The 55,470-nt window shown below is 71.5% G+C and carries 54 protein-coding genes; 26 read left to right on the top strand and 28 right to left on the bottom strand.

Annotated elements, in window-relative coordinates; translation table 11 throughout:
• The first annotated feature begins 30 nt into the window (after positions 1–30).
• On the top strand, positions 31–960 hold the full coding sequence (locus tag ACTIFU_RS03915; RefSeq protein ID WP_439576983.1) for a polysaccharide deacetylase family protein: 930 nt from the start codon (positions 31–33) through the stop codon (positions 958–960).
• A gap of 15 nt (positions 961–975) precedes the next feature.
• On the opposite strand, the gene ACTIFU_RS03910 is transcribed toward ACTIFU_RS03915, so the two are convergent.
• Positions 976–2,550 (bottom strand): gamma-glutamyltransferase, encoded by a 1,575-nt coding sequence (locus ACTIFU_RS03910; protein WP_439576982.1) that lies wholly within the window; start codon positions 2,548–2,550, stop codon positions 976–978.
• A gap of 217 nt (positions 2,551–2,767) precedes the next feature.
• Here ACTIFU_RS03910 and ACTIFU_RS03905 point away from each other — a divergent pair, with 217 nt between their 5' ends.
• Genes ACTIFU_RS03905 through ACTIFU_RS03895 form a run of 3 tightly spaced genes read left to right on the top strand, consistent with a single transcriptional unit; the run spans position 2,768 to position 7,436 of the window.
• A complete protein-coding gene (locus ACTIFU_RS03905) occupies positions 2,768–4,567 on the top strand; it encodes an FAD-dependent oxidoreductase (protein WP_439576981.1) in 1,800 nt (599 codons plus the stop codon).
• A complete protein-coding gene (locus tag ACTIFU_RS03900; protein ID WP_439576980.1) occupies positions 4,555–6,387 on the top strand; it encodes a 2-oxoacid:acceptor oxidoreductase subunit alpha in 1,833 nt (610 codons plus the stop codon). The genes ACTIFU_RS03905 and ACTIFU_RS03900 overlap by 13 nt, the downstream gene beginning before the upstream one ends.
• Positions 6,384–7,436 (top strand): 2-oxoacid:ferredoxin oxidoreductase subunit beta, encoded by a 1,053-nt coding sequence (locus ACTIFU_RS03895; protein ID WP_439576979.1) that lies wholly within the window; start codon positions 6,384–6,386, stop codon positions 7,434–7,436. Before ACTIFU_RS03900 ends, ACTIFU_RS03895 begins: the two co-directional genes overlap by 4 nt.
• A gap of 62 nt (positions 7,437–7,498) precedes the next feature.
• Here the strand turns inward: ACTIFU_RS03895 and metH are convergent, their stop codons facing one another.
• Positions 7,499–11,002 carry a methionine synthase gene (gene metH, locus ACTIFU_RS03890; protein ID WP_439576978.1) on the bottom strand — a complete coding sequence of 1,168 codons (3,504 nt, stop codon included), beginning with the start codon at positions 11,000–11,002 and terminating at the stop codon, positions 7,499–7,501.
• A 9-nt stretch (positions 11,003–11,011) separates the two neighbouring features.
• A complete protein-coding gene (locus ACTIFU_RS03885; RefSeq protein ID WP_439576977.1) occupies positions 11,012–11,977 on the bottom strand; it encodes an ArsR/SmtB family transcription factor in 966 nt (321 codons plus the stop codon).
• A 39-nt stretch (positions 11,978–12,016) separates the two neighbouring features.
• Between ACTIFU_RS03885 and ACTIFU_RS03880 the strand changes: the two genes are divergently transcribed.
• Complete coding sequence (locus ACTIFU_RS03880; RefSeq protein ID WP_439576976.1) at positions 12,017–12,352, top strand: hypothetical protein; 336 nt, start codon at positions 12,017–12,019, stop codon at positions 12,350–12,352.
• A gap of 6 nt (positions 12,353–12,358) precedes the next feature.
• Here the strand turns inward: ACTIFU_RS03880 and ACTIFU_RS03875 are convergent, their stop codons facing one another.
• Positions 12,359–13,948 carry a phosphoenolpyruvate carboxykinase gene (locus ACTIFU_RS03875; protein ID WP_439576975.1) on the bottom strand — a complete coding sequence of 530 codons (1,590 nt, stop codon included), beginning with the start codon at positions 13,946–13,948 and terminating at the stop codon, positions 12,359–12,361.
• Positions 13,949–14,057: 109 nt separating this feature from the next.
• A complete protein-coding gene (locus ACTIFU_RS03870) occupies positions 14,058–14,819 on the bottom strand; it encodes a HugZ family protein (RefSeq protein WP_439576974.1) in 762 nt (253 codons plus the stop codon).
• A 115-nt stretch (positions 14,820–14,934) separates the two neighbouring features.
• Between ACTIFU_RS03870 and ACTIFU_RS03865 the strand changes: the two genes are divergently transcribed.
• Positions 14,935–15,636, top strand: coding sequence for a response regulator transcription factor (locus ACTIFU_RS03865; protein ID WP_439576973.1), 702 nt, complete (start codon positions 14,935–14,937; stop codon positions 15,634–15,636).
• Positions 15,637–15,652: 16 nt separating this feature from the next.
• Entirely contained in the window at positions 15,653–17,317 is a 1,665-nt protein-coding gene (locus ACTIFU_RS03860; protein ID WP_439576972.1) for a stimulus-sensing domain-containing protein, read from the top strand.
• 98 nt (positions 17,318–17,415) lie between these two features.
• On the opposite strand, the gene purQ is transcribed toward ACTIFU_RS03860, so the two are convergent.
• The 8 genes from purQ to ACTIFU_RS03820 form a co-directional block, all read right to left on the bottom strand.
• Positions 17,416–18,105, bottom strand: coding sequence for a phosphoribosylformylglycinamidine synthase subunit PurQ (gene purQ, locus ACTIFU_RS03855; protein WP_439576971.1), 690 nt, complete (start codon positions 18,103–18,105; stop codon positions 17,416–17,418).
• Entirely contained in the window at positions 18,102–18,659 is a 558-nt protein-coding gene (locus tag ACTIFU_RS03850; RefSeq protein WP_439576970.1) for a putative glycolipid-binding domain-containing protein, read from the bottom strand. Before ACTIFU_RS03850 ends, purQ begins: the two co-directional genes overlap by 4 nt.
• Positions 18,656–18,862 (bottom strand): hypothetical protein, encoded by a 207-nt coding sequence (locus tag ACTIFU_RS03845; RefSeq protein WP_019013277.1) that lies wholly within the window; start codon positions 18,860–18,862, stop codon positions 18,656–18,658. The genes ACTIFU_RS03850 and ACTIFU_RS03845 overlap by 4 nt, the downstream gene beginning before the upstream one ends.
• A gap of 4 nt (positions 18,863–18,866) precedes the next feature.
• Positions 18,867–19,106 (bottom strand): phosphoribosylformylglycinamidine synthase subunit PurS, encoded by a 240-nt coding sequence (purS, locus tag ACTIFU_RS03840; protein ID WP_439576969.1) that lies wholly within the window; start codon positions 19,104–19,106, stop codon positions 18,867–18,869.
• A 13-nt stretch (positions 19,107–19,119) separates the two neighbouring features.
• Positions 19,120–19,884: a phosphoribosylaminoimidazolesuccinocarboxamide synthase gene (purC, locus tag ACTIFU_RS03835; protein ID WP_439576968.1), complete on the bottom strand. Its 765-nt coding sequence runs from the start codon at positions 19,882–19,884 to the stop codon at positions 19,120–19,122.
• Between the two features lie 127 nt (positions 19,885–20,011).
• On the bottom strand, positions 20,012–20,437 hold the full coding sequence (locus ACTIFU_RS03830) for a hypothetical protein (protein ID WP_439576967.1): 426 nt from the start codon (positions 20,435–20,437) through the stop codon (positions 20,012–20,014).
• Between the two features lie 61 nt (positions 20,438–20,498).
• Complete coding sequence (locus ACTIFU_RS03825) at positions 20,499–20,723, bottom strand: hypothetical protein (RefSeq protein ID WP_439576966.1); 225 nt, start codon at positions 20,721–20,723, stop codon at positions 20,499–20,501.
• A 21-nt stretch (positions 20,724–20,744) separates the two neighbouring features.
• On the bottom strand, positions 20,745–21,482 hold the full coding sequence (locus tag ACTIFU_RS03820) for an NRDE family protein (RefSeq protein WP_439576965.1): 738 nt from the start codon (positions 21,480–21,482) through the stop codon (positions 20,745–20,747).
• 65 nt (positions 21,483–21,547) lie between these two features.
• On the opposite strand from ACTIFU_RS03820, the gene ACTIFU_RS03815 reads away from it, so the two are divergent.
• A complete protein-coding gene (locus tag ACTIFU_RS03815; RefSeq protein ID WP_439576964.1) occupies positions 21,548–21,886 on the top strand; it encodes a DUF1476 domain-containing protein in 339 nt (112 codons plus the stop codon).
• A gap of 43 nt (positions 21,887–21,929) precedes the next feature.
• Here the strand turns inward: ACTIFU_RS03815 and ACTIFU_RS03810 are convergent, their stop codons facing one another.
• The 3 genes from ACTIFU_RS03810 to purB all read right to left on the bottom strand — a co-directional run bounded on the left by ACTIFU_RS03810 (position 21,930) and on the right by purB (position 25,146).
• The gene (locus ACTIFU_RS03810) at positions 21,930–23,153 is read right to left on the bottom strand and encodes an RNA polymerase sigma factor (RefSeq protein WP_439576988.1); all 1,224 of its coding nucleotides are present in this window, start codon (positions 23,151–23,153) and stop codon (positions 21,930–21,932) included.
• A 93-nt stretch (positions 23,154–23,246) separates the two neighbouring features.
• Positions 23,247–23,669, bottom strand: a complete 423-nt coding sequence (locus ACTIFU_RS03805) for a YciI family protein (protein WP_439576963.1) — start codon at positions 23,667–23,669, stop codon at positions 23,247–23,249.
• A 139-nt stretch (positions 23,670–23,808) separates the two neighbouring features.
• Complete coding sequence (gene purB, locus ACTIFU_RS03800; protein WP_439576962.1) at positions 23,809–25,146, bottom strand: adenylosuccinate lyase; 1,338 nt, start codon at positions 25,144–25,146, stop codon at positions 23,809–23,811.
• Positions 25,147–25,260: 114 nt separating this feature from the next.
• Here purB and ACTIFU_RS03795 point away from each other — a divergent pair, with 114 nt between their 5' ends.
• Positions 25,261–25,971: a TerC family protein gene (locus ACTIFU_RS03795; protein WP_439576961.1), complete on the top strand. Its 711-nt coding sequence runs from the start codon at positions 25,261–25,263 to the stop codon at positions 25,969–25,971.
• A 224-nt stretch (positions 25,972–26,195) separates the two neighbouring features.
• Positions 26,196–27,368 (top strand): hypothetical protein, encoded by a 1,173-nt coding sequence (locus ACTIFU_RS03790; protein WP_439576960.1) that lies wholly within the window; start codon positions 26,196–26,198, stop codon positions 27,366–27,368.
• Between the two features lie 133 nt (positions 27,369–27,501).
• On the opposite strand, the gene ACTIFU_RS03785 is transcribed toward ACTIFU_RS03790, so the two are convergent.
• Complete coding sequence (locus ACTIFU_RS03785; RefSeq protein WP_439576959.1) at positions 27,502–27,906, bottom strand: DUF488 domain-containing protein; 405 nt, start codon at positions 27,904–27,906, stop codon at positions 27,502–27,504.
• A 23-nt stretch (positions 27,907–27,929) separates the two neighbouring features.
• Positions 27,930–28,898, bottom strand: coding sequence for a Bug family tripartite tricarboxylate transporter substrate binding protein (locus tag ACTIFU_RS03780; RefSeq protein WP_439576958.1), 969 nt, complete (start codon positions 28,896–28,898; stop codon positions 27,930–27,932).
• A gap of 114 nt (positions 28,899–29,012) precedes the next feature.
• On the opposite strand from ACTIFU_RS03780, the gene ACTIFU_RS03775 reads away from it, so the two are divergent.
• Positions 29,013–30,077: a TauD/TfdA family dioxygenase gene (locus tag ACTIFU_RS03775; protein ID WP_439576957.1), complete on the top strand. Its 1,065-nt coding sequence runs from the start codon at positions 29,013–29,015 to the stop codon at positions 30,075–30,077.
• A 7-nt stretch (positions 30,078–30,084) separates the two neighbouring features.
• Here ACTIFU_RS03775 and radC (ACTIFU_RS03770) read toward each other — a convergent pair whose 3' ends face one another.
• The 4 genes from radC (ACTIFU_RS03770) to ACTIFU_RS03755 all read right to left on the bottom strand — a co-directional run bounded on the left by radC (ACTIFU_RS03770) (position 30,085) and on the right by ACTIFU_RS03755 (position 33,566).
• The gene (radC, locus tag ACTIFU_RS03770; protein ID WP_439576956.1) at positions 30,085–30,963 is read right to left on the bottom strand and encodes a RadC family protein; all 879 of its coding nucleotides are present in this window, start codon (positions 30,961–30,963) and stop codon (positions 30,085–30,087) included.
• A 76-nt stretch (positions 30,964–31,039) separates the two neighbouring features.
• On the bottom strand, positions 31,040–31,774 hold the full coding sequence (gene radC / locus ACTIFU_RS03765) for a RadC family protein (protein ID WP_439576955.1): 735 nt from the start codon (positions 31,772–31,774) through the stop codon (positions 31,040–31,042).
• Between the two features lie 20 nt (positions 31,775–31,794).
• A complete protein-coding gene (map, locus tag ACTIFU_RS03760) occupies positions 31,795–32,619 on the bottom strand; it encodes a type I methionyl aminopeptidase (RefSeq protein WP_439576954.1) in 825 nt (274 codons plus the stop codon).
• A 26-nt stretch (positions 32,620–32,645) separates the two neighbouring features.
• Positions 32,646–33,566 carry a methyltransferase domain-containing protein gene (locus ACTIFU_RS03755; RefSeq protein WP_439576953.1) on the bottom strand — a complete coding sequence of 307 codons (921 nt, stop codon included), beginning with the start codon at positions 33,564–33,566 and terminating at the stop codon, positions 32,646–32,648.
• 49 nt (positions 33,567–33,615) lie between these two features.
• Here ACTIFU_RS03755 and ACTIFU_RS03750 point away from each other — a divergent pair, with 49 nt between their 5' ends.
• The 6 genes from ACTIFU_RS03750 to ACTIFU_RS03725 all read left to right on the top strand — a co-directional run bounded on the left by ACTIFU_RS03750 (position 33,616) and on the right by ACTIFU_RS03725 (position 37,770).
• Positions 33,616–33,864: a hypothetical protein gene (locus ACTIFU_RS03750; protein ID WP_439576952.1), complete on the top strand. Its 249-nt coding sequence runs from the start codon at positions 33,616–33,618 to the stop codon at positions 33,862–33,864.
• Between the two features lie 97 nt (positions 33,865–33,961).
• Complete coding sequence (locus ACTIFU_RS03745) at positions 33,962–34,549, top strand: cysteine dioxygenase (protein ID WP_439576951.1); 588 nt, start codon at positions 33,962–33,964, stop codon at positions 34,547–34,549.
• An 11-nt stretch (positions 34,550–34,560) separates the two neighbouring features.
• Complete coding sequence (locus ACTIFU_RS03740; protein WP_439576950.1) at positions 34,561–36,132, top strand: rhodanese-like domain-containing protein; 1,572 nt, start codon at positions 34,561–34,563, stop codon at positions 36,130–36,132.
• Entirely contained in the window at positions 36,116–36,886 is a 771-nt protein-coding gene (locus ACTIFU_RS03735; RefSeq protein WP_439576949.1) for a double zinc ribbon domain-containing protein, read from the top strand. Before ACTIFU_RS03740 ends, ACTIFU_RS03735 begins: the two co-directional genes overlap by 17 nt.
• A 43-nt stretch (positions 36,887–36,929) precedes the next feature.
• Positions 36,930–37,211: a glutaredoxin 3 gene (grxC, locus tag ACTIFU_RS03730; RefSeq protein WP_439576948.1), complete on the top strand. Its 282-nt coding sequence runs from the start codon at positions 36,930–36,932 to the stop codon at positions 37,209–37,211.
• A gap of 97 nt (positions 37,212–37,308) precedes the next feature.
• Positions 37,309–37,770, top strand: a complete 462-nt coding sequence (locus ACTIFU_RS03725) for a DUF1178 family protein (protein WP_439576947.1) — start codon at positions 37,309–37,311, stop codon at positions 37,768–37,770.
• An 11-nt stretch (positions 37,771–37,781) separates the two neighbouring features.
• Here the strand turns inward: ACTIFU_RS03725 and ACTIFU_RS03720 are convergent, their stop codons facing one another.
• From ACTIFU_RS03720 to ubiG, 3 genes are all read right to left on the bottom strand, one after another.
• A complete protein-coding gene (locus ACTIFU_RS03720; protein ID WP_439576946.1) occupies positions 37,782–40,010 on the bottom strand; it encodes an ATP-binding protein in 2,229 nt (742 codons plus the stop codon).
• Positions 40,011–40,092: 82 nt separating this feature from the next.
• Complete coding sequence (locus tag ACTIFU_RS03715; RefSeq protein WP_439576945.1) at positions 40,093–40,674, bottom strand: GNAT family N-acetyltransferase; 582 nt, start codon at positions 40,672–40,674, stop codon at positions 40,093–40,095.
• A complete protein-coding gene (ubiG, locus tag ACTIFU_RS03710) occupies positions 40,671–41,378 on the bottom strand; it encodes a bifunctional 2-polyprenyl-6-hydroxyphenol methylase/3-demethylubiquinol 3-O-methyltransferase UbiG (RefSeq protein ID WP_439576944.1) in 708 nt (235 codons plus the stop codon). Before ubiG ends, ACTIFU_RS03715 begins: the two co-directional genes overlap by 4 nt.
• An 81-nt stretch (positions 41,379–41,459) precedes the next feature.
• Here ubiG and ACTIFU_RS03705 point away from each other — a divergent pair, with 81 nt between their 5' ends.
• The 7 genes from ACTIFU_RS03705 to ACTIFU_RS03675 all read left to right on the top strand — a co-directional run bounded on the left by ACTIFU_RS03705 (position 41,460) and on the right by ACTIFU_RS03675 (position 51,937).
• A complete protein-coding gene (locus tag ACTIFU_RS03705; RefSeq protein ID WP_439576943.1) occupies positions 41,460–42,677 on the top strand; it encodes an aspartate kinase in 1,218 nt (405 codons plus the stop codon).
• Complete coding sequence (locus tag ACTIFU_RS03700) at positions 42,674–43,723, top strand: NAD(P)H-dependent flavin oxidoreductase (RefSeq protein WP_439576942.1); 1,050 nt, start codon at positions 42,674–42,676, stop codon at positions 43,721–43,723. The genes ACTIFU_RS03705 and ACTIFU_RS03700 overlap by 4 nt, the downstream gene beginning before the upstream one ends.
• A gap of 12 nt (positions 43,724–43,735) precedes the next feature.
• On the top strand, positions 43,736–46,003 hold the full coding sequence (gene ptsP / locus ACTIFU_RS03695) for a phosphoenolpyruvate--protein phosphotransferase (protein ID WP_439576941.1): 2,268 nt from the start codon (positions 43,736–43,738) through the stop codon (positions 46,001–46,003).
• Positions 46,004–46,265: 262 nt separating this feature from the next.
• Positions 46,266–47,156, top strand: coding sequence for a hypothetical protein (locus tag ACTIFU_RS03690; RefSeq protein WP_439576940.1), 891 nt, complete (start codon positions 46,266–46,268; stop codon positions 47,154–47,156).
• Between the two features lie 4 nt (positions 47,157–47,160).
• The gene (locus tag ACTIFU_RS03685) at positions 47,161–49,845 is read left to right on the top strand and encodes a S8 family peptidase (RefSeq protein WP_439576939.1); all 2,685 of its coding nucleotides are present in this window, start codon (positions 47,161–47,163) and stop codon (positions 49,843–49,845) included.
• A gap of 100 nt (positions 49,846–49,945) precedes the next feature.
• Complete coding sequence (locus tag ACTIFU_RS03680; protein WP_439576938.1) at positions 49,946–51,088, top strand: helix-turn-helix domain-containing protein; 1,143 nt, start codon at positions 49,946–49,948, stop codon at positions 51,086–51,088.
• A gap of 378 nt (positions 51,089–51,466) precedes the next feature.
• On the top strand, positions 51,467–51,937 hold the full coding sequence (locus ACTIFU_RS03675) for a hypothetical protein (protein WP_439576937.1): 471 nt from the start codon (positions 51,467–51,469) through the stop codon (positions 51,935–51,937).
• Between the two features lie 186 nt (positions 51,938–52,123).
• Here the strand turns inward: ACTIFU_RS03675 and ACTIFU_RS03670 are convergent, their stop codons facing one another.
• From ACTIFU_RS03670 to ACTIFU_RS03660, 3 genes are read right to left on the bottom strand one after another with little or no spacing between them, the layout of a single operon-like run.
• A complete protein-coding gene (locus ACTIFU_RS03670) occupies positions 52,124–52,426 on the bottom strand; it encodes an AzlD family protein (RefSeq protein ID WP_439576936.1) in 303 nt (100 codons plus the stop codon).
• Positions 52,423–53,130, bottom strand: coding sequence for an AzlC family ABC transporter permease (locus ACTIFU_RS03665; protein WP_439576935.1), 708 nt, complete (start codon positions 53,128–53,130; stop codon positions 52,423–52,425). The genes ACTIFU_RS03670 and ACTIFU_RS03665 overlap by 4 nt, the downstream gene beginning before the upstream one ends.
• Positions 53,130–53,714 (bottom strand): regulatory protein RecX, encoded by a 585-nt coding sequence (locus ACTIFU_RS03660; RefSeq protein WP_439576934.1) that lies wholly within the window; start codon positions 53,712–53,714, stop codon positions 53,130–53,132. The genes ACTIFU_RS03665 and ACTIFU_RS03660 overlap by 1 nt, the downstream gene beginning before the upstream one ends.
• Before the next feature lie 57 nt (positions 53,715–53,771).
• On the opposite strand from ACTIFU_RS03660, the gene ACTIFU_RS03655 reads away from it, so the two are divergent.
• Both ACTIFU_RS03655 and ACTIFU_RS03650 read left to right on the top strand, forming a co-directional pair.
• Entirely contained in the window at positions 53,772–54,566 is a 795-nt protein-coding gene (locus ACTIFU_RS03655) for a PRC-barrel domain-containing protein (RefSeq protein WP_439576933.1), read from the top strand.
• A gap of 309 nt (positions 54,567–54,875) precedes the next feature.
• A complete protein-coding gene (locus ACTIFU_RS03650) occupies positions 54,876–55,388 on the top strand; it encodes a PRC-barrel domain-containing protein (RefSeq protein ID WP_439576932.1) in 513 nt (170 codons plus the stop codon).
• Positions 55,389–55,470: the final 82 nt, after the last annotated feature.

Here is a 55,470-nt window from a genome sequence, read left to right as displayed (position 1 = left end):
TCGCGCCGCAGCGACACGAGGAAGCGAGCGATGGCGGAGACCGAAACGACGCGCCGGCACGGCCAGCCCTGGGAGTGGCCGGAGGAGGTCTGGCGGGGCATCGTCAACCGCGCCCGCGCCGGCCGCTCGCTTCGCCCTGCATCCTGGCCCGACGGCGCGCGCTGCTGCGTCACCCTCTCCTTCGACGCCGATCACGACACCATCCCGCTGCGCGACGCCGACGAAAGCCCGATGCGGATCAGCCAGGGGCAGTACGGCAACCGCCAGGCGATCCCACGCATCCGCCGGCTGCTCGACCGGCACGGCGTGCGCGCGACCTTCTTCTACCCCGCGGTCTCGGCGCTGCTCTATCCGGACGAGGTGCGTGCGGTCGCCGATGAGGGCCACGAGATCGGCATCCACTCCTGGATCCACGAGGCGAACACCACCCTGCCCGCCGCCGCCGAGCGCGACCTCAGCTTCCGTGCCGCGGATACGCTGGAGAAGATCGCCGGGCGGCGGCCGGTGGGGATGCGCACCGCCTCGTGGGACTTCTCGACCGCGACCATGTCGATCATCCGCGAGATGGGCCTGCTCTACGATTCGAGCCTGATGGGCGACGACGACGCCTACGAACTGGTGGCCGACGGCGAGCCAACCGGAATCGTCGAACTGCCGCCGGAATGGATCCGCGACGATGCGGTGTACTTCAACATGGTGCGGTTCTCGGCGCTCAGGCCCTACACGCCGCCCTCGGCCGTCGAGGAGATCTTCCGCGCCGAGTTCGACGGCGCCTATGAGGAAGGCGGGATGTTCCTGCTCACCATGCACCCGCATGTGATCGGCCACCGCTCGCGCATGCCGCTGCTCGACCGGCTGGTCGCCCATATGAAGGCCAAGCCCGGCGTATGGTTCGCGACCCATGAGGAGACGGCGCGCTGGTGCGCTGAGCAGGCGGGGCTCAGGGCGAAGGTGGGCTGACGCCCGGCCGATCGCTCAGGCCTGGGCGATCGCGCCGCTCCAGGGGCTGATCACGTCGCTGATGCCGGTGCGCACGCCGTCCGGCCCGATCGCGATCATGTTCGGGCACGCGTAGTTCACCGGCATCACCGTGTGCTCCACCTCCTGTGCGCCGAAGCGCTCGCGCAGCACATTGAGGATGCTCCGGTCGAGCCGCGGATCGGCCGACACACCGGTCTCGCCGCTCACGTCGATGCGCGGCTGGTGCGCCGCCTTCGCCGGGTCCATGCCGAACTCCAGCACGAACAGCAGCGTCTGCAGCACCGCCGCCAGGATGCGCCGCCCACCCGACGCGCCGGCGGCGATCTCGGGCCGACCGTCCTTCGCGACGATCACCGGGCTCATGTTGCAGAGCGGGCGCTTGCGCGGGCCGATGCTGTTCGCCTGTCCCGGGCGCGGGTCAAACCAGAACACGCCGTTGTTCATCAGCACGCCCGTGCGCGGCAGCACCACGCGGCTGCCCATCGACGACAGCAGCGTGGTCGTCATCGACACCATCATCCCGTCCGCGTCCGCCGCCGTCAGATGCGTCGTGCACGCCTCGGCCGCGCGCGGGTTCGCCTCGGTCGTGTCGCCGAGCCCGGCGAGCCGCTCGGCATAGGCGCGCTGCATCGCGGCCGCGAAGGCCGTGAAGAACGCCGCATCGGGTGCGGCGCCGAACCGCTCGGCCCCGAGCGCCTCCAGCACGCGCTGCATCGTCGGCGCCGCGGTCAGCCCGCCCGCGCCCTGGATCACCCGGCCGCGCCAGGGATGCTGGCTCGCCTCCGTCAGCCGCGCCGCGCAGCCGGCGAGATCGGCGGCATCCAGCACGCCACCGAGCTCGGCCATGTCGGCCGCGATCGCGGCCGCGATCTCGCCGCGGTAGAAGTCCTCAAGCCCGGCCTCCGCCAGGCGCTCCAGCGTCGCCGGCAGCTTGCCGAGCACGATCCGCTTCGCCGGGCCGACATAGGGCGGCGCCGGCGGCAGCCCGTCGGGCAGGTAGATGCGCGCGCTCTCGGCGTAGCGGCGCAGGTCGGGCGCGGCCGAGGCGAGCTTCAGCGCCGTCACCCAGTCGGCGGGCAGCCCCGCCTTGGCGAGTGCGATCGCCGGCGCCAGCACGTCCTTCAGCGGCAGGCGGCCCCAGCGCCGGTGGACCTCGGCATAGCCAGCGACCGAGGACGGGATCACCACCGAGAGTGGGCCGTGCACGTTGCGGTCGTCCTGCACGTTCGGCCAGGCGAACAGGTGGTCCGAGTGCCCGGGCACCAGCGGAAACAGCTGGGGATCCAGCCTCGCGGGGGAGACCGGGCCGAAATCGACCACGCGCGCCGACCGCTCGCCCGCCGGATGCACGAGCGTGAAGCCGATCCCGCCTAGCCCGGAGTTCCAGGGCTCGACCGCGGCGAGCGCAAAGGCGGTCGCGACCGCGGCATCGGCCGCGCTGCCGCCCGCCTCGAGCATCAGCACGCCGGCCTCGGCCGCTGTTCGCACCTGCGAGACCACCACGCCCTTGCGGCCCTGCGCGGCCGGCTTGGTGACGGTCCAGTTCTGAGTGAGATGGGCGATGGCCACGTCGGCGCTCCCTGTCTGCTGCCGTGCCCGGTCAGTGTGGGACGTCCGGGATCGAGGCGGAAGGGGCTTGCGCGCAGCGCGCGACCGCCCTGCTTCAGATGTCACGGAAGTGCGCCTGCGTGCTGTTGTCGCGGCAGGCGAGTGCCCCCATGATGGTTGGAACAATGAGGCTTGGGCCTGCGTCGCTCCGGTGCAGCGCGCAGGCGGAGGAAGCGCCTTGAGGCCAACCGACCTGACCACCCCCGCCCACTTCCACAAGGTGGTGGACTGCCAATGGGCGTGCCCCGCGCATACGCCCGTCCCCGAATACATCCGGCTGATCGCGGCGGGCCGCTACACCGACGCCTACATGATCAACTGGCACTCGAACGTGTTCCCCGGGATCCTCGGGCGGACCTGCGACCGGCCCTGCGAGCCGGCCTGCCGGCGCGGACGCGTCGAGGAGGAGCCGGTCGCCATCTGCCGGCTCAAGCGTGTCGCTGCCGACAACAAGGACGACGTGCTGAGCCTCATGCCGCCCGTCCCGGCGCAGAAGAACGGCAAGCGCATCGCCTGCGTCGGCGCCGGGCCGGCGAGCCTGACGGTCGCGCGCGACCTCGCCCTGCTCGGCTACGAGGTCCATGTCTATGACTCGGAGGCGCGCGGCGGCGGCTTCATGTGGACGCAGATCCCCCGCTTCCGCCTGCCCGAGAGCGTGATCGAGGAGGAGGTCGGCTACATCACGCGGCGTGGCGGCGTGGTCACGCACTACAACCACAGCGTGCCGAGCCTCAAGGGTCTGCTCGACGAGGGCTTCGACGCGGTGTTCATCGGCTGCGGCGCGCCGCGCGGGCGCGAGCTTGACGTGCCCGGCCGCGCGGAAGCCTCGGCCAACATCCATATCGGCATCGAGTGGCTGGCCAAGGTGTCGTTCGGCCATGTCGAGCAGGTCGGCAGGCGCGTGATCGTGCTGGGCGGCGGCAACACGGCGATGGATTGCTGCCGCTCCGCGCGCCGGCTCGGCGGCGAGGACGTGAAGGTGATCGTCCGCTCCGGCTTCGAGGAGATGAAGGCCTCGCCCTGGGAGAAGGAGGACGCGATGCGCGAGGGCATCCCGATCCTCGACTACCTGGTGCCGAAGCAGGTGCTGCACGAGAACGGCCGGCTCACCGGCATGGTCTTCGAGAAGGTCAAGGCCGAGTACGACGCCAAGGGGCGGCGCAATCTTGTTCCCACCGGCGAGCCCGACGTCACCTACGCGTGTGACGATGTGCTGGTGGCGATCGGCCAGGAGAACGCCTTCCCCTGGATCGAGCGCGACATCGGCCTGGAGTTCGATCGCTGGGGCCTGCCAAAGCTCGATCCGGTGACGCTGCAATCGACCCTACCGAGCGTGTTCTTCGGCGGCGATGCGGCGTTCGGGCCGAAGAACATCATCTGGGCGGTCGCGCATGGCCACGAGGCCGCCGTCTCGATCGACCTCCACTGCCGCGGCCAGGACGTGCACGACCGGCCCGACCCGCATGTGCGCATGGCCAGCCAGAAGATGGGCATCCACGAGTGGAGCTACGACAACGACATCTCGATCGACCTCCGCTACAAGGTACCGCATGTCGAGGAGCGGCTCGCGCTCCGCGACATCCGCGTCGAGGTCGAGCTCGGCTACGATCGCGAGCTCGCCTACAAGGAAGCGCAGCGCTGCCTGAACTGCGACGTGCAGACGGTGTTCAACGCCCGGCTCTGCATCGAGTGCGACGGCTGCGTGGACATCTGCCCGACCGACTGCATCACCTTCACCGAGAACGGCGAGGAGGATGAGCTGCGCACGCGGCTGAAGGCGCCGGCCATCAACCGCCAGCAGGATCTCTACGTCGAGGACGGGCTCAAGACCGGGCGCGCGATGGTGAAGGACGAGGACGTCTGCCTGCACTGCGGCCTGTGCGCCGAACGCTGCCCCACCGGGGCCTGGGACATGCAGAAATTCTATCTCGAGACCGCCAAGACCTACGCGAACGGGGCGCACGCATGCAGCCGCTGACCGCCATCAACGACTTCGTCGTCAAGTTCGCCAACGTCAACGGCTCGGGTTCGGCCTCGGCCAACCAGCTGTTCGCGAAGTCGATCCTGCGGATGGGCATCCCGATCGCCTCGCGCAACATCTTCCCCTCGAACATCCAGGGCCTGCCGACCTGGTTCGAGGTCCGTGTCAGCGGTGAGGGGCATCTCGGCCGGCGCGGCGGCGTCGATCTCGCGGTGGCGATGAACCCGCAGACCTGGGACCGCGACATCGCCGAGCTCGAGCCCGGCGGCTACCTGTTCTATGACAGCACCAAGCCCATGCCTCGGAGCCGCTTCCGCGACGACATCACCGTGCTCGGCGTACCGCTGACCGAGATGTGCAACGCCACCTACTCGGATGCGCGCCAGCGCCAGCTGTTCAAGAACATCATGTATGTCGGCGCGCTCTCGTCGCTGCTGGGCATCGATCCGGCGGTGGTCGAGCAGCTGCTGACCGAGCAGTACAGGGGCAAGGAGAAGCTCGCGGCCTCGAACCGCGACGCGTTCCAGACGGGCCGCGACTGGGCAGCCGCGAACCTGCCGCCGATCGGGCTGCGGCTGGAGACCTCCGACAAGGTCGGCAGCCGAATCTACGTTGAGGGCAACGCCGCGGCCGCGCTCGGGGCGGTGTATGGCGGGGCGACCGTCTGCGCGTGGTACCCGATCACGCCGAGCACCTCGCTCGCCGAGGCGTTCGAGCGCTACTGCCGCCGCTTCCGTACCGATCCGGATGGCAGCAAGCGCTACGCGATCGTGCAGGCCGAGGACGAGCTCGCCTCGATCGGCATCGTGATCGGCGCGTCCTGGAACGGGGCGCGCGCCTTCACGGCCACGTCCGGGCCCGGCATCTCGCTGATGCAGGAGTTCGTCGGGCTGTCCTACTTCGCCGAAATCCCGGCGGTGATCTTCGACGTGCAGCGCGCCGGTCCCTCCACCGGCATGCCGACGCGCACGCAGCAGAGCGACGTCCTGCTTGCCGCCTATGCCAGCCACGGCGACACCAAGCATGTGCTGCTGCTCCCCGAGGACCCGCGCGAGTGCTTCGAGTTCGGCGCGGCCGCGTTCGATCTCGCCGACCGCTTGCAGACCACGATCTTCGTCATGCTCGACCTCGACATCGGCATGAACGACTGGCTGTGCGAGCCCTTCGCCTGGGACGACAACCGCCGGATGGACCGCGGCAAGGTGATGACCGCGGCGATGCTGGAGCAGGCGAGCAGCTTCGGCCGCTATCTCGACGTGGACGGCGACGGCATCCCCTACCGCACCTATCCCGGCACGCATCCCTCGAAGGGCGCGTTCTTCACCCGCGGCACGTCGCGCGACCGCCTGGCGAAGTACACCGAGCATGGCGCGGCGTATGTCGACAACATGCAGCGGCTGCTGCGGAAGTTCGAGACGGCGAAGGAGCTCGTGCCAGGGCCGATCGAGCAGACGGCGGCCCGCACGACCCCCTATGGCGTGATCTACTACGGCAGCACCTCGGCGGCGATGCGCGAGGCGCTAGGCGGGCTGCAGCAGGATGGGATTCATCTCGACGCACTGCGCGTCCGCGCCTTTCCCTTCCACGACGATGTCGCCCGCTTCATCGAGGCGCACGAGACCGTGTTCGTGGTGGAGCAGAACCGCGACGCGCAGCTGCGCACCTTGATCACGACCGAGTGCGGGATCGACCCCGCGCGCCTGGTGCCGGTGCTGCACTACGACGGCACGCCGATCACCGCCCGCTTCATCCGCACCGCGATCGGCCGCCAGGCCGGCTCGCTCGACGTGGTGCCGCTCCGGAAGACCGTGCCATGAGCTACCTGAAGCCTGCGCTGCATCACCCGAAGCTGCCGACCAACACGCTCGGCCTGACGCGCCGCGACTACGAGGGCTCGATCAGCACGCTGTGCGCCGGCTGCGGGCATGACTCGATCAGTGCCGCGATCATCCAGGCGGTGTGGGAGCTCTCGATCCCACCGCATCGCGTGGCGAAGCTCTCCGGCATCGGCTGTTCGTCCAAGACGCCGGACTACTTCCTCGGCGCGAGCCACGGCTTCAATTCGGTGCATGGGCGGATGCCCTCGGTGCTGACGGGCGCCAATCTCGCCAACCGCGAGCTGATCTATCTCGGCGTGTCCGGCGACGGCGACAGCGCCTCGATCGGGCTCGGCCAGTTCGCGCATCTGATGCGGCGCGGCGTCAACATGACCTACATCGTCGAGAACAACGGCGTCTATGGGCTGACCAAGGGCCAGTTCTCCGCCACCTCCGACAAGGGCTCGAAGGCCAAGAAGGGCGCGGTCAACACCGACGAGCCGATCGACCTCGTGGCGCTCGCGCTCGAGCTCGGCGCGACCTATGTCGCGCGCAGCTTCTCGGGCGACAAGGACCAGCTCGTGCCGCTGATCAAGGGCGCGCTGATGCACCAGGGCGTGGCGTTCATCGACTGCATCAGCCCCTGCGTGGCGTTCAACAATCACGAGGGCAGCACCAAGAGCTACGACTACGTGCGCGAGCACAACGAGGCGGTGAACCGGCTGGATGTGTTCTTCGAGCGGACGGAGATCACGGCGTCCTACGCACCCGGCGATCTGACCGAGGTGACGCAGCACGATGGGTCGTTGTTGCGGATGCGCAAGCTGCACGACGACCACGACCCGACCGATCGGGTGGCGGCGTTGAACTACCTCGCGCGTCACAAGGCGATGGGCGAGATCGTGACGGGGCTGCTGTACGTCGATCCGCACCCCGAGGACCTGCACGACCATCTCGGCACGGTCGTCACGCCGCTCAATCGTCTCGAGGACGCGGCCCTGTGCCCCGGCGCGACGGCGCTGGAGAAGATCAACGCCGCGCTCCGCTGACGGCGCGCGGTCGTGGAGGGGGGCATGGGGGGACGACCGTCGTCCCCCCATCCGTGTTCCTTCTACACCGAGAAGTACTTCGCGCGCGGGTGCAGCACCACGATCGCGCTGGTGCTCTGCTCGGGATGGAGCTGCCATTCGTCCGACAGCGACACGCCGATCCGCTCGCCGTCCAGCAGGCTGAGCAGCGGCAGCTGGTCCTCGAGCTTCGGGCAGGCGGGATAGCCGAAGGAGTAGCGCGAGCCGCGATAGCCTTGCTGCAGCATCTTGTCGATGTCGCGGTCGTCCTCGGCGGCGAAGCCGCATTCGGCGCGGATGCGCTTGTGCACGTACTCCGCCAACGCCTCCGCCACCTCGACCGAGAGCCCGTGCAGGTAGAGATAGTCCTGGTAGCGGTTCGCCTCGAACCACTGCCGTGCGATGTCGGACGCCTTCTGCCCGACGGTCACCACCTGCAACCCGATCACGTCCCGCCTGTCGGGCCCGTCGTCGATGTCACGGAAGAAGTCGGCGATGCACTCGCCGTCCTCCTTGGCCTGGCGCGGCAGGGTGAAGCGGCAGAGCTCGGTCCTGCCGTCCTCCATGAACAGCACCACGTCGTTGCCTTCGCCGGCTGCTTTCCAGTAGCCGTAGAGCGCCTGCGGCCGGAGGATCTGCTCGTCCTCGCAGAGCTTCAGCATCCGCTTCAGCACCGGGCGCAGTTCCTGCTTCGCCCAGCCGAGGAAATCCTCGAGCCTTCTTCCCTGTTTCCGGAATCCCCACTGGAACTGGTAGAGTGAGCGCTCGTTGATGAACGGCACCACCGCCTTGGTCGGCGCTTCAAGCAGCCGGGGGCCCCAGAACGGCGGAGTGGTCGGCACGTAGCCGTCGGCCAGCCGTCGCCGACGCGCCCGGGCATAGGCGCGATCGACCGGCGCGGTCGCCGCGTCCGCCGCCTCGCCGAGCCTGCGTCGCGTATTCGTCGGCTTGCCCTTGCGCTTGGCCTGCACCGCGGCGAGGTAGTCGTCGAACTGTCCGCCGACCACCTTGTCCATCAAGTGGAGCCCGTCGAAGGCGTCGCGCGCATAGGCGACGCGCCCGGCACCATAGGCCAGCGCGCAGTCTTGCTCGACGTAGTTCCGGGTCAGTGCCGCGCCGCCGAGCATCACCGGGATATCGACGCCGAGCCGCGTCATCTCCTCGAGGTTCTCGCGCATCACCACGGTGGATTTCACGAGCAGCCCGCTCATGCCGATCGCCTGGGCCTTGTTCTCGTTCGCGGCCTTCAGCATGTCGGCGAGCGTCACCTTGATGCCCAGGTTGACCACCCGGTAGCCGTTGTTGGTCAGGATGATGTCGACCAGGTTCTTGCCGATGTCGTGCACGTCACCCTTGACGGTGGCGAGCACGACCGTGCCCTTGGTCTGGCCCTCGATCCGTTCCATGTGCGGCTCGAGATACGCCACGGCCGCCTTCATGGTCTCCGCCGATTGCAGCACGAACGGGAGCTGCATCTTGCCCGCGCCGAACAGCTCGCCCACCACCTTCATGCCGTCGAGCAGGATGGTGTTGATGATGTCGAGCGGCACGATGCCCTTGGCCATCGCGCCGGCGAGATCGTCCTCCAGCCCCTTGCGGTCGCCGTCGACGATGCGGTCCTTCAGCCGGCCCTCCACCGTCTCGGCACGCTTGCGCTTGCCGGTGTCGGCGGCCTTGCGGTCGGCAAACAGCTCCAGCATGCGCTGGAGCGGGTCGTAGCCCTCGCGGCGGCGATCGAAGATCAGGTCCTCGGCGACCCGCACCTCCTCCTCCGGGATCTGGTGCAGCGGCTTGATCTTCGAGACATGCACGATCGCGCCGGTCATGCCGGCGCGCAGCGCGTGGTCGAGGAACACCGAGTTGAGCACGTGGCGCGCGGCCGGGTTCAGCCCGAACGAGATGTTGGAGAGGCCGAGGATGATCTGGATGTCCGGGAAGGCCTCGCGGATCATCCTGATCCCTTCGAGCGTCCACTGCCCCAGCTTGCGGTCATCCTCGTTGCCGGTGGCGATAGTGAAGGTCAGCGGATCGATCAGCAGGTCGGACTGCGGCAGGCCGTGCCGGTCGCAGGCGAACTCGACCAGGCGGCGCGCGATGCGCAGCTTGTCCTCGGCGGTCTTGGCCATGCCGGCCTCGTCGATCGTCAGCGCGATCACCGCCGCGCCGAACTTCTTCGCAAGCACCAGGCGGTCGCGCGCGGCGCGCTCGCCGTCCTCGAAGTTGATCGAGTTGATGATCGGCTTGCCGCCGTGCAGCTTCAGCGCCGCCTCGATCACGTTGGTCTCGGTGCTGTCGATCACCAGTGGGGAATTCACCGAGGAGGTGAAGCGTCGGATCACCTCGTTCATCTCGTAGAGCTCGTCGCGGCCGACGAAGGCGGTGCAGATGTCGAGGCTGTTCGAGCCCTCGCCCACCTGCTCGCGGCCCATCGCCACGCAGCCGTCCCAGTCGTTCACGGCCTGGAGCTCGCGCCACTTCTTGGAGCCGTTGGCGTTGCAGCGCTCGCCGATCGAGAAATAGGCGTTCTCCTGGCGCAGCGCGGTCGCAGTGTAGAGCGAGGCGACCGAGGGGACCCAGACGGGCTTGCGTGGCACAGGCGCAGGGCGGCGCGCGGTACCGTCACGCTTGCGCAGCATCGCATCGAGCGCCGCGATATGCGCGTTGTTGGTGCCGCAGCAGCCGCCGATCAGGTTCACCCCGTCCTCGGCGACGAAACGTTCGAGCCAGACCGCGAGCTCCTCGGGCGTCAGCGGATAGTGCGTCCTGCCGTCCACCAGTTCGGGCAGGCCCGCGTTCGGCTGCACGCTCAGCAGCCCGGGCCAGTTCTGCGCCAGCCAGCGCACATGCTCGGCCATCTCCTGCGGGCCCGTCGCGCAGTTCAGCCCGATCAGCGGCACGTCGAGCGCGTGGATCACGGCCGCGGCGGCGGAGATGTCGGGGCCGACCAGCAGCGTGCCGGTGGTCTCGACCGTCACCTGCACGAACACCGGCAGGCTGGCCTTGCCGGCGCGGGCGCGCGCGATCTTCGACCCGTTCACCGCGGCCTTGATCTGCAACGTGTCCTGGCAGGTCTCGATCAGGATCGCATCCGCGCCGCCGGCGATCAGTCCCTCGGCCTGCTGGGTCAGCGCCGCTTCGAGCGTGTCGTAGTCGATGTTGCCGAGGGTCGGCAGTTTCGTGCCCGGACCGATCGAGCCGACCACCCAGCGGTGCCGCCCGTCGCTGAACTGCTCGGCCGCCTCGCGCGCGAGCTCGACCGCGACCTTGTTGAGCGCGAAGGCCTGATCCTCGAGCCCGAACTCGGCGAGGGTGATCGGCGAGGCGCCGAAGGTGTTCGTCTCCACCATGTCGGCGCCGGCCTCGTAGTAGCCGCGGTGGATCTCACGGACGATGTCGGGGCGCGAGAGCAGCAGCACCTCGGTGCAGTTCTCCTTGCCCATGAAGTCGCGCTCGATGTCGAGCGTCATCGCCTGGATGCGCGCGCCGAAGCCGCCGTCGCAGAGCAGCACGGTGTCGCGGAGGGCGTCGAGCAGGTGCGGGCGGGACATGGCGGATCCTCAGGCGTCGATGCGGGCGGCGCCGGCGGGGGCGGGCGCGGGCACGGGGCAGGCGGCGAGATGCAGATGCACGGTGAGCGGGCCGGGCAGAGCCACGGCCGGGCGCGGCGCAAGCCCGGCGGCGGCGAGCCAGGCGGCCATCTGCGGCGCGGGGAAGCCCGGCCAGCGATGCGCGAGCCGACGCACCAGCGCGTCGTCGCCGTGCGGGGCGAGGTCGATGACCGCGAGCGTGCCGCCGGGGGCCAGCACGCGCGCGGCCTCGGTGAGCACCTCCTCCGGGTGGTCGGCGTAGTGCAGCACCATCGAGAGGGTGATCAGATCGAAGCTCGCCGGCGCGAAGGGGAGCCGACTCATGTCCGCCTGACGCAGCGCGCAGCGGCCGAGCCCGGCCTCGGCGAGCCGCGCACGGGCCAGCGCCAGCATCTCGCGCGAGAGGTCGACGCCGGTCGCGCGCTCGGCGCGCGGGGCAAGCAGTTCCAGCATCCGGCCGGTGCCGGTGCCGATGTCGAGCAGCCGGCCGAGCGGGCCCGGCGGCAGGGTGTCGAGCAGCCGCGCCTCGATGGTCGCGGCGGGCAGGTCGAGCGCGCGCAGTTCGTCCCAGGCGGTCGGGTTGGCCTGGAACGCGGCGGAGGCGGCGCGGGCGCGGGCGGCACGGAGCGAGCTGGCGCGGTGGCGGTCGGCGACGAGCAGGGGGTCGTCCTCGCTCACGCGGGCCAGCGCCGAGCGCGCGAGCGCGCCGCCGGAGCCGGTTTCGGCGAGGCGGAAATAGATGTTGGCGCCCTCGCGCGCGCGGGCGAGCACGCCGGCGTCGGAGAGGAGCTTCAGGTGGCGCGAGAGCCGCGGCTGGGACTGGCCAAGGATCTCGACGAGGTCGGTGACGCACCACTCGCCCTCGGCCACCAGCGCGACGAGGCGCAGCCGTGTGGGCTCGGCGATCGCACGAAGCGCGGTGAGGACCTCACGCATGGGCTTGCCAATGACATAAACATGTCTTTATGTCGAGTCATGGCCGACGATCGGATCCTGGTGCGCTTCAGTCCGCCCCGCCCCGGCGGGCCGCCGCCGGGTGTGGCGCTGGTGGTGGAGGCGACCGCCCTCGCCCCGCGCGGCCATCCGCTGGTCGAGCGGATCGCGCCGGAGCAGCCCGGCCACGGCGCCGCCTGCCCGTGCTGCGCCCCACGCGCCTCGCTCGCGACGGCCTTGCACCGGTTGTTCCTGCGCCGCGCCCGGGGGACCGCGCCTTGGTTCGACCGGGTCGAGGTGCGCACCGCGCACGCCGACGGCTCGGCCGCGCTCGACGATCCGCTGGTGGCGGCGCGGTTCCGGCGCGATGACGGCTGAGCCGCGTCAGGCGGCAGCGCGGACCGCCGCCTCGCGCACCCCGTCATCGACCTCGGAAGCGAACCGCTCGAAGTTGCGCTCGAACCGCCCGACGAGGTCGCGCGCCGCGGCGTCATAGGCCGCCGCCTCAGCCCAGGTCGCGCGCGGGTCGAGCACGCGCGGATCGACACCGGGGCACGCGGTCGGCACGGCGAAGCCGAAGAACGGGTCGGTGCGCATCGGCGCACGCGCGAGGCTGCCGTCCAGCGCCGCGGCCAGCAGCGCACGGGTGTCGGCGATGCGCATCCGCCGCCCGACCCCGTGGGCGCCGCCGGTCCAGCCGGTGTTCACCAGCCAGCACGACGCGCCGTGGCGCGCGATCCGCTCGGCCAGCATCCGTCCGTACACCGCAGGCGGGCGCGGCAGGAACGGCGCGCCGAAACAGGCCGAGAAGGTCGCCTTGGGTTCGCGGCCAAGCCCCTTCTCGGTGCCGGCGACGCGCGCGGTGTAGCCCGAGAGGAAGTGGTACATCGCCTGCTCGGGCGTGAGCCTGGCGATCGGCGGCAGCACGCCGAACGCATCCGCGGTCAGCATGAACACGTGGCGGGGGTGGCCCGCGCGCCCGTCCGGCAGCGCGCCGTCGATGAAGTCGATCGGATAGCAGGCGCGCGTGTTCTCGGTGTGGCGCGCATCCTCGAGATCGAGCACGCCGGTGGTCTTGTCGACCACCACGTTCTCCAGCACGGTGCCGAAGCGGTGCATCGCCGACCAGATCTGCGGCTCGGCCTCGGGGTCGAGCCGGATCACCTTGGCGTAGCAGCCGCCCTCGAGGTTGAAGGTGCCGGCCTCGCTCCAGCCATGCTCGTCGTCACCGATCAGCCGTCGCGCCGGGTCGGAGGAGAGCGTCGTCTTGCCGGTGCCGGAGAGGCCGAAGAACAGCGCCACATCGCCCGTCTCGCCGACATTCGCCGAGCAGTGCATCGGCATCACACCGCGCTCGGGCAGAAGGAAGTTCATTACGGTGAAGATCGACTTCTTGATCTCGCCGGCGTAGCTCGTGCCGCAGATGACCACCTCCCGCCAGTCGGCGGAGAGCGCGATCGCGCAGTCGCCGCGCGTGCCGTCGAGCGTCGGGTCGGCGTGGAACTCCGGCGCGTGCAGGATGGTCCAGTCCGGGACGAAGTCCGCGAGCTCCGCCGGCGCGGGACGGATGAACATGTTGCGCGCGAACAGCGCATGCCAGGCATGGGTGGTGATCACGCGCACGCGGATGCGGTGCGCCGGGTCGGCACCGGCGTAGAGGTCCTGCACGAACAGGTCCTGACCGGCGAGGAACCCTGCAACACGGCCGCGCAGCATGGCGAATCGGTCGGGCGACAGCTTCTGGTTCACCTTGCCCCAGTCGATCGCCTCGCGCACCGAGGGCTCGTCCACCACGTATTTGTCGCGCGCGCTGCGGCCGGTGTGCTGGCCGGTGTTCACCACCAGCGCGCCCGAGGCAGCGAGCCGACCTTCCCCCCGCGCGACCGCCGCCTCGATCAGCACCGGTGCCGCGAGGTTCGCGCGCACCGTTCGGGTCGGGGCGAGGCCGGGGATGGCGATGGTCGGCTGCGGCATGGGCGTCTCCTCGCGTGGTTCTGGAGTCAGACCTGGAGTCAGACCTGGCAGGCGGGCTTCGCCCCTAGATAGGGTGGGCGAGGAGCGGGGTCAAAAAATGGCAAAAAACTTATGACTCGCCCAAATTTTGAGCAGCCCCCCGCGCCGCGCGTGCGGCCAGGATCAGGGCCTTGCGCACCCCGTCGGCGTCCTGGACGGGGGTCTGGAACACAAGCCGCGCGATCCGGTTGCCATGCGCGAAGGTGCAGCCGTCCACATCCACCCCAGCCATCCGCCAGCCGCGGCCGGCCCGACCGAGCAGGCGGCGCACGATCACCGCCACCGCATCCGCGTGCTCGGTGTTGACGTGGTCGAGAATCTCCGCCTCGGCCGCCGCCAGCGCCGCGACCGCGGCCGGGTCGGGCCGCAGCGCCGAGCCCGGCACGCGCCGCGCCATCGCGAAACCGCCGACATAGAGCGCCTCCTGCGGCACCACCCGCCAGAGCGCGAAATCCGGCAGGTCCGCATAGAGCCCGGCGTAGGGGTGGCGCGCGCGCCAGCGCGGCTTCAGCGCCGCCGCCGCCTCGCCCTCCAGCCGCTCGGCCACGCCCGTGATGGTCACCCGCGGCCGCGTCTGCGGGTTCGGGCCGGCCGCAGGACCCAGGAACAGCAGCGAGCACCGCCCATCGGCCATGAGGTGCCGGGTATGCCCGGAGAGCTGCGACAGGAAGAGCAGCACGGTCAGATCCGGCGCGGTCGCCGGCGTCACCAGCGAGGCGAAGGGCTGACCCGAGGCCGAGACCGTGGCCAGCGTCGCCTCCTTCGCGGCTCGGATCAGCCGGCGTGCTGCAACCTCGGGTGGGGGGAGTTGGGTGTCCAATGCACGTGCCATGATCCGTTCACGTTCCGTCCGAGATCAGCCACAATGGCGCGTCAGCCTGGGGACCATGCAGACCGCCATGCCCCCCCAGGCCCCCGCCCAGCACGTACCCTTGGCCGAGGCCCCGATGCCCCAGACCATCGCCCTGGTCGACGACGACCGCAACATCCTCACCTCGCTCGCGATGACGCTGGAGGCCGAAGGGTATCAGGTGCGCACCTATACCGACGGCGAGAGCGCGCTGCACGGCATCACCGCCAAGCCGGTCGATCTCGCCGTGCTCGACATCAAGATGCCGCGCATGGACGGGCTCGAACTGCTCCAGCGGCTGCGCAAGCAGACCGCGCTGCCGGTGATCTTCCTCACCTCGAAGGACGAGGAGGTGGACGAGCTGATGGGGCTGAGGCTTGGCGCCGACGACTACATCACCAAGCCGTTCAGCCAGCGCCTGGTGATCGAGCGCATCCGCGCCCTGCTGCGCCGCAACGAACTCGCCCGCGGCGAGGGCTCGGGCCAGCCGGCCGGGGGCGTGCTCGCGCGCGGCTCGCTCGCGCTCGACGAGAACCGCCATCTCTGCACCTGGAAGAGCCAGCCGGTGCAGCTCACCGTCACCGAGTTCCTGCTGGTCAAGGCGCTCGCCGCCCGGCCCGGCATCGTCAAGTCGCGCGACCAGCTGATCGACGCGGCCTATGGCGAGAACATCTACGTCGACGACCGCACGATCGACAGCCACGTCAAGCGCATCCGCAAGAAGTTCCGCGCCGTCGACACCAGTTTCGCGCAGATCGAGACCCTCTACGGCATCGGCTACCGCTACAAGGAGGAATGACCTCCGTCGTGCCGCCATGCCCGATTCGGGGACGCTGAGGAGCGTCGAGCCCGCCGGGGATCTCGCCCGCGCGCCGCGGCGCCGGCTGCGCAAACTGGTGTTCTCGCCGCTGCTCAGGCGGATCCTGCTGGTCAACGCGCTGCCGCTCGGGCTGCTGGTGGCGGCACTCCTGTATCTCGACACCTACCAGGACGGGCTGATCGACGCAGAAGCTGCGTCCCTGCGCGTGCAGGCGCAGGTGTTCGCCGGCGCGATCGGCGAGAGTGCGACCTCGATCGAGGATCCCGAGCGCCCGGTGCTCGTCCCCGACCTGGCCCGGCCGCTGCTGCGCCGCCTGGTGGAACCCACGCCCTTCGCCCGGGCCCGGCTCTATGACCCGGACGGCGACCTGGTCGCCGACAGCAGGGTGATCACCGGACCGGGCGGCGCCGTGACCACGGAGCCCCTCCCCCCTCCGCCGCCCGAGCGAAGCGCCTTCGCCGCCGCCGTTGTCGCAGGCTACGAGACCGTGATGGCGCTGCTGCCACGGGGCGCCACCTACCCGATCATCGCGGGCGACGGTGAGTGGAACCCCGACATCCACCCGCTGCTCGCCACCGCGACCGCTGGCCAGGGTGCGCCGCTGGTGCGCCGCACCGACGATGGACGGCTGGTCGTGTCGGTCGCGGTGCCGGCGATCCGCAACCGCGACGTGGTCGGGGTGGTGCTGCTCACGCGCGAGGCGCGCGAGGTGGACGAGGCGCTGTTCCAGGTGCGCATGACCATCATCGCCGCGTTCGGCCTGGCGCTGGCGCTGACGGTCGGACTGTCGTTCTACCTCTCCACCACGATCGCGCGCCCGCTGCTGCGGCTCGCGCGCACGGCGGAACGGATGCGCGAGGGGCGCGGACGGCACGGCCGCGTGCGGCCGTCGCTGAAGGCGCGGCGCGACGAGATCGGCGCGCTCGCCCAGGCGCTGGACGAGAGTGCGACCGCGCTCTGGGCGCGGATGGATGCGATCGAACGCTTCGCCGCCGACGTCGCGCACGAGATCAAGAACCCGCTCACCTCGATCCGCAGCGCGATCGAGACGCTGCGCCGCGTGCATGACCCCGAGCGCCAGCAGCGCCTGCTCGCGGTGATCGCCGAGGACGTCCAGCGTCTGGACCGGCTCATCAGCGACATCTCGGATGCGAGCCGGGTCGACGCAGAACTGTCGCGCACCATCGCCGAGCGGGTGGACGTCGCGCCGATCCTCGCGACGCTCACCGATATCCACGAGACCACGCGCGCGCCGGACGGGCCGCGCGTGGTGCTGGAGGCGCCGGAGAGCGGGCTCACGGTCAACGGCGTCGAGGGGCGGCTCGTGCAGGTGTTCCGCAACCTGATCGGCAACGCGGTGTCGTTCAGCCCGCCTTGCGGTCTGATCCGGCTGACCGGGCGGCGCGCGGGCGGCCTCGTCGAGGTCGCGGTGGAGGACGAGGGGCCGGGGATTCCCGAGGCCAAGCTCGAACACATCTTCGAGCGGTTCTACTCCGAGCGGCCGCGGGGCGAACGGTTCGGCACGCACTCGGGGCTGGGGCTCTCGATCTCGCGCCAGATCGTCGAGGCGCTGAAGGGGCGCATCATCGCCGAGAACCGGCGCGACGCGTCGGGCGCGGTGATCGGCGCGCGCTTCGTGGTGCGGCTGCCGGCAGCGTAGCGCCGGGAGACGCGGGCGCGCGCGGCCCCGTCGCTTTGCGCTCTCCGCGCTGCCATTGCCCCGGCGCCTTCGGCGGGGCAGGGCTGCGGGCTGCGGGGTCAGGCCGCCGCGGCGAGGCTCTCGAACAGCGGCAGCCCGTCCGTGCCGCCCATCAGCGGATCGACCAGGTCCTCCGGATGCGGCATCAGCCCGAGCACGCGCAGGTTCTCCGAATAGATGCCGGCAGTGTTTCGTGCCGCGCCGTTCAGCGCCGCCTCGGGTGCCACGTTGCCGGCAGCGTCGACATAGCGGAACGCGACCCGCCCCTCGCCCTCCAGCCGGTCGAGCGTCGCCGCATCAGCGATGTAGTTGCCGTCGCCATGCGCCATCGGCGCACGGATCACCTGGCCGCGCTGGTAGTGCGCAGTGAACGCCGTGTCGGTGCGCTCGACGCGCATGCGGCACTCCATCGAGAGGAACCGCAGCCCCGCGTTGCGCAGCAGCGCGCCCGGCAGCAGCCCGGCCTCGCACAGGATCTGGAAGCCGTTGCAGACGCCGAGGATCAGCCCACCGCGCGCGGCGTGCTCGGCGATCGGGCGCATGATCGGGCTGCGCGCCGCGATCGCGCCGCAGCGCAGATAGTCGCCGTAGCTGAACCCGCCGCAGAGCACGACGAGGTCGATCCCCTCGGGCAACGCCGTCTCGCGATGCCACAGCACCGCGGGCTTCGCCCCGGTCGCGCGCTCGAGCGCGATGATCATGTCGCGCTCGCGGTTCGTTCCGGGAAAGACGACAACGCCGGCCCTCATGCCCCCTCCACACGCGTGAACGTGCCCTCGTAGACGCGCACCAGCCCCTCCGCGTCCACCAGCAGTTCGCCGGTGAAGCTGCGGAAGAGACCTTCGTAGCGATAGCGGTCCTCGGCCAGCCGCGTATAGCGCTGCGCCGCGGCCGCGACCGTCAGCGCCGGCACCGCGACATAGGCCACGGTGATGTCGGCCGCCCCGCCCACCGTCAGCGCGAGCCGGCGGATCGCCAGCGTGTTGGTGAACGGGGTCGCGCCGATATCGACGTCCAGGCAGCCGTCCAGCGCCTCCAGGTGCCGTCCCGCACCGTCGTGCCAGACGCCCTGACGGTCGGACGCGATCATCACCTCGGTGCCATGCCGCTCCAGCCGCTCGATCTGTGCGCGCCGCGTGTGCCAGGCCTCGTCCCAGCCGACGCGCCAGCGCAGCGCAATCGCCTCGCCGCCGATCATCCCGGCGACTACACCCTCGGCCTCGCGCCGGTCAGGATGCACCACGCAGGTCTCCAGCGTCGGCGCGTCGTGGCGCCGCCAGACGACCCGGCGCTCGTCGCTCACGCCCATCCGAGCCGGAGCCAGTGCATTGCGGCGAGCAGCACCAGCGTGATGCCGACCGCGATCGCCGCGGCGTCGAACCAGAGCCGGATCGCCGCCTTCTTCTTCGCCACCACCCCGCCCTTCACCGGCGCCTGGCGGCGCTTCATCGCCCAGGCGATCACCACCGTGAGCGCGATCAGGATGAAGATCGAGGCCTTCGCCATCGCGTCAGACGAGCTCGACGCGGAAGCTCTCGATCACCGTGTTCGCCAGCAGCCTGCGCGCCATCTCCTCGGCCTCCGCCTTCGCCCTCGCGGGGTCGGTCTCGGCGAGGTCAAGCTCGATCACCTTGCCCGCGCGTACCTCGCCCACGCCGGCGAAGCCGAGCGAGGCGAGCGCGTGTCCGATCGCCTTGCCCTGCGGGTCGAGCACGCCGGTTTTCGGCATCACCGTCACCCGCGCCTTCACCGCCCCCACTCCGTCACTGCATCGTCTCCGGACCCTTGAGGTCGCGCACGCCGGCCTCAGGCAGGATGCCCAAGCGCCGCGCCACCTCCTGATACGCCTCCTCGACCTTGCCGAGATCGCGGCGGAAGCGGTCCTTGTCGAGCTTTTCGTTGGTCTTGACGTCCCACAACCGGCACGAATCCGGGCTGATCTCGTCGGCGACGACGATCCGCATCTCCTCGTTGTCCCAGAGCCGGCCGAATTCGAGCTTGAAGTCGACCAGCCTGATGCCCACGCCGAGGAAGAGCCCGGAGCAGAAGTCGTTCACGCGCAGCGCCAGCGCCATGATGTCGTCGAGGTCCTGCACGCTCGCCCAGCCGAACGCCGTGATGTGCTCCTCGGCCACCATCGGATCGCCGAGCTGGTCGTTCTTGTAGTAGTACTCGATGATCGAGCGCGGCAGTTGCGTGCCCTCGGCGATGCCGAGCCGGGTGGACATCTGCCCAGCCGCGACGTTCCGCACCACCACCTCGAGCGGGATGATCTCGACCTCGCGGATCAGCTGCTCGCGCATGTTCAGCCGGCGCACGAAATGGGTCGGCACGCCGATCTCGCCCAGCCGCATCATGATGTACTCGCTGATGCGGTTGTTCAGCACGCCCTTGCCGGTGATCACGCCCTTCTTCTGGGCGTTGAAGGCGGTGGCGTCGTCCTTGAAGTACTGCACGAGGGTGCCGGGCTCGGGCCCCTCGAACAGGATCTTCGCCTTGCCCTCGTAGAGCTGCCGTCGCCGCGCCATAGGAAAGTACTCCTTGCTGCGTCGCGGGAGAACACTCCGCCGACGCGCGCGAGGGTATAGCAGGGGGGTCCCCCCTAGGCCACCGGCCGGGGTCGGCCCGGGCATGCCCCGGCGGCAGGGCCGGAGGCTACTCGCGTGGCGGCAGGGCGTCGCGCAGGAGATCGCGGATCACCCGCGACTCGCTCTCCACCAGCAGCGCGACCGAGCCGGCGATCAGGATCTCGTGGCCGGGACGCTCGGCGAGCTTGGCCTTCAGGTCGTCCGGCACCGGCCGGGGGTCGAGCCGCGCCGGCAGGGTGGCGCCGCGGGTCAGCGACTCGGCGATGCCGGGCGCCTGGACGGGTCCGACCCGGTCGGGGTGCTCCTGGTAGTAGTCGCGGATCGCGTGCGCTTCGGCCGTCGTGAACACGGCCGTCGTCGACGCGGCGGAGGACGGCGGCACCATCTGGACGGGCGGCACGGGGGGCGGGTCCTGGGGCGCCTGGGCCGAGGCGGGCAGGCCGATGATCAATCCGAACACCAGCGCCGCCGGCAGGGTCAAGAGGCGGGTCATGCGGTCCTCCTGCATCGGGGGGCTTTTCGTGACAACGCCGAAGGGTAGCACAGGTTGCGCCTCAGCGGCCGTGGATCGCGTCACTCAGGATGTCGGGACCCAGCCCGGTCGCTGCGTGGGCCAGCGGGATCGAGGCGCCGACCACCGGGATCTCATGGCCCGGCCGGGGCATGAGTTGCGCGATCAGCCATGCGGGCGAGTGGCGCTTGGCGGTCCCCGGCCGCAGCGGCTGGACCGGGCAGGGATTGGCGACGAACCAGGCACGGATGCGCGCCTGCTCGACCACCGTGAACCGGCGCGCGCGGCTTCATGGCGCGGAGTTCGGCCACGTCCTGGCCGCCGGGGCAAGCGCAACCGGACGGAACGGCGCGACGCCCGGTGGTCCGGCCGCGAACAGCCAGACCGGCGCTCCCACGGCGGACAGGGCGAACAGGCTCGCCGAGACCGTGCCGTAGCGGTCGTCCGGCGTGATCGTCATGCCGCCGCGCGGCCCCGCGCCCGGCTCCGCGTCGGTGCTGGCAAGCAGGGCCAGCCAGGACGTCCAGTCGCCGCTTGCCGGATCAGGCGCCGCGGCCGCGCGGAACCGCGGCAGATGGAGCCGCGCGCGCGGGCTCTCGCCGCTGTCGAGGCCGTGCGCGGTCAGCATCGAGACGCCTTCGGGGACGGGGCGGCGGACTGCACGGCCGTCCTCGCACTCCAGCACCGAGCCGCCGTCGGGTCCGGCGCAGACCAGGTTGAACGCGGCGAACGCGGTGGCGTCGATCGGCTCGCCCGCAAGTGCAGCGAGCGGCAGCACCCCGCGCGAGCGCTTGCCCGGCTGACTGCCGAGCGTACCGGGACGATTCAGCACACAGGCCACGCGCGCCCCATCCGACGCCATCCAGGTGCCGCCGGCGAGCCGGTCGCGGCCACCGACCACGCCCGGCCGATCCGGCCAGTTGGCCGCAGGCGGATCCCAGGGGCGCGCGATCATCTCGTCACGGATGGCGGCGAGCATCAGCGGCCAGTCATGCCCTGGGCGAAGCAGCATCACGACGGTGCACATGCCCGCCCCATCTGCTACAGACACGCCCGACCGCCAAGATGGTGTGGATTGAGGGGGCCGGAACCATGAGCACGGACGCCTTTGCCGATCGCGAGAAGGGCTTCGAGGCGAAGTTCAAGCTGGACCAGGAACAGGAGTTCCGCGCCCAGGCCCGGCGCAACAAGCTGTTCGGACTCTGGGTCGCCGAGACGCTCGGCAAGGCCGGGGCCGAGGCGGATGCCTACGCCAAGGCCGTCGTTGCGGCCGACTTCAAGAAGCCCGGCCATGACGACGTGATCGAGAAGGTGCACGCGGATCTCGAGGCCACGGGCAAGGCCATCCCGGAGGAGCGTCTCAAGGTCGAGTACGAGCGGTTCCTTACGCTTGCGCGGAAGCAGATCGCCGAGGAAGCACCGAAGGGCTGAGCCGCGGCGGCGCGGCACGCGCGGACCGGTCGGACGACCCGGCTCAGCCGGCGCAGGACGCCGCCCGGCGCAGCAGGAAGTTCCGCTCGCGTGCGTTCCGGCTGAGCGCCACTGCGCACTCGAATTCGCGCCTCGCTTCCGCCAGCCGGCCCGCCCGGTACAGGAAGTCCCCACGCGCCGCCGGCAGCGGCGCGTAGCGGCGCAGCACCTCCGCGTGCTCAATCGCGTCGAGCAACGCCAGACCCACCTCCGGGCCGAAGGCCATGGCGTGGGCCACAGCGCGGTTGAGCTCGATCACTGGTGAGGGCATGACCACGCGCAGCCGGTCATAGAGCGCGGCGATCCGCGCCCAATCGGTCTCCTCGGCGGTGCGCGCGCGCGCAGGGCAGGCAGCACGCGCGGCCTGACGGGCATAGGGCCCGGCGGCGCCGCCCAGCGCCTCGGCCCGGGCGAGCGCCGCGAGCCCCCGCCGGATCAGCATACGGTCCCAGCGGCGGCGGTCCTGCGCGGGGATCGGCACCAGCGCGCCGCCCGGTCCCTGGCGGGCGGCAAAGCGTGACGCCTGGAGTTCCATCAGCGCCAGCAGGCCGGATACCTCCGGCTCCTCCGGCATCAGCCCGGCGAGGATGCGGCCCAGGCGCTGCGCCTCGGCGCACAAGGCCGGACGGATCAGATCCTCGCCGACGGTGGCCGCGTAGCCCTCGTTGAAGATCAGGTAGAGCACCTCCAGCACCGAGCCGAGGCGCGCGTGGCGTTCCGGGCCGCGCGGCACCGTGAAGGTCAGGCCGGCCTCGCCGAGCGTCTTCTTCGCCCGCACGATGCGCTGCGCGATGGTCGCCTCGTTCGCGAGAAAGGCGCGGGCGATCTCCGCCGTGGTCAGCCCACCGATCAAACGCAGCGTCAGCGCGGTGCGCGCCTCGCGCGACAGCACCGGGTGACAGGCGGCGAAGATCAGCCCCAGCACGTCGTCACCGAGATCGTCATCCAGCGCCGCCTCGATCGTCTCGGCGCCGGCGTTGGCCTCGTCCTGATCGCGCGCGATCTCCGCGTGCTTGCGCGTCAGCATCCGCTCGCGGCGGAACCCGTCGATCGCGCGGCGCCGGGCGGTCTCCATCAACCACGCGCCGGGCTTCGTCGGCACGCCCGTTCTGGGCCATTCGGCGAGCGCCGCCACCAGCGCGTCCTGTGCGAGGTCCTCGGCCCGGCCCACGTCCCGCACGATGCGGGCGAGACCGCCGATCAGCCTTGCCCGTTCGATGCGGAAGATCGTCTCGATCGCCCGATGTGTGTCCGGCGCCGCCCCCGGCCCCGCTTACGGGGGCAGCCGGGCGCGATGCAAGGGGCGGCGACGGAAGCCCGCTCAGTCCCCGGCCAGCGAGTCGCGGGTCCGCTCGTGCAGTACGGCGACCTCCGGTGTCAGCGCCTCGCCGAAATCGGCCATCTCGTAGAGCGGGCGGATCTCGATCTCGCTCGGCCCGGGCATCGGATTGGGGCAGCGCCGCGCCCACTCCACCGCCTCGGCCATGTCCTTGACCTCCCAGAGCCAGAACCCGGCGACCAGCTCGCGGGTCTCGGCGAAGGGGCCGTCGATCACGGTGCGACGCGGACCGTCGAAGGCCACGCGCTTGCCCTGCGAGGAAGGCTTCAGACCCTCGCCGGCCAGCATGATGCCGGCCCTGACCAGTTCCTCGTTGTATTTGCCCATGGCCTCGAGCAGTTCGGTCGAGGGCAGCACGCCCGCCTCGCTGTCCGCGGTCGCCTTCACCAGCACCATCACGCGCATCGTCTCGTCTCCTGCGATCCCGGGCGGCCCCACCGGCCGTCCTGCCCATACGACGAACGAGCATCGGCCGGATCGACAGGCTGCCGTGGCGTCACGCGAAGAACGCGGCGAGCGCGCTCCCGTGTGCGCCCCGGCGCCTTCAGCCCTCGCCGAACACCCGCGCCAGCACCGCATCCACATGCGCGAGATGCAGGCGCGGGTCCATCGCGCGGTCCAGCACCGCGCGGTCAAGCCGGCCGGCGATCTCCGGATCGGACTCCAGGTTCTCGCGGAACGTCTTCGCCGCCTCGGTGCCGAGCGCCATCCAGGTCGCCATGGCGTTGCGCTGCACGATCCGGTAGGCGTCCTCGCGGCTGAGCCCGGCCTGGGTGAGCGCCAGCAGCACCTCGCCCGAGTGCACCACGCCGCCGAGCGCGTCCAGATTGGCCTGCATCCGGTCGGGATAGACCACCAGCGTCTCGATCATCCCGGCGAGCCGGTGCAGCGCGAAGTCGAGCGCGATCGTCGCATCCGGCGCGATCACCCGCTCGACCGAGGAGTGGCTGATGTCGCGCTCGTGCCACAGCGCGACGTTCTCCAGCGCCGGCACCGCATAGCCGCGCACCAGCCGGGCGAGCCCGGTCAGGTTCTCGGACAGCACCGGGTTGCGCTTGTGCGGCATCGCGGACGAGCCCTTCTGGCCCGGATGGAAATACTCCTCCGCCTCGCGCACCTCGCTCCGTTGCAGATGCCGCACCTCGGTCGCGAGCCGCTCGATGCCGGAGGCGATCACGGCGAGGGTGGCGAAGAACATCGCGTGGCGGTCGCGCGGGATCACCTGCGTCGAGACCGGCTCGACCGCCAGGCCGAGCCTCTCGGCGACGAACGCCTCCACCTCGGGCGGCACGTGCGCAAAGGTGCCGACCGCACCGGAGATTGCGCACGTCGCGACCTCGTTCGCCGCCGCCGCCAGCCGGTCGCGGTTGCGCGCGAACTCGGCCCAGTGCCCGGCGAGCTTCAGCCCGAAGCTGGTCGGCTCGGCGTGGATGCCGTGGCTGCGGCCGATCGTCAGCGTGTGGCGGTGCTCGAGCGCGCGGCGCTTCAGCGCATCGAGCAGCCGGTCCAGCCCCTTGGCGAGCAGCTCGGCTGAGTCGCGCAGCTGCACCGCCAGGCAGGTGTCGAGCACGTCGGAGCTGGTGAGCCCCTGGTGCATCCAGCGCGCGTCCTCGCCGATCCCCTCGCCGAGCCAGGTCAGGAAGGCGATCACGTCATGGCGCACCTCGCGCTCGATCGCGTCGATGTGTGCGACGTCCGCCTCGGTGATGGCAGCGATGCGCGGGGCCCCGCGCGCGCGGATCGCTTCCGCGGCCTCGGCCGGGATCTGGCCGATCTGCGCCTGCTTCTCGGCCACCAGCGCCTCGATCTCGAACCAGATCCGGTAGCGGTTCTCGGCCGACCAGACCGCCGTCATCTCGGGGCGGGAATAGCGGGGGATCATCGCGTCTCTCCTTGCGGGGCGCGTATGGAGGCCGGACCGCTGCTTGACAAGCGGGGCGTGCGGCCCTCGTATCCGCGCGCCGGCCACCCCCTGTTCTGGATCGATCCGTCCGTCATGGACTTCAGCATTTCGGCGTCGCAGATCTGGTCCCTGCTGGCGGTCATCGGCATCGACATCGCGCTTGCCGGCGACAATGCGGTGGTGATCGGCATGGCCGCGGCCGGCCTGCCGCCAGAGCAGCGGCGGCGCGCGATCATCCTCGGCATCGGCGCGGCGGCAGTGCTGCGCATCATCTTCGCCCTGATCACCGCCCAGCTCTTGCAGATCACCGAACTGCTGTTTGCCGGCGGATTGCTGCTGCTATGGGTCTGCTACCGGATGTTCCGCGATCTCCGCACCGGGCACGAGGCGGTGAGCGAGCACGCGGCGGAGGGGTTCGGCGCCAAGCCCAAGAGCTTCGCCTCGGCGATGGGGACGATCGTGGCGGCCGACATCACGATGAGCCTCGACAACGTGCTGGCGGTCGCCGCCGCGGCGCGCGAGCATCCCTACATCATGGCGTTCGGCCTGTTCCTGTCGGTGGTGCTGATGGGGATCGCCGCGTCCTACATCGCGAAGATGCTTGACCGGTACCGCTGGATCGGCTGGGCCGGGCTGTTGCTGATCGTCTATGTGTCGCTGCGGCTGATCTGGGACGGCTGGCCGGGTGTCGCGCCGCATTTCGGCATGTCGCGCGATCCGATGATCGTCACGGCGATCTTCACGGCAGCCTGCGCCGTCTACGCGGCCGCGGAGTTCGGGCTCAAGCGGCGCACCGCGCCGTAGCGCTGAGCCCCGATCCGGTGGCGGGTGCCGATCGGGGCGCGACGTGCGCCATGCCGACCGGCAGGGGAGGCGTCGTTCGCGCCGCCAGATGCCCCGGCGCACGCGGGCGCGTGCGCGTTGACCCGCGCCCCCCGGCGACACACGTTTCGCTTGCACACCCGGGGCCGCGCCGCCACTCTTGCTGGCAGGTCGCGTCAGCTGATCGCTGCCGGGGAGAGGCGTCGATGCCCAATGAAAAAGTGGCGTTCGCAACGTTGCACCTGATGCCCGGCCCCAACATGGAGTTCGTGGCTCGGTTCCAGCGTGAACTGGCCTTGGCCCTCGACAACTATGTCACCCACAAGAAGCAGGGGCGGCTCGCGGCCCAGAGCACGCTGCTGAGCCAACAATCGGCGGCCATGGGCGAGATCAAGCAGCGCTCCGACGCCCTGAGCAAGCAGCTCAAGACCGAGGCCAAGAGACAGCCGTCCGGCTGGTACAGGGAGACGTTCGCCGAGCGGGCTCCGGCGATCAGACACGCCGTTGCGGACCCGGTGGTGCAGGGCTTCGAGGCCAAGTATCAGGCCACACGAACGGACAAGAAGGAGATTCTTGAGCGGGTCGAGAACGTCGCGAAATTCCACGGCTACCCGGATCATGTCGGGTGCATCAAGCACAACGGCAACCCGGACCACTGGCGTGTCGTCGTCTCCAACGGCCAGACATGGGTCCCGGTCATCGAGCTCTGGTTCGGCGCAGGCCGGTTCATCGCCACCGACGAGCAGGGGGTGTTTCAGCACCGTACCGTACCCGATCGGCAGTATGTCCAGGATCGGCACGGCTTCTTCATCGCCCGCTATCTCGTCCGCCAAATGAACAAGTTCGACCGCGCGAATGTCGAGGCGCCGGCGCCGCCCGACCCGACGCTCACGGCAGCGGAGAACAAGGTTCCGGACGACCCCGCGCTCGACCAGGAGATCATGAAGCACGTCCGCGCGAAGGAGGCATCCGGTGGCGGCACCTGCTTCATCTCGTTCAGCCACACCAAGCACGCGATCGTCGGCTCGACCGCCAAGCTGTTCTACGACCAAGCGAAGGGGGACGTGATCATCGACGCGGCGAAGGTGGACCAGAAGGCCCGGGTCGATCTGCATTCCCTTGATGCGGTGAAGAAGCTGTTCGGCGTCGACGAGGTGAAGCCGACCATGCCCTTCCAGGAGGGCGACGATTCCTACGAGCGGAACGCCGCCGCCCGCGACACCGTCCGCACGCGCGAGATCCTGATCGCCGGGGCGGTGCCGAAGGCGGCGGTGGTTGCGGTCCGCCTCTCGACAGCGCTGGCCAAGGCACCGTGGACGACGCTGGCGAAGACGCCGGCGGTGCTGCCGAAGGGCATCCCCGACGCGTGGAAGGCCTGATCCTCACGGTGTTCGCGGTCTTGCCCCGGGATGCGCATCGCCCCGAACGCCTGCCGCCGTGCCATTCCGGTGTCGCACGTCGCTCGCACGGCCGTCGTCGCCGGGGGCACGCGGCCGATGCCGCGCGGCGCGGTCAGCCACGATCAGGGTCAGGGTCGAGCCTTGCGCCGCGCTCGGCGAGCAGCGCGCGCAGCACCGAGCGGTGGCAACGCGCCTCGTCCTCGCAGTAGCAGCCGAGCGAGAAGTCCGCGCGGTGCGACAGGGCCGCGAGCAGGTCGAGCGTGCGCCGCGCCGCCGGCGCATCCATCTCCTTCCGGAACGACTTGACGAAATCGCGCCACTCCACCTCCGTCCGCGCGCCCCGGGCGCGCGATACCAGCGCGGCACTGGGCGCCAGCTCCGGATACCAGACATCGAACCAGTCCTCGGCGGCGTAGCGCTCCTTGCGCACGCCGCGCGGCAGGTGCCGCACCGTACCGATTCGCGTGCCCTCGTCCGGCAGCCGCGTCGTGCCGAGCCGGACGATGCGCACGCTCATGACGCGCTGCCCGACGTGCCCAACTAACGCACGCGGATGCCGCGCTCGGCGATCAGCCTTCCCCAGCGCGCCCGCTCGGCGGCCACACGGGCGGCGAACTCCGCCGGCGTGCTCGGCAGATAGATCAGCCCGTGCGTCTCCAGGAACGCCTTGGTCTCCTCGGTCGCCGAGACCGCGCCGTATTCGCGCGCGAGCCGCGCCTGGATCGGCTCGGGCGTGCCGGTCGGCACGATCACCGCATACCAGGTGACGATGTCCACCTCCGGATACCCGACCTCGCCGAGGGTTGGGACGTCCGGCAGATGCGGCACGCGCGCGGGCGTGGTGACGGCGAGCGCGCGCACGCGTTCGGCACGGATCTGCGGCAGCATCGAGGGCAGCGTGTCGAACATCGCGTGCACGTCGCCGGTCAGCAGCGCCGGCAGGCTGTCATTGGTGCCGCGATAGGGCACGTGCACCATCTCGATGCCGTCGCGCGCGCGGAACATCTCGAAGATCAGGTGCTGCGCGGTGCCCACCCCGACCGAGCCGTAGTTCAGCCGGCCGGGCTCGGCGCGCGCGGCGGCGATCAGCCCGGCGACGTCTCGGATCGGCGAGTTCGCACCCACCACCAGCACCAGCGGCGAGGCGCAGAACATCAGGACCGGCACCAGGTCGCGCGCGGGGTCGTAGGCGAGATCCGGGTCGGTGTTGGGATAGATCGTCAGCGGTGCCAGATTGCCCATGCCGATCACGTAGCCGTCGGGGCGCGCGCGGGCGATCTCGGTGACGCCGATGCGCGCGCCGGCGCCGGCCTTGAAGTCGTTGACGATCGGCTGGCCGAGCGCGGCCGAGACGCGGTCGTTGAAGTAGCGCGCGATCAGGTCATTGAGCCCGCCGGGCGGCCAGGGCACGACGAAGCGGATCGAGCGGGTCGGCCAGGCCTGTGCCGCGGCCGGCAGCGCGGTTGCGACTGCGGCGCCGGTCAGCACCGTACGGCGGGTCAGGATCATGCGAAGCCCCCTTCGTTTCGTTGCCTGCGGAACACTGGCGGCGGATGGCCGAGCGCGCAACCCTGTGCTTCACTGCGTGCTTCACTGCGGCCGCGACCGAGGGAGGAGGGTGCGATGGCGGTTCGGCTCAATCCGATCGGCGGACCGGCGGCATGGACCGGCACGGAACTGGCCGCGGATCGATCCTGGATCAGGACGTTCTCGGCCGAGGAGATCGCCGAGATCGAGGCGGCGATGGCGGCCGTCGCCGGGCGGGCGCCCGGGCAGTTCGGTGCGGCCGAGTTCCCGCTGCCGACGGTGGCAGATCGGCTCGCCGAGGTCTCCGACGAGCTCGAACAGGGGCGCGGGCTTGTCCGGCTCGGCGGGCTCGACCCGACGCGCTACACGCATGATGATCTCAAGCGCATCTTCTGGGGGTTGGCGGCGCATCTCGGCACGCCGCTGCCGCAGAACACCGCCGGCGAGATCCTCGCCGAGGTGCGCGACGAGACCGGCACGGGCGCGGCCGTCACCGCCAGCGGGCCCGGGCCGGTGCCCTCGGCGCGGGCGCGCTCGCGCTCGACGGGGCCGCTCCGCTTCCACACCGACAAGTGCGACGTGCTGGCGCTGCTCTGCGCCTCGAACGGCATCGCCGGCGGGGTGTCGCGCATCGTCTCGACGGTGGCGATCCACGATGCGCTGGCGGAACGGAGGCCCGATCTGCTGGCGGAGCTCTACCGCGACTTCTGGCGCAAGCGCCCCGCCGACGAGGAGGGCTCGCGCGCGGATGCCGTGTTCGCGATGCCGGTGTTCTCGCGCGGGCCGGACGGGGCGTTCACCAGCCAGTACAGCCGCACCTATGTCGAGATGGCGCAGGACGAGCCATCGGTGCCGCGGCTGACGCCGGTGCAGATCGAGGCGATGGACGAGCTCGCCCGCCTCGCCGATGAGCTCTGCGTCGAGATGCCGTTCGAGGCGGGCCAGATCCAGCTCATGAACCAGCACGTCACCTATCACGGCCGCACGGCCTATGCGGATGACGCGGCCTCGGGCGCGCGCCGGGTGCTGCTCCGCATCTGGCTCGCGGTGCCGAACAGCCGCGCGCTGCCGGCGGGCCACGCGGTGCAGTGGGGCGATGTGCGGGCGGGTGCCTTGCGCGGCGGCGCGATGCCGGGACGCAGCGCCTACGAGCTCGCCTGATACGCGATCAGAGCAGTCCTTCCTGGCGGAAGGACAGGAAACGGCCGTTGCCGACGATCAGGTGGTCGTGCAGCGTGATCGACAGGACCGCCGCCGCCTGCCCGATCTCGCGCGTCATCTCGATATCGGCGCGGCTCGGCGTCGGATCGCCAGAAGGGTGATTGTGGACCAGGATCAGCGCGGTCGCGTGCAGTTCCAGCGCGCGCTTGACCACCTCGCGCGGATAGACGGGCGTGTGGTTCACCGTGCCGCGCGCCTGCGCCTCGTCGGCGATGAGGCGGTTCTTGGGGTCGAGGAACAGCACGCGGAACTGCTCGATCTTCTCGCGCGCCATCACCGCGTGCAGGTAGTCGATCAGGCGGTCCCAGTTGTTCAGCACCGGCCGGTCGATCACCTCGGCCTTGGCCATGCGGATCGCGGCGGCCTGGACGAGCTTGATCGCGGCGACGCTGTGGGGCCCGAGGCCGCGCGTGTCGAGCAGCGTCTGCTGGGGTGCTGCGAGCACGCCCGCGAAGCTGCCGAAGCGGTTGATCAGCGCCTTCGCCAGCGGCTTGGTGTCGCCCTTGGGCATCGCGAAGTAGAGCAGCATTTCGAGCAGTTCGTAGTCCGCAAGTGCGTCCGGCCCGCGCACGAGCAGCTTGTCACGCATCCGCGCGCGGTGGCCGTACGGACCGGTGGTGGGGAACGGTGCCTCGACGGGGAGGCGGCGGGGTGCGCGTTCGGCCGGCGGCAGGGGGGAGGCGCGGGCGGCCGGAACCTCGATCTGCGCCGATGCGCCGGCATCGGCGAAGCCGCGCGCGTGACGCAGCGGCGCGCCCTCGGGCCAGGCCCGATCGGCCTTGTCGCGCTTGAAGAACCGTCGCAGCAGCCGCACGTCCAGCTCCATCCGTCCTCCGCGGAGAAGGTAGTGCAACCGCCGTCAGAATACTACTATAGGTAATCCTTCTGCGCCGTTCTTCGCGCTAAAGCAGCCCCTGCTGGCGGAACGACAGCCAGCGCCCGTTGCCGACGATGACGTGGTCGTGCAGCGCGATGCCCAGTGCGGCGGCGGCCTTCTGCACCTCGCGCGTCATGTCGATGTCGGCGCGCGACGGGGTCGGGTCGCCCGAGGGGTGGTTGTGCACGAGGATGAGCGCGCTGGCCTGAAGATCGAGCGCCCGCTTCACCACCTCGCGTGGATAGACCGGGGCGTGGTTCACCGTGCCGCGCGTCTGGGTCTCGTCCGCCTTCAGCCGGTTCTTGTTGTCCAGGTAGAGCACCCGGAAGTGCTCGACGGGCTCGCGCGCCAGCGCCGCATGCAGATAGGCCATCAGCTTGTCCCAGGCGTTGAGCAACGGCCGGTCGGCGACCTCCGCGGCGGCGAGCTTCAGGGCCGCGGCATGCGCGACCTTCAGCGTCGCGATCACCGCCTCGCCCACCCCCGGCACTTTCGCCAGCTCCTCCTTGGGTGCGGCGAGCACGCCGGCGAAGCTGCCGAAGCGCGCGATCAGCGCCTTGGCGAGCGGCTTGGTGTCCAGGCGCGGGATCGCGAACAGCAGGAGTTCGAGCAGCTCGTAGTCGGCGACCGCGTCCGCGCCGCCGGCGAGGAAGCGGGCGCGCAGCCGCTCGCGATGGCCGAGATGGCCGGGGGCGGGCTCGGCCTCGGGGGTGAGCGCGAACAGCCCGCCCGCATCCGCCATGCCCCGCCGCTTCGGCATCGGCGTCCCGGCGCGCCCCGTCAGGCGTAGGGCGGCTTGTGCAGCCCCGCCGGGGACAGGGTGAAGATCTCGCACCCGGTCGCCGTCACGCCGACCGTATGCTCGAACTGCGCCGAGAGCGAGCGGTCGCGCGTCACCGCCGTCCAGCCGTCATCAAGGATCTTCACCTCGGGCCGGCCGGCATTCACCATCGGCTCGACCGTGAACAGCATGCCCTCGCGCAGCGTCACCCCCTCGCCCGGGCGGCCGAAATGCAGCACGTTGGGCGGCTCGTGGAAGGCGCGGCCGAGCCCGTGGCCGCAGAACTCGCGCACCACGCTGAAGCGCTGGCGCTCGACGAAGGACTGGATGGCGTGGCCGAGATCGCCGAGCGTCGCGCCGGGACGGATCACGTCGATGCCCCGCATCATCGCCTCATGCGTGACATCCATCAGCCGCTGCGCCTTCACCGAAGGCCTGCCGGCGGCGTACATGCGCGAGGAGTCGCCGTGCCAGCCGTCCAGCACCACGGTGACGTCGATGTTGAGGATGTCGCCCTCCTCGAGCCGGCGCGGCGAGGGGATGCCGTGGCAGACGACGTGGTTCACCGAGGTGCAGATCGATTTCGGGAAGCCGCGATAGCCGAGCGGGGCGGGCACCGCGCCGTGATCGAGGATGAAGTCGTGGCAGAGTCGGTCGAGCGCCTCGGTGGTGACCCCCGGCTTCACGTGCTCGGTGATCATGTCGAGCGTGGCGGCCGCGAGCTGGCCGGCGCGGCGCATGAACGCGAAGTCCTCGGGGCTGTAGAGGATGATCCGGCGCGCATCGCCCGGCTCGATCCCCTGCACGCGTTCCAGCTGGTTCATGGTGGGCCGCCTGTCCATGTTTGCCCCTAGCGCGCAGGCTTCGGCGGCGCAAGTCGCGAGGGCGCCAGCTCGCCCGCGCCCTGCTCGTCGGCACCCAGCGCCGCGGCGAGCCGCGCGGCCCCGCTGCCGGGCGCGAGCGGCCTGGGCTGGCTCGCTGCCGGCGCCCAGCCCGTCAGCGTGATCAGCTCGAGCGGCAGCGCGATCCGTCCCTCGCTGTCGCGCGGCAGGCGGCGCGCGGCCTCGGCGATCAGCGCGCGGGTGGCTGGCCGGCGGCTGCGTGCGGCCAGCGCATTCGTCTCGCCGAGCGCGCGCAGTTCGGCAAACAGCGCGAAGGGGTCGGGGTAGGTCACGGTCAGCGTCTCGGCATCCGCGACCGGCAGCGCGAAGCCCGCGCGCTGGAGCAGGGACGCGGCGTCGCGCAGGTCGGGCAGCGGGATCACGCGCGGGCTCGCCCCGCCCGAGGTCGCGGCCTCGGCGGCGAGGAAGGCGGCGCGCAGCGGCGCGAGTGTGGCCGGGCCGGGCAGGATGGCGAGGAACAGCCCGTCCGGCCGCAGCGCCTGGCGGAGCTGGATCATGGCGCCGGGCAGGTCGTTCACCCAGTGCAGGGACAGGGCGGAGACGATCAGGTCGAACGCGCCGGGCGCGAAGGGCAGCCACTCCTCGTCGGCCGCGACCGCGAGCCCGCCCGCGCGTGCCGCCATCCGGGGCGAGAGATCGGCCGAGACCACGACCGGGATGCCGCGGGCGTGGAGCGCGCGCGCGAGCAGCCCGTGCCGGCCGCCGAGATCGAGCGCGCGGGTGAAGCGGCGGGTGGTGTCGTCCAGTCGGTCGAGCATACGGTCGGCGACGGCGGCCAGCAGCGGCTCGGCCCGATCGACCAGTGCGGCAGCCCGATCGCGGCTCAGGCGATGGGCGCGCCGATCGAAGGGCTGGGGAATCGCCGCCATGCCCGAGATGTGAGGCGCCGCACAGCCCCTGTCACCCCCGCAAGCGATCATGACGTTCGGCAAACGGGAGCGCGGTTCCGGCCGCGACAGCACGATGGCGACACGCGACACGCCATGGATCGAGGCCCTTCTGTCGGGCTCACGGGAGTCCTCCGCCTCGCATGCGGAGAGCTGGACACGCCCGCGCCGCCCGCCAGACCTCTCCCGGGCGGCGTATCGCGCCGGCGTGCTGGCCGTGCTCGTCGTCGCGACGCTTCTGCCCGTCGCGGCGCTACTGGCGGAGCGGGCGATTCCGTAGGCGGTGGGGCGGGGCACAGGTTCCCCGCCCCGAGCTTGCGCGTCCGAGGTTCTTGGTCCAAGCCTCTCGGCATACTGCGCCAGCAGGAGGACCCGCCATGAACGAACAGACCGTCACCGCCGCCCGTACCGCGGCCGTCGCCGCCGCGGTCGAGCGCATCCGCGCGATCGAGGCGCGCGAGGGCGTCACCCGCGCCGCCCTCGACGCGATCATGGTCGAGCTCCAGACGCTCGCCGCCCAGGAGCACCTCTTCCCCTCCGCCGAGTTCCAGCCGCCGCCCGCCGGCGAGAAGGGCTCGCGCCGCTACCTGTTGCAGGAGGATCCGGGCGGCCGCTTCGCGCTCTACCTCAATGCGCTGAACCCGGGCAACGAAACGAAGCCGCACGATCACACCACCTGGGCGGTCGTGGTCGCGGTGGACGGCGAGGAGCTGAACAAGGTCTATGCGAAGCGCGACGGCGGGCTCGACCTCGTGCGCGAGGTGGTGGTGAAGCCCGGCACCGGCATCGCGCTGATGCCCGAGGACATCCACTCCATCCACACCCAGGGCGACCGGCCGACGCGGCATCTGCACATGTACGGGCTGGCGCTGGAGAAGCTCGACAACCGCATGGCCTACGACCCGGCGACCGGCGAGGCCGTGCCGTACAACCGCACCTTCATGGCGCCGACCGCGAATCGCTGATCGTGGCGCAGATGGTGAGGGAGATCGCGCCGGACGCGCTGAAGGCGATGATCCACGACGGCGCGGAGCTCGCGATCGTCGATGCGCGCGAGGAGGGCGAGTTCGGCACCGGCCACCTGTTCTGGGCCGCGCCGCTGCCGCGCTCGCGCCTGCCTCTGTTCGCGCGCGCGCTGCTGCCGAACGCCGCCGCGCGCATCGTCGTCACCGATGACGGGCGCGGGCTCGCCGAGCAGGCGGCTGCCGAGCTCGAAACGATGGGCTACGGCAACGTCGCCGTGCTGGCCGGCGGCACGCCGGCGTGGCGTGACGCGGGCTACGTGCTGTTCACCGGCGTCAACGTGCCCTCGAAGGCGTTCGGCGAGTGGGTCGAGCACCATTACGGCACGCCCTCGGTCGATGCCGCGGAGCTGAAGGCGCTGATCGATGCCGGCACCGACATGGTGGTGCTGGATAGCCGCCCGCTCGACGAGTTCCGCCGCATGAGCATCCCGACCGGGATCAACGTGCCGGGCGGCGAGCTCGCATACCGGATCGGGGCGCTCGCCCCGAACCCAGAGACGCTGGTGGTGGTGAACTGCGCAGGGCGCACGCGCTCGATCCTAGGCGCGGAAAGCCTGCGCTCGGCCGGCGTGCCGAACCGCGTCGTCGCGCTGCGCAACGGCACCATGGGCTGGGAGCTCGCCGGCTTCACCTGCGCCCGCGGCGAGTCCGCGCGCTATCCCGAGGGCACGCCGGATGCCGAGACGGCCTTCGCCCGCGCCGAGGCGCTGCGCGTGAAGCACCACGTCGGGCTGATCGACCGCGCCACCCTCGATGCCTGGCGCCGCGACCCTGCCCGCACGCTCTACGTCTTCGACGTTCGCGATCCGGCGGAGTATGCCGCCGGACATCTCGCCTTCGCGCGCTCCGCGCCCGGCGGGCAGCTCGTGCAGGCGACGGACGGCTGGATCGCCGTGCGCAACGCCCGAATCGTGCTGGTGGACGATCACGGCGTGCGCGCGCGCATGGCCGCGCAGTGGCTGGCGCAGATGGGCCATCGCGACATCCACGTGCTGGAGGGGGCGGCCGAGGACTTCACCGCCACCGGCCCCTGGGTGCCCCCGGGCGAGGTGCCCGAGGCCGAGACGATCCCGCTGCGCGAGGCGCACGCCGCCTGGCAGGCCGGGCAGCTCCGGGTGGTCGATCTCGCCCGCTCGGTCGATTTCCGCGAGGGCCACATCCCCGGCGCGCTCTGGGGCGTGCGCACGCGGCTCGCGGCCCTGGCGGACCGGCTGCCGGAGACGGGGATCGTCGCGGTGACCTCGCCGGACGCGAACCGGCTCGCCCGGCTGGCGGTCGAGGAGGTGGCGGACCTCACCCCCGCCCGGGTCGGCGTGCTCGAGCGCGGCACCGCCGGCTGGGCTGCCGGCGGGTTGCCGCTGGAGGCGGACCGCACCGACCCGCCCGACGCGGCCTGCCTCGACGTCTACCTCCGTCCCTATGACCGGAACTCGGGGGTGGAGGAGGCGATGCAGGCCTATCTGTCCTGGGAGATCGAGCTCGTGCGCGAGATCGAGCGCGACGGGGATGCCGCGTTCGGCTGACACCTGGCTCGGAAGGTTCGGCGGCGCGGTCGCGCGCGGCGCGATCGACGTGCTGCTGCCGCCGCGCTGCCTCGCCTGCGAGACCCCGGTCGAGCGCCAGGGCCTGCTGTGCGCCGAGTGCTTCCCGCGCTACCGCTTCATCACCGCGCCGATGTGCGCGCGCTGCGGCGTGCCCTTCGCCCATTCCGGCGAGGCGGGGCCGGACGGGCTCTGCGCCGCCTGCCTCGCCCACCCGCCGGAGTTCGGCCGGGCGCGCGCGGTCTGGCGCTACGACGCCGCCAGCCGCGACGTCATCCTGCCGCTCAAGCACGCCGACCGCACCGAGCTCGCCCCCGCGCTCGGACGCCTGATGGCGACCGCCGGGCGGGAACTGCTCGACGGCGCCGACCTGCTGGTGCCGGTGCCGCTGCACTACCGGCGCCTGGTGGCGCGGCGCTACAACCAGGCCGCGCTGCTGGCGCGCACGGTCGGCCGGATCGCCGGCGTGCCGGTGGTGCCCGACCTGCTGCGCCGGGTGCGCGCCACGCCGAGCCTCGGCGAGCTCGGCGCCGCCGAACGCGTGGCCGTGCTCGCCGGCACGATCGCGGTCGCCTCGCGCCACCGCGCCCGTCTCGCCGGCCAGCGGGTGGTGCTGATCGACGATGTGCTGACCAGCGGGGCGACTGCCAACGAATGTGCCGGCGTGCTGCTGAAGGCGGGCGCGGCCGCGGTCGACGTCCTGGCGGTCGCCCGCGTGCCCCTGCCCCGCGCGTGACGCGGGATTGACCCGGCAGCGTCGCGATCCGATGTGACACGCCATGCCCGAGATCGAGATCTACACCAGCTTCTGGTGTCCCTACTGCGCCGCGGCCAAGCGCCTGCTCGACAGGAAGGGCGTGGCGTACCGCGAGATCGAGGCGCCCTCGGGCAGCCCCGCCCGCGCCGAGGCGACGGAACGCTCGGGCGGGCGGACCAGCGTGCCGCAGGTCTTCGTCGATGGCACACCGCTCGGCGGCTATGACGACCTCGCCCGGATCGACCGCGCGGGCGAACTCGACCGCATCCTGGGCATCACTGGAACAGCGGCAGCGGCCGGCTGAGCGCTCGCCCTCTCTTCACGGTCCCTTGGCAGTCTCTTGTACTGATTGCCGCCCTCCCCAGCATCGCAAGGCGAGGTTTCATGCTAGGCAAGGAGCCATGATCCACTACGCGCTCCGCTGCGACTCGGCGCACGAATTCGACGGCTGGTTCAAGGACAGCGCCGCATTCGAGCGGATGGCCAAGCGCGGCCTCGTCGAGTGCCCCGAATGCGGCTCGGCCAAGGTAGCGCGGGCGCTGATGGCACCGGCGGTGACCTCGTCGCGCGCACCGGCCGCGCCTGCTCCGCCCCCGACCCAGCCTGCGCCGGCCGAGGGCAAGGCGATCGCGGGCCAGATGCCGGCGGCGGCGCTGGCGATCCTCCAGCGCATGCGCGCCGAGATCGAGAAGCACTGTGACTATGTCGGGCCCCGATTCGCCGACGAGGCGCGCAAGATCCATGCCGGCGAGAGCGACGCCCGCGGCATCTACGGCGAGGCCACGACAGAGGACGCCGAGGCGCTCCGCGACGAGGGCATCGGCTTCAGCACCATTCCCTGGGTGCCGCGCGCCGACGGGTGATCCACCCCGCGTCAGCCCGCCGGCGCCCCGTCGGTCGCTGCCTCCGCCCGCGCCCGCCGCTGCGCCTTGAGCAGCCCCGCGATCGCCGCGGCTAGGTCGGCCCGCGCGATCGGCTTCGGCAGGAACGCGATCGCCTCCGCATCCGCAAGCTCCTCCGGCAGCTGGCTGCCGGCGAAGCCGCTGATCAGCAGCGTCGGCAGCATCCGCCCGCCGCGCCGTGCCCAGGCGGCGAGCTCGTAGCCGTTCATGTCACCTGGCATCACCACGTCGGTGACCAGCAGTCCGGGCATCTCGGCGGCGAGCCTGGCGCGCGCCTCGGCCGCATCGCCGGCCTCGCTCACGGTCGCGCCGAGGCTCTTCAGCGTCTCCGCCATGACGTGCCGCACGGTCGGATCGTCGTCGACCAGCAGGACATGGACCGTGATCTGCTCCGGCGGGTGCTCGGCGCGCTGGACGGGGGCGGACACCGTGTCCTTCGTCACCGGCAGCACCACCGAGACGCGCGTGCCGCGCCCGGGCTGGCTCTCGATCAGCGCGGTGCCTCCGGATTGCTGGGCGAAGCCGTAGACCATCGCCAGCCCCAGCCCCGTGCCGCGACCGAGCGCCTTGGTGGTGAAGAACGGCTCGAATGCCCGCGCGGCGATCGCCGGTGGCATGCCGCGGCCATTGTCCTCGACATCGATCACCGCATACGTGCCCGGGGCGAGCCCGTCCTCTCCGCCCTCCGGCCCGACCACGCGCAGCCGCGTGCGCACGACGATGCGCCCGTCGCGCTCGATCACCTCATGGGCATTCGAGACCAGGTTGATCAGGCAGGCGTCCAGGTGCGAGGGATCGACGCGCACCGGCAGCGGGATCGGCGCGAGGTCGAACACGAGCTGGTTCGCCTCGCCCGCGGCCTTGGCAAGCAGGGTGCGGGACCCTGCGATCTGGCGCGAGACGTCGCAGGCCACCGGGAACAGCATCTGCTTGCGCGCGAACGACAGCAGGTCGGCGGTCAGCCGCGCGCCGCGCTCGATGGTGATGATCATCACGTCGGTCGTTTCGCGTACCGCCGGGTCGCCCGGGAAACGGGCCTGGAGGTTCTCGGTGCACCCCATCAGGATCGCGAGCAGGTTGTTGAAGTCGTGCGCGACGCCGCCCGTGAGCAGCCCGACCGCCTCCAGCTTCTGCGCCTGGTGCAGCTGATCCTCGGCCTTGCGGCGTGCTTCGTCCGCGTCGATCACGCATTCGACCAGCGCCGCGTGCTGCCCGGCGGCACGGCGCAGCGCCCAGGCGAGCGCGCCGATCGCGGCGGAGGCGGCGATCAGGGCGAGTGCGAAGGCGATCGTCACGCGGTCATGCGCGGTGGCGAGGCCGGACCTGCCGCCGCCCACGATCAGCGCGACCGGCCAGTCCTTCAGAATCGTCCAGGCGAACAGCCGGTGCACCCCGTCGACCGGAGAGGCGTCCTCGAAGCTCCCCTCGGTGTCGCCGGCGAGGATCGCGCGCATCTGGGCGGTTGCCGGATCGAGGCGCACCGGGTGCTCGAGCCCGGGCCGTCGCGAGAGCAGCCAACCGTCGCGCGCCACCCAGGAGACGGTGAAGTCGCTGAACGGGGCAAGCTCGCCATAGGCGAGCTGGAGGTAGTCCGCACCGGTATCCACCACCACCGCGCCCACCAGCCGGCCCGCCTCGATCCGCGGCACCACCAGACCGAAGGCGAGCGTCTCGCCGATCGGCCCGCGGCGGGGTCGCGTCAGCGCGATCCCGGCCGGCCCGGCCGCCGCCAGCGCGCCGAGATCCGGCAGCGCGATCCGGGCGTCCTCGGGTGCCGGGAAGGCGTGCGAGTGGAGAATCACCCGGCCCTCCAGGTCGGTGACCGCGATCGCGGTGATGTGGGTGTGCCGCGCGGCCACCTCCGAGAGGCGGGCGTGCATCCGCACATCCAGCGGCAGCGCCTCGGCTGGACGATCGGCGGCGGCGATCGCCACCTGGCGGGCGATTTCGCTGTTGACCTGGAACACGGTGGTGCTGTGCTGCGCCGCCATCGCCAGCACCTCGCCGAGCCGCTCGCGGCCTTCGGAGACGGCGATCGCGCGCAGCCAGGAGGCGCCGCCGGCCGCGGTGAGCACCGGCGCGGCCACGAGTCCGGCGAGCAGCAGGCCGATCCAGCGGTTCAGCTTGCGGGCGGAGGCGGACATGTCCGCCAGCACGGCCTGGGTCGAGGCCGTGTTGGCGGACCGCGGCATGGCGGTCATGGGGAGTCCTTCGGGCAGGGATCGGTCGGGCGCGGCGCGAGGGGTGCGAAGGACGCACGTCTCCTCTCGTCAGACTATATTCCTACACACTGCCGCCCGCCCTGTCGACCGGAAACGTGCCCTGCGCGCAGTCCGAGGCGGCGAACGCCGCGAGGTCGGGCCAGATCACCGCCGTCTCGACCAGGGTCACCGAACCGATCGTGAAGCTCTGGGTGGGGCCGGGCACGGCGCCGAGCGCGCGATAGAACGCGATCGCCCGGGCATTGACCGCGAGCACCCAGAGCCCGAGCGAGGTGAAACCCTCGGCGGCCAGGAACCGCGCCGCCTCAGCCATCAGCGCCCGCCCGAGCCCCTGTCCGCGGGCGCGCGCGAGGATGTAGAGCGCGTGGATCTCGGCCTCGGCCTCGGGCCCGTCGGGCCGCCGCGCCCTGCAGGCCACGAATCCGGCGGGCACGCCCTCCCCGTCCAGCCCGAGCCAGATGCCGCGTCCGGCCGGCGCGCCCTGGACGCGCGGCCGCCACATCGCCACGCGCTCCTCAAGCGGCATGCCCGTGGCCGCGGGCTCGGGGATCAGCCCGCCATAGGTCTCGCGCCAGGCCCGAACGTGGATCGCCGCCAGCGTCTCCAGGTCGCCTGCGGCGGCGGGCCGGGTCCGTGCCGTCACGCCCGCCGGGCCGCCACCAGGTAGTTCACCGAGAGGTCGCCGCTCTCGCGCCATGTCCCGGTCAGCGGAGCCATGGTCATCCCGGCGCTGTCGGTGACCGCGAAGCCGGCGCGGCGGAGCGCACGGGCAAGCTCGGCCGGGGTGACGAAGGCACGCCAGTCATGCGTGCCCACGGGCAGGAGGCGCAGCAGATACTCCGCTCCCACCTTGGCGAGCAGGAACGACCGGGCGGTGCGGTTCAGGGTGGAGAGGAACACCAGCCCGCCCGGACGCGTCAGCGTCGCGAGTGCTGCGAGGAACGCGTCGCGATCGGCGACGTGCTCGATCACCTCGAGCGCGACCACGACGTCGAACAGGGCGCCCTCCTCGGCGAGTTCCTCCGGCGCGGCGATCCGGTAGTCGATCGCGAGCCCGCCCTGCTCGGCATGGCGCCGCGCCGCCGCGATCGCCTCGGACGCGGCGTCGATCCCGGTGACCGCCGCGCCGCGCCGGGCGAACGCCTCGGCGGCCAGCCCGGCGCCGCAGCCGACATCCAGCAGGCGCAGCCCCCGCCAGGCAAGCCCCGCCGCCTCGACCCGGCGCGCGATCCAGCCCGTGCGCAGCGGGTTCATCCGATGCAGCGGCCGCATCGGCCCCTCGGGGTCCCACCAGTGTTCGGCCAGGGCCCCGAACTTCGCCGCCTCCGCCGCCGACACGGTGCTCATGCGTCCCATCCCGGTTGCCGCCCCGATCCCCGGCCGTTATGTGTCGCCCGAACCCCCGCGCGCAACGCACCCGGACCCGGCATGGCCCGACTCGTGATGAAGTTCGGCGGCACCTCCGTCGCCGATCTCGACCGCATCCGCACCGTCGCGACCCGCGTCAAGCGCGAGGTCGAGGCTGGCCACGCGGTCGCGGTGGTGGTCTCGGCCATGGCCGGGGTGACCAACCAGCTCGTGAAGTGGTGCCAGGAGCTCTCGCCCCTGCACGATGCGCGCGAGTACGACACCGTGGTCGCGACCGGCGAGCAGGTGACCACCGGGCTGCTCGCGATCGCGTTGCAGACCATCGGCGTGGAGGCGCGCTCCTGGCAGGGCTGGCAGATTCCGATCCGCACCGACGGCGCGCACGGCACGGCGCGCGTGGATGCGATCGAGAGCGCGGAGCTGCTCAAGCGGATGGCGATCGGCCAGGTGCCGGTCGTGGCCGGGTTCCAGGGGATCGGGCCGGACAACCGCGTCACCACGCTGGGGCGCGGCGGCTCGGACCTCTCGGCGGTGGCGCTCGCCGCCGCCCTGAGGGCCGATCGCTGCGACATCTTCACCGACGTCGACGGGGTCTACACGACCGACCCGCGGATCGTGCCGCGCGCGCGCAAGCTCGACCGGATCAGCTATGAGGAGATGCTCGAGCTCGCCTCGGTGGGGGCCAAGGTGCTCCAGACCCGCTCGGTCGAGCTCGCGATGAAGCAAGGGGTGCGCGTGCAGGTGCTATCCTCGTTCGAGGACAGGCCCGGCACGCTGGTGGTGGACGAGGATGAGATCGTGGAGAAGGAACTGGTCAGCGGGGTCGCCTATTCGCGCGACGAGGCCAAGGTGACGCTCCGCCGCGTGCCGGACCGGCCGGGCGTGGCGGCCGCCGTGTTCGGCGGGCTCGCCGCCGCGAACGTGAACGTGGACATGATCGTGCAGAACGTCTCGGCCGACGGCACGACCGACATGACCTTCACCGTCGGCCGGGCGGACCTCGCCCGCGCCCAGGCGGTGCTGGAGCAGGCGCGCGAAAAGGTCGGCTTCGCGGAGCTGATCGCCGATCCGGGGGTGGCGAAGATCTCGGTCGTGGGCGTGGGGATGCGCACCCATGCCGGTGTCGCGAACATCATGTTCAAGGCGCTGGCCGAGCGCGGCATCAACATCGAGGTGATCAGCACCTCGGAGATCAAGATCTCGGTGCTGATCCGCGAGGATTCGACCGAGCTCGCCGTCCGCGCGCTGCACACCGCCTACGGGCTGGACGCGGCATGACGCGCGCCGAGGCCGAGGCGCGGCTCGCGGCCCTGTGGAAGCGGGGGGCCGACTTCCTCGGCACGCGCGTGGCGATCATGGGCGGCGCGATGAGCTGGGTAAGCGAGCGCCACTTGGTCGCGGCGATCTCGAATGCCGGCGGGTTCGGCGTGATCGCCTGCGGCTCCATGTCGCCGGCCCTGCTCGACGCCGAGATCGGCGGCACCCAGGCGCTCACCGGCAAGCCGTTCGGGGTGAACCTGATCACCATGCACCCCGAGCTCGACGCACTGATCGAGGTCTGCCTCGACCACAAGGTCGGCCACATCGTGCTCGCGGGCGGCATCCCGCCCGGCCCGGCGATCCGGCGCATCAAGGACAGCGGCGCCAAGCTCGTCTGCTTCACACCTGCTCTGTCTCTGGGAAAGAAGCTCGTCCGGTCGGGCGCCGATGCGCTGGTGATCGAGGGCGCCGAGGCCGGCGGGCATATCGGCCCCGTCAGCCTCACCGTGCTGGCGCAGGAGATCCTGCCGCATCTGCGCGACGTGCCGGTCTTCGTCGCCGGCGGGCTCGGGCGCGGCGAGGCGATCCTCGCCTATCTCGAAATGGGCGCCTCGGGCTGCCAGATCGGCACGCGCTTCGTGTGCGCGACCGAATCCATCGCCCATCCGCAGTTCAAGCGGGCCTTCATCCGTGCGGCCGCGCGCGAGGCCGTGCCGACCGTGCAGCTCGATCCCGCCTTCCCGGTCATCCCCGTGCGCGCGCTGGTGAACGAGGGCACCAGGCGCTTCATGGACCACCAGGCCGAGGTGATCCGCCGCTTCAAGTCCGGCGAACTGGCGAAAGACGCGGCGCAGCTCGATATCGAGCATTTCTGGGCCGGAGCGCTGCGCCGCGCGGTCATCGACGGCGACGTCGAGAACGGCTCGCTGATGGCAGGGCAGAGCGTGGGCATGGTGACGCGCGAGCAGCCCACCGCCGAGATCATCGCCGAACTCGTCGAGCAGGCGGTCGCCGCGCTGATGGCGCGCGGAGACCCGCCGGCGCTGTCCCAGGCGGCCGAGTGAGCCGCGGGACAGGTGTCGGCACCCCCCCGAGAGACTGCCACCACCCCCCGACGACTGCTCGCGCGCCTGCGCCGGCTGATGGCGCGCGCGACCGAGCTTCCGCCGCGCCTCGACGGGCTCGTCCGCCTCGTCGCTGCCGAGTTCGTCGCCGAGGTCTGCTCGGTCTATGTGATGCGCCCGGGCGAGATCCTCGAACTCGCCGCCACCGAGGGCCTGCGCCCCGAGGCGGTGCACCGCACGCGGCTCCGCGTCAGCGAGGGGATCGTCGGCACGGCGGCGGCCGAGGCGCGTCCGCTCAACCTGCCGGACGCGCAGAACCACCCGGCCTTCGCCTACCGCCCCGAGACGGGCGAGGAGCCGTACGCCTCGATGCTCGCCGTGCCGGTGCTGCGCGGGGCCGAGGTGCTCGGCGTGATCGCGGTGCAGAACCGTGCGCCACGCCGCTACGCCGAGGACGAGGTCGAGGTGCTCGAGACGGTGGCGATGCTGCTCGCGGAGATGCTGCATGGCGCCCGGCCCGCCACCGAGGAGGCGGTGCTCACTCTGCCCGGCTCGATGGCGCGGCACTTCGAGGGGATCGGCCTCACCCCCGGGATCACGATGGGTCCGGTGCTCCGGCACGGACGGCGCGCCGCCCCGCGCGTGGTGCTCGCCGAGAGCCCGGAGGCGGAGCTCCGCCGGCTGCGCGAGGCGACCGATGCGATGCAGCGCGCGGTCGATGCGCTGCTGGAAGGCCCGGCGCGCGCCGCAGGGCAGGAGCCGCGCGAGGTGCTGGAGGCGTACCGGCTGATCGCCGCCGACCAGGGCTGGCTCGGGCGGATCGAGGCGGTGGTGCGCGACGGGCTGACGGCCGAGGCGGCGGTCGAGCGCGTGCTCGCGGAACTCCGCACACGAATGCGCCAGATCAGCGATCCCTATCTGCGTGAGCGGCTCGCCGATATCGAGGATCTTGCCGGGCGGCTGATCGGCCATCTGGGCGGCGCCGGGCCCGACGAGGAGATGCCCCAGGGGTTCATCCTGATCGCACGGCGCGTCGGCCCCGCCGAGCTGCTCGACTACCACGCGCGCGGGCTGGCCGGCCTGGTGCTGGAGGAAGGCAGCCCCACCGCGCACGCGACCATCATCGCCCGCGCACTCGCCGTGCCGCTGCTGGCCGGCTGCCGCGGTGCGACCGAGTCGGCCGTCGCCGGCGAGCCGGCCGTGCTGGATGCCGATGAGGGCCGGCTGGTGCTCCGCCCCGACGCCGAGATCGTCGCCGGCTACACCGCCACGCTGGCCGCGCGCGCGGCACGCCGCGCCGCCGAGGCCGGGCTCCGCGAGGTCGACCCGCGCACACGGGACGGCGTACGGCTGACGGTGATGATCAACGCAGGGCTGCTGATGGACCTGCCGCATCTCGCCGACACGGGTGCGGACGGGATCGGATTGTTCCGCACCGAGATCGCCTGGCTTGCCCGCGGCGGCCTGCCCACACTCGAGACCGAGGAGGCGCTCTATCGCGACGTGCTGGCCGCCGCCGGCGGCAAGCCGGTGGTGTTCCGCACCATCGATCTCGGCGGCGACAAGCTGCTGCCCAGGTTCGCGCATGAGCAGGAGGAGAACCCCGCGCTCGGCTGGCGCAGCCTGCGCATCGGGCTCGATCGCCCGGCGATGCTGCGCCGGCAGCTGCGCGCGATGCTCGGCGCGGCAGCGGGCGGGACCCTGTCGGTGATGTTCCCGATGGTGACGACGGTGGAGGAGCTGCGCGCGGCCAAGGCGCTGCTCGCGGCCGAACGGCGCGCGGCCGAACGGCGCGGTGCGGCGCCGGTCGCGGTGCGCGCCGGCGCGATGCTGGAGGTGCCGGCGCTGATCTGGCAGCTGCCCGCGCTGCTCGACGAGGCGGCGTTCCTCTCGATCGGCTCGAACGACCTCACCCAGTTCCTGTTCGCCGCCGATCGCGGCAACCCGCGGGTCGCCGGACGCTATGATTTCCTGTCCGCCCCGATGCTGGACGTGCTGGAGCAGGTCGGCACCGCAGGTGCGGCCGCCGGCGTGCCGGTCGGACTTTGCGGCGAGGCGGCGGCGCGTCCGCTCGAGGCGCTCGCCGTGTTCGGGGTCGGGATCGAGCAGGTCTCGATCCCGGCGGCTTCGGTGCCTGCCGTGAAGGCGATGGTGCGCAGCCTCGATCTCGCCGCGTTCCGCACCTTCCTCGCGGGGCTGCGGCGCTCGGCGCGCGGTGGGACAAGCCTGCGGCCGGACATCGCGGCCTACGCGCGCGACCACGGAATCGCGCTCGACTAGGATCAGGCCCGCGCACCATGCGCGCGTCGGCGGTGTGATCGCGCGCACATCCCGCGGCCGGTTTTTCGTTTTGGCCGCGATCGCGTCTCTGCTAGGCTCGACCTCATCGCAGCGTGGGATCAGCGCACGCAAGCACGATCCTGCGAGCACCGGCGATGTGCCCATCGGCGCGTCCAGGCAACGGACCGAGAGCGGTACGAGCTGCCCCGAACGGCGCGGCATGTGCGCAGGCTGAACCAGGCGCCCCTGAGAGGAGACCTCCATGGCAGCAGCGAAGAGAGCCGACGCGACCCCGGCAACGCATTACCATACAGTAATGAAATCCCTGGGGCTGGCGCGGCTCGACGCGTTCCGTCGCGCCGACCTCACGCCCGAGCTCCGCAGGAAGGCCGGCGTCACCGCCGAGGACGAGCACCGGCTGACCGCCGGCGCGGAGCTGAGCCGCCTCGGCCTTCCGACCGACATCGCCCAGGCGCTCGCGCTCAGCGGCGCGATCGGCAGCGCCTCCGAGCTTGCCGCGCTGAGCGTCGGCGAGATCGAGCGCGTGCTCGCCGAGGCGCCGGTCAAGCGCCTGCTGCCCGCCGGATTCTCGCTCGACCGCGCGGCGCTCGAGGACATGCTCAGGCGTGTGACGCCGCTGACCGCGGACGAGAGCGCGCCCGGCCGAAGCGCGCTCGCCGAGGCTGACGCCCCTGCACTCGCGCGCGACGAGGATCTGCCGCTCGCCGCCGAGGAGCTCACGCTCGACGCGGACCGGATCACCGCGATGCTCGCCGCGCTCAAGGAGCGTTGGAGCAAGGCCGAGATGGCGATCGAGACGCTGGCGCGCGCGACCGCCGCGCCGGTCGAGGGCGCGGTGCTGCGCGCGACGCTCGCCGAGCTGCAGGGCGGGATCGCCGGCGCGCTCGACGACGCGCTTGCGCCCGTGTCCGGCGAGTTCCGCGCTGTCGACGAGGCCATCGAGGCGGCGGCCGCCGACGAGGCGCTCGATCCGGCAGTGGAGGTGGCGCGGCTGCAGGGCGAACTGCGGCGCATCGAACTCACCATCGACGGGCTCCGCGCGGTCGCCGCGAGCGGGTCCGAGGCGACGAGCCCGGCCACCGCCAGCGAGGCCGGCGCGAGCGAACGCGAAACGTCTCCGAGGGGGGAGTAGTCCGATGAGCGAGGACATCAAGACGCCTGCCGGTGGCTCCGTTCCGGGCCGCCTGGTGATCACGCTCGCGCCCAGGGCCGCCGAGGCCACGCGCGAGCGCATCGCCGCGAGCCGCACCGAACGCCTGCCCGCGGTGCTGAAGGACTCCGGCATCGAGACGCTCGATGCCGTACTGAAGAAGTTCGGCGCCCTTTCGGTCCGCTCCACGACCGGCCGACGCCGGTTCGAACGCCTGGTGCGCGTGCGCATGGACCGCCGCCTGATCGCGGAGTTCCCCGAGAAGACCGACCTGCGCGCGGTCGCGGCGGCGCTGATGGCGCTGCCCGAGATCGAACGGGTCGAGGAGGACCCTGAGCTCGCGACCGACCAGGACACCCCGGACGACCCGGACTATACGAACGGGACGCAGTGGCATCTGCCGCAGGTGAACATCGAGGGCGCCTGGACGCGCTCGAAGGGCAGCGGCGTGATCATCGGCGTCTACGACTCGAACGGCGTGCGCACCGGCCACCCCGACCTCTCCGGCAACTACGTCGCCACACCCTGCGACGGCGACGGCGATGCGGTCAGCGGCGAGCACGGCACGCAGGTGGTGGGCGTGTGCGCGGCCGTCACCGACAATGGAACCGGCGTGGCGGGTGCCGGCTGGAACGCGCGCTTCATGGGCATCAAGGCCGGCGGCGGCACGACCAGCGCGGCCGCGATCGAGTGCATGGTGGACGAGGGTGCCGATGTGATCGTCACCAGCTCACCCGCCAAGGTGGATAACGAGCCCTCCGCGCTCGGCGACGCGGTCGATTACGCCTTCGAGGCCGGCGTGCCGATCATCGCCTCCTCGGGCAACGCCAATAACCCGACCCAGTCGATCCCCTACGACCAGTGGCCGGCGAAGAATTCACGCACGCTCGCGGTCGGCAACACCGAGGCCGATGACACGCGTCGCACGACCTCGAACTACGGGCCGTGGCTCGACGTGATGGCGCCGGGCGTGTCGATCCGCACGACCTCGGGTGCCTCGGGCTACGCCTCGCCCACCGGCACCTCGTTCTCCACGCCGCTGGTCGGCGGCGTGGCGGCGCTGCTGCTCGCGCGCAACCGCACCATCGGGCCGCGGCAGCTCTACGAGCTCCTGCGCGAGACCACGATCCTGCCGGCCGGCACCGACACCTCCGACAACCGCTACGGCAACGGCCGGATCGACGCGAACAAGGCGATGAACGCGACGATCGGGCTGTGGAAGGCGGTGCGCTACGGCTCGGTGCCGGCGATCGGCGCCTCGGTCGCGATCAGCAGCACCGGCTGGTGGATCGTCGGCTACAGCAAGAGCGTGTTCGTCGGCTACCGCAATTCGTTCTGGTCCAAGCGCGTCACCTACGACAGCGTCGCCAATGCCCGCCCGGCGGTGGCGATCAACGACAGCGGCGACTGGATCGCCTGCTACAGCCGCTCCACCTTCGTCGGGCAGGGTGTCGGCACGGCGAAGAAGATGGTGACCTATCCGCGCCGCACCACACCCGGGGCAGTGGCGATCAACGCGGGCGGCGACTGGATCTGCGTCTACAGCCTGTCCTGCTTCGTCGGCCACAAGACCGCCTCGTCGAAGAAGATGGTCACCTACAACGCGGTGCCCGCAGTCGCCGGCGACGTCGCGATCAACGATCGGGGCGACTGGATCTGCTGCTACAGCAAGTCCACTTTCGTCGGGTTCAAAACCTCGTCCTCGACCAAGATGGTGACCTACAACGCGGTGGCGCTGGCCGCCTCCTCGGTCGACATCAACGCCGAGGGCGACTGGATCGTGAACTACAGCAGGTCCACCTTCGTCGGGTTCCGCCGCGAGTCGGCGAGCAAGATGGTGACCTATGACCGACGCACCACGCCGGGCTCGGTCGCCATCAACGACCGCGGCGACTGGATCGCCTGCTACAGCAAGTCCACCTTCGTCGGCTTCAAGCGCTCCTCGTCGAGCAAGATGGTGACCTACAACGAGGTCGCGCCGGCGCGGTCCGCGGTCGCGATCAATGCGTCGGGCGACTGGATCGTGAACTACAGCAAGTCCACCTTCGTCGGCTACCGCACCTCGTCGAGCAGCAAGATGGTGACGTATCCGCGGCGCAACGTCGCCGGCGACGTCGCGATCAACGCCGAGGGCCAGTGGGTCGCAACTTACAGCGTCAGCACCTTCGTCGGCGAGAAGCGGTCCTGGGCGAGCAAGCGGATCACCTACAACGCCGTCCCGCTCACGGCCGCCGCGGTCGGCATCAACGATCAGGGCGACTGGATCGCGAGCTACAGCCGCACGACCTTCCTCGGCACCATGCTGCTGAGCAGCGTGCAGGCGGTGCGCCACGCGCCCGACGACATCTCCAAGCGCGACATCGAGAACGGCGCGTCCTTCCCCTCCTCGGCGCTGCCGGGCGGGCCCGGCGCGGGCGGCATCAACAACGCCGGCGACTGGGTGGTGTGCTATGGCCGCTCGGCCTCGGTCGGCACGCGGGCGCTCTACACGAACACGCGCCGGTCCGACTGCCCGGGCGGGCGGCGGGCAGCCCCCCGCCGCCCGCTCCGCGCGGGGGCCGGTGCGTCGGGGTCGGCGCGCCTGGAGTCGCGCCATTCCGGCAGGGCTGCACCGCACAAAGCGTGCCTGGAACGTCACGCAGTTTCCGGGAAATCAACCATTGACGGTTAACGCTGGCGTGCGCCCCCTCACTCGCGATAGACAATAGCGTGCACTGGTGTCGGGTCGGGGGCCCCGCTGCCAGGGCTGACGCGCACCGAGGATCAGGCTGGTGCATCACGACGGACACACGACTCTGATCGAGAATCCGACGACGCTGACCATGGCCGCGCCCTCGGCGGTCGGCGGGCTGCTTCGCGCCACGCGGATGCGCCACGGCCTCTCGCTGAACGACGTCTCGGCCGCGCTCAGGATCCGGCGGGACTATCTCGACGCGATCGAGCACGGACGGGCCGACGCGCTGCCCGCCCCCGCCTATGCCATCGGCTTTGTCCGCAGCTATGCCGCCGCTCTCGGCCTCGACGCGGAGGAGGTCTCGCGGCGCTACCGGGCCGAGACGGGGCTCGCCGCCAAGCGCAAGCCGGAGCTGACCTTCCCCGCTCCGGTGCCCGAGCGGGGTGTGCCTGCCGGTGCGCTGGTGGTCGTTGGCGTGATGCTGGCCGCAGCCCTCTATGGCGGCTGGTACTACCTGACCGACACCGGCCAGCGCCTCGCCGACGTGGTGCCTGCCCTGCCCGAGCGGCTGGCCCGGATCGAGACGACGCTGACGTCGCCGCCCGCGGTTCCGGTCCCGCCAGGTGCGCCTGCGGCGCCGGCGATGACTGCGCGCGATGCGCCGCCTGCCGCCCCGCTCCCGGCCTCCCCTGTCCCGGTCGACCCGACTGAGAACCCGCGGGCCGTCGAGCCGCCGCTGGCCGCGCTGCCGCCGGCCCCGGCCGTCACGCTGCCGCCGACCGGCGCCTGGCCCACGGGTCCTGCGGTGACGCCGCAGAGCCTACTGCCGGCGCGCCGGCCGGATCCCTCTGCCGCCAACGCCACGCCGGTGGCCGGCGCGCCGACCGAGGCCGCACCCCCCGCTACCCCCGCCGAGCCGCCGCCGGGCGAACCCGCGAGCTACGGCGCCACCGGATCGGAGGCCGGTCGCGTACTGCTGCGCGCCCGCGCCGATACCTGGATCCAGGTGCGCGAGCGCGGCTCCGGCTCGGTGCTGTTCAACCGCGTGCTGCGCCCGGGCGAGACCTACCGGGTACCGGAGCGCGCTGGCCTGATGATGACCACGGGCAATGCCGGCGGGCTCGAGGTGATGGTGGCGGGAGACGCCTTGCCCTCGCTCGGCGGTCAGGGCGTGGTGCGGCGCGATCTGCCGCTTGATCCGGCGGCGCTGCGCCAGGCGGTGGCCGCGCTGCCGCGGTGACGCGCCTGTCCTGAACACCCCCCGATCCGCGAGAGCCGCCGGCGGCTGCGGCGCCTCGGCCGAGGCGGCGGGCGGGCCATGCCGAAGCAGATTGGCCGCGCCGGGTCGCCCCGCCACGACCTGATCCCCGTTCCCGGGGGATGCGCGAAGGGGGCCTTGCGGCCCCCTTCGCCCCCGTCGTCCCGGGATCGCCCGGTCAGGCGGCCTCCATCTCTGTGAGGAAGCGCTCGCCTCGGCGCGGAGCGTCTCTGCGTCGCGGCTGAGTTCGGCCGCCGCACCCTGCACCTGCGCCGCCCCGGAGCCGGAGGCCGCATCCTGATAGGCGCGCACCGCCGTCTCTGCCTGCTGCAGCGGGGCCCATGCCGCGGCGCCCGCCGATTGGCGGAGTTCACCCAGCGTCCGCTGGATCCGGTCGGTGCGCCCAGCGATCTCTTGCTCGGCCGCGGCGACCTGCTCCGGCGTCGGGTTCGCGGCGAGCACGCGCTCGGCAACCTCGCGCTCGCGCAGCCATTCGGACGTCAGCGCGGCGGCGGTCGCGGCCTTCTCGGCCTGTTGGACCCGCTCGATGTTGAGGGCAAGACGGCCGAGGCTGATCGTGCCGGTGATGGCGACGGCAGCCGTGGCCGTCACCAGCAGTCCGACGAGCACGAGGACCTTGTACACGACACGGACGTGCTGGAACGACAACGCCGCTTTCCTCTTGACGCTTGGAGGGCCGAAGGCCCGGTCGGCGGGAGCACGCCCGGGTGGTGTGAACCCGGTCCTGCCTATCTCACAGCTTCATCGCTGGACGATAAAATCATGAACCCCAGAAACGGTAGACAACGAGGGCGACCAAGGTCTGGCTGAGGAACGACATCGAGCTCCGTAATACGGACTGCATTCTGCAACATAGGAATTCTGGAATGCCTAGGATGCTCCCGTGATAGGACTTCAGCGCTCCTGCGGGACCGCGGCCTGCGGCGCGATCATTGCTGCATTACCAAGGCCAAACCAGTGTAGGGACGCAGCCGGATCGCGCGTCCGCTCGCAGCGCTACGCGAGCGTGCGCGCCAGCCAGAACACCGCCACCCCTGCCAACAGCGACGCCGGCGTCGAGCCGGTGGCGCGCATGACGATCAGCGTCGCCGCGGCGCCGACGAACCCGGGCCAGCCCTCGCGCACCACCGCCGGCGCGGCGAAGGCGACGAACAGCGTGCCCGGCACGTGGCCGAGGAAGGCCCGCAGGAACGGGCCCGGCTGCACTCGCCGGAGCACCACGTAGCCCGATGCCCGGCAGGCAAAGGTCGCGAGCGCCATGCCCAGGATGGCGGCGAGCGTGACCGGATCGAGGGTCACGGCCGCCCTGCCCCGCCGGCCGTGTCGCGCAGCGCACCAGCAAGACTGCCTGCCACCGCGCCCGCCACCACGGCGAGCGCCGGGTTCGGCAGCAGCGGGCCGACGCCGAGCGAGACCGCAGCCGCGACCGCCCAGGGGGCGGCGTCGCCACGGCCGCGCCAGATCGGCACGAGCAGGGCGATGAAGCAGGCCGGCGCGGCGAAGAACAGCGGGTGCCCGCGCGGCAGCGCGACGGCGGTGCCGAGCGCATGGCCGACCACCGTCGTCACCAGCCACGCGCTCCAGAGCGTCGCCACCGAGCCGAGATAGAACAGCGCGTCGTGCCGGCCCGCTCGCATCTCGGCGAGCGCGAGCGCCCAGCCGTGATCGACGATCGTGCCGACCATCGCCCATTTCCGCGGACCCTTGAGTGCGTCGATCCATGGAGCGAGCGAGGGTCCCATCAGCGCGAAACGGACGTTCACCGCCAACGCCGCGAGCGTGGCGGAGGTGACCGGCGCCGGATCGGTCCAGAGCTCGAGCACCAGGATCTGCGAGGAGCCGGCAAAGACGACCGCGCTCATCAGCGCCTGTTCCAGCGCCGACAGTCCCTGCGCCTGGGCCAGCACGCCCACGACCAGGCCGAACGGAACCAGCCCGACCGTCAGGGGGACCGTCGCGCGGACGCCGCGGCGGAACCCCTCGCCGGTCGCGACGACGCGCATCAGCGGCGGAACGCGGCGATGCGGGCCTCGGCCTCGTCGGGGTCCATCGCCAGGGCCGCCTCGGCGATCGCGCGCGAGAACCCGGCGCGGGCCAGCGCGGCGAGCGCTTTCAGGCGCGCCTCCGGCGGCGGGTCGGGCGGGCCGTAGGGGCCGATGCGCCGCTTGCGGGCGGCGATCAGCGCCGTGGCGAGTTGCGCGTCGCGATCGGGAAAGGCGGCGTCGATCGCCTCTCCGGCGACATCGCCCGCGCCCTTGCCAGCGAGATGCGCCGCGATCGCCGGTGCCGACCGTCCCGCGCGCGCAAGCCGGCGCGCGCGGGCCTGCGCGAACGCCGCGTCGTCCACCGCGCCGACGGCCACGAGCCGATCCACCACCGCCTCGGCGGCCGCACGCGCCGTCGTGATCGCCGTCGCGCGGTCCTCCGCGGCGAGGTCGGCGTCGCGTGCCCAGCGCGCGATCCGGTTGGTCAGCACCCGCAGCAGCCCGGCGCGCGTGGCCGAAAAGCGAGCGAGATGCGCGAGTGCCGCCTCGCGAAGCACGGCTTCGGTCGGATACTGGTGCGGTGTACGCGGACGGCGCGACATCGTGGCGCAAGCATGACAGGACCGCCAGCGGGGCGGAACCTGTCGGCGCCGGCCGGGTTGTCCTTCCAGATCGTTTGCGGTCTCAACCGATTTCCGCTTTCGATCGAGACAACCCCCGACCTCACAGGGCGAGAAAAAGGGACTCCGATCATGCGCTTCAACACCACTCTGAAGGCGATGCTGGTTGCCGGCGTGATTGCCACCCCGGTGATCGCGCAGCAGGCGACACCGGGCGTGACGCCGTCGTCGCCCACCACCGGCCAGGCGATGCCGAGTCAGGCCGCACCGGGTGTGACGCCGTCGTCACCCACCACCGGCCAGGCGATGCCGAGTCAGGCCGCGCCGGGCGTGACGCCGTCGTCTCCCACCACCGGCCAGGCGGTGCCGGGCCGGACTTCACCGGGCGTAACGCCGTCGTCACCCACCACCGGCCAGGCGATGCCGAGCCAGGCGGTGCCGGGCCGGACTGCACCGGGACAGACCACACCGAGCCAGGCGATCCCGAGCCAGGCAATGCCGGCACCGTCGTCGACCGGCATGGTGACGGCCACGCCACGTGTGGCCTCCGCCGCAGCGATCGCAGCCGGGCAGCGCGCCTCCAAACTGATCGGCGCGACGGTGCGCAACGAGCAGGAGGAGAGCATCGGCACGGTCGATGACCTGATCATCACCCGCGACGACCGCGTCCCTGTCGCGGTTCTGTCGGTCGGCGGCTTCCTTGGCATGGGCGCCAGGCTTGTCGCCGTGCCGTTCGAGCGTCTGACGATCGACAAGGAGGGCAAGGTGATGTTGTCAGGGGCCACGCGTGACAGCCTGCGCGCGCTGGCAGCGTTCGAGTACCCGGCCTCGTGATCCGCCACGTCTGACGCGATACCTGGGCCGGCCTCCATCCGCTGAGGCCGGCCGCAGGCATGGCCCGCCAAGCCTGCGCCATGCCGACCTCCCCGGCGGCCGACCTCCCTGCGTTCGCCACCACCTCCGGAACCGCATTCGCCCGCCGTCGTCGCGGCGGCGCGACGGCACGGTGCGACTGCTCGCGAGCACGGCAGTCGCGCGAGGAGCACGAAACCGGATGCTCCTGGCGCCGTTCACTGGTCAGATCGTGGGCAGGCGCATCAACGTCCGCCCGACGGTCCAGACGACCCACGGAAGGAGTGGACCATGCGACTGAACGACACCCTCAAGGCCATGCTGCTGGCCGGCGTGATCGCCACGCCCGCGCTCGCGCAGCAGGCGACGCCCGACCCCGCGGCGCCGACGATCCCTGGCCCGGCGGCGACCGGCCAGACGGTTCCCGAGCGCATCGCACCCGCAACCCCGTCGCAGGCGATGCCGACCACGCCGGCGATGCCGTCCCAGGCGATGCCTGCCGAGCCGCGCGAGGTCGATCCGGCCGCGATCGCCGCCTCGGGCATGCGCGCCTCCAAGGTGGTCGGCGCGACCGTGCGCAACAGCGAGCGCGAGAGCATCGGCTCGATCGACGACCTGATCATCAGCCGCGACGAGCGCGTGCCGGTCGCGGTGCTCTCGGTCGGCGGCTTCCTCGGCATCGGCGCCAGGCTGGTGGCCGTGCCGTTCGAGCGCCTCACCATCGACAGCGAGGGCAACATCACGCTGCCGAACGCAACCCGTGACAGCCTGCGCGCGCTGCCGGAGTTCAAGTATCCGGCCTGATCCGCGACGTTACGCATGAACGGGCGGCCGGTCCTGCGGGGCCGGCCGCTCCGTCGCGGTTCACCCGCTGTCCGCCGCGCTC

Source organism: Elioraea sp. (assembly GCF_051860475.1).
Taxonomy (GTDB): domain Bacteria; phylum Pseudomonadota; class Alphaproteobacteria; order Acetobacterales; family Acetobacteraceae; genus Elioraea.
This window is presented reverse-complemented; position numbering and strand designations above follow the sequence as displayed.

Excerpts from the sequence above, each read along its gene's own strand:
- ACTIFU_RS03915 (WP_439576983.1), top strand. The coding sequence starts at position 31 with ATGGCGGAGACCGAAACGACGCGCCGGCACGGCCAGCCCTGGGAGTGG.
- ACTIFU_RS03900 (WP_439576980.1), top strand. The coding sequence starts at position 4,555 with ATGCAGCCGCTGACCGCCATCAACGACTTCGTCGTCAAGTTCGCCAAC.
- ACTIFU_RS03895 (WP_439576979.1), top strand. The coding sequence starts at position 6,384 with ATGAGCTACCTGAAGCCTGCGCTGCATCACCCGAAGCTGCCGACCAAC.
- metH (WP_439576978.1), bottom strand. The coding sequence starts at position 11,002 with ATGTCCCGCCCGCACCTGCTCGACGCCCTCCGCGACACCGTGCTGCTC.
- ACTIFU_RS03885 (WP_439576977.1), bottom strand. The coding sequence starts at position 11,977 with ATGCGTGAGGTCCTCACCGCGCTTCGTGCGATCGCCGAGCCCACACGG.
- ACTIFU_RS03880 (WP_439576976.1), top strand. The coding sequence starts at position 12,017 with ATGGCCGACGATCGGATCCTGGTGCGCTTCAGTCCGCCCCGCCCCGGC.
- ACTIFU_RS03875 (WP_439576975.1), bottom strand. The coding sequence starts at position 13,948 with ATGCCGCAGCCGACCATCGCCATCCCCGGCCTCGCCCCGACCCGAACG.
- ACTIFU_RS03870 (WP_439576974.1), bottom strand. The coding sequence starts at position 14,819 with ATGGCACGTGCATTGGACACCCAACTCCCCCCACCCGAGGTTGCAGCA.
- ACTIFU_RS03865 (WP_439576973.1), top strand. The coding sequence starts at position 14,935 with ATGCCCCAGACCATCGCCCTGGTCGACGACGACCGCAACATCCTCACC.
- ACTIFU_RS03860 (WP_439576972.1), top strand. The coding sequence starts at position 15,653 with ATGCCCGATTCGGGGACGCTGAGGAGCGTCGAGCCCGCCGGGGATCTC.
- purQ (WP_439576971.1), bottom strand. The coding sequence starts at position 18,105 with ATGAGGGCCGGCGTTGTCGTCTTTCCCGGAACGAACCGCGAGCGCGAC.
- ACTIFU_RS03845 (WP_019013277.1), bottom strand. The coding sequence starts at position 18,862 with ATGGCGAAGGCCTCGATCTTCATCCTGATCGCGCTCACGGTGGTGATC.
- purC (WP_439576968.1), bottom strand. The coding sequence starts at position 19,884 with ATGGCGCGGCGACGGCAGCTCTACGAGGGCAAGGCGAAGATCCTGTTC.
- ACTIFU_RS03830 (WP_439576967.1), bottom strand. The coding sequence starts at position 20,437 with ATGACCCGCCTCTTGACCCTGCCGGCGGCGCTGGTGTTCGGATTGATC.
- ACTIFU_RS03820 (WP_439576965.1), bottom strand. The coding sequence starts at position 21,482 with ATGTGCACCGTCGTGATGCTGCTTCGCCCAGGGCATGACTGGCCGCTG.
- ACTIFU_RS03815 (WP_439576964.1), top strand. The coding sequence starts at position 21,548 with ATGAGCACGGACGCCTTTGCCGATCGCGAGAAGGGCTTCGAGGCGAAG.
- ACTIFU_RS03805 (WP_439576963.1), bottom strand. The coding sequence starts at position 23,669 with ATGCGCGTGATGGTGCTGGTGAAGGCGACCGCGGACAGCGAGGCGGGC.
- purB (WP_439576962.1), bottom strand. The coding sequence starts at position 25,146 with ATGATCCCCCGCTATTCCCGCCCCGAGATGACGGCGGTCTGGTCGGCC.
- ACTIFU_RS03795 (WP_439576961.1), top strand. The coding sequence starts at position 25,261 with ATGGACTTCAGCATTTCGGCGTCGCAGATCTGGTCCCTGCTGGCGGTC.
- ACTIFU_RS03790 (WP_439576960.1), top strand. The coding sequence starts at position 26,196 with ATGCCCAATGAAAAAGTGGCGTTCGCAACGTTGCACCTGATGCCCGGC.
- ACTIFU_RS03785 (WP_439576959.1), bottom strand. The coding sequence starts at position 27,906 with ATGAGCGTGCGCATCGTCCGGCTCGGCACGACGCGGCTGCCGGACGAG.
- ACTIFU_RS03780 (WP_439576958.1), bottom strand. The coding sequence starts at position 28,898 with ATGATCCTGACCCGCCGTACGGTGCTGACCGGCGCCGCAGTCGCAACC.
- ACTIFU_RS03775 (WP_439576957.1), top strand. The coding sequence starts at position 29,013 with ATGGCGGTTCGGCTCAATCCGATCGGCGGACCGGCGGCATGGACCGGC.
- radC (WP_439576956.1), bottom strand. The coding sequence starts at position 30,963 with ATGGAGCTGGACGTGCGGCTGCTGCGACGGTTCTTCAAGCGCGACAAG.
- radC (WP_439576955.1), bottom strand. The coding sequence starts at position 31,774 with ATGCCGAAGCGGCGGGGCATGGCGGATGCGGGCGGGCTGTTCGCGCTC.
- map (WP_439576954.1), bottom strand. The coding sequence starts at position 32,619 with ATGAACCAGCTGGAACGCGTGCAGGGGATCGAGCCGGGCGATGCGCGC.
- ACTIFU_RS03755 (WP_439576953.1), bottom strand. The coding sequence starts at position 33,566 with ATGGCGGCGATTCCCCAGCCCTTCGATCGGCGCGCCCATCGCCTGAGC.
- ACTIFU_RS03750 (WP_439576952.1), top strand. The coding sequence starts at position 33,616 with ATGACGTTCGGCAAACGGGAGCGCGGTTCCGGCCGCGACAGCACGATG.
- ACTIFU_RS03745 (WP_439576951.1), top strand. The coding sequence starts at position 33,962 with ATGAACGAACAGACCGTCACCGCCGCCCGTACCGCGGCCGTCGCCGCC.
- ACTIFU_RS03740 (WP_439576950.1), top strand. The coding sequence starts at position 34,561 with ATGGTGAGGGAGATCGCGCCGGACGCGCTGAAGGCGATGATCCACGAC.
- ACTIFU_RS03735 (WP_439576949.1), top strand. The coding sequence starts at position 36,116 with ATGCCGCGTTCGGCTGACACCTGGCTCGGAAGGTTCGGCGGCGCGGTC.
- grxC (WP_439576948.1), top strand. The coding sequence starts at position 36,930 with ATGCCCGAGATCGAGATCTACACCAGCTTCTGGTGTCCCTACTGCGCC.
- ACTIFU_RS03725 (WP_439576947.1), top strand. The coding sequence starts at position 37,309 with ATGATCCACTACGCGCTCCGCTGCGACTCGGCGCACGAATTCGACGGC.
- ACTIFU_RS03720 (WP_439576946.1), bottom strand. The coding sequence starts at position 40,010 with ATGACCGCCATGCCGCGGTCCGCCAACACGGCCTCGACCCAGGCCGTG.
- ubiG (WP_439576944.1), bottom strand. The coding sequence starts at position 41,378 with ATGAGCACCGTGTCGGCGGCGGAGGCGGCGAAGTTCGGGGCCCTGGCC.
- ACTIFU_RS03705 (WP_439576943.1), top strand. The coding sequence starts at position 41,460 with ATGGCCCGACTCGTGATGAAGTTCGGCGGCACCTCCGTCGCCGATCTC.
- ACTIFU_RS03700 (WP_439576942.1), top strand. The coding sequence starts at position 42,674 with ATGACGCGCGCCGAGGCCGAGGCGCGGCTCGCGGCCCTGTGGAAGCGG.
- ACTIFU_RS03690 (WP_439576940.1), top strand. The coding sequence starts at position 46,266 with ATGGCAGCAGCGAAGAGAGCCGACGCGACCCCGGCAACGCATTACCAT.
- ACTIFU_RS03685 (WP_439576939.1), top strand. The coding sequence starts at position 47,161 with ATGAGCGAGGACATCAAGACGCCTGCCGGTGGCTCCGTTCCGGGCCGC.
- ACTIFU_RS03665 (WP_439576935.1), bottom strand. The coding sequence starts at position 53,130 with ATGCGCGTCGTCGCGACCGGCGAGGGGTTCCGCCGCGGCGTCCGCGCG.
- ACTIFU_RS03660 (WP_439576934.1), bottom strand. The coding sequence starts at position 53,714 with ATGTCGCGCCGTCCGCGTACACCGCACCAGTATCCGACCGAAGCCGTG.
- ACTIFU_RS03650 (WP_439576932.1), top strand. The coding sequence starts at position 54,876 with ATGCGACTGAACGACACCCTCAAGGCCATGCTGCTGGCCGGCGTGATC.